The sequence below is a fragment of the Streptomyces sp. NPDC079141 genome (assembly GCF_040686775.1).
GTDB lineage: Bacteria > Actinomycetota > Actinomycetes > Streptomycetales > Streptomycetaceae > Streptomyces.
In genome coordinates this window covers 277,465-333,827 of sequence record NZ_JBFBLP010000003.1, presented here as the reverse complement: position 1 = coordinate 333,827, position 56,363 = coordinate 277,465, and the positions used below count along the sequence as shown (strand labels likewise).

The window sequence follows — 56,363 nt, the reverse complement described above, 5'->3', positions numbered from 1 at the left end:
CCGCGCTCCCCCACTGGCCGGTGCGCCTCCTCGGCCCGGCCTTCGGCCTCACCCAGGACTACATCCGCAAGCACCTCGGCATCCGATTCCGGGTGGACAACTCCAGGAGCGTCCACGAACTGGGCATCACCTACCGCCCGATCGAGGAGACGGTCCTGGACCACTACGAGGCCTGGCGGCACCGTCGCCGTCGGAGGTAGCCGGCGCACCCGCAATCAGTGGTTCGGCGCTGCCCGGCTGATGTCCGCCAGTGCCGTGCGCGGGTCCTCGGTGACGGCCAGGTCGCCGAGGCTGACCATGCCGACCGGGCAGCCGCCGTGCTCCACGACCGGCAGGCGGCGCACCGCGTACTGGCGCATCAGCTCGATCGCGTGGTCGGTGGTGTCCTCGGGGCTCACGGTGACGACCGGCGGCCGGCTGCACACGGACCCGGCGGCCGTGGTGTGCGGGTCGCGGCCCTCGGCGATCGCCCGGACCACGATGTCCCGATCGGTGAGGACGCCGAACAGATCACAGTCGTAGGCGACGAGCACGTCGCCGACGTTCTGCTCGCTCATCACGCGGGCCGCCTTCTCCACCGAGGTCATCGGCTCGATGGCCACCGCTCCCGGCGACATCACGTCACGTATCAGATGGGTCATGAGGCACCTCCCGGCAGCACGGACCACTCCCTGACCGCCGCGTAGCCCGAACCGGCCGGGACAAACCCGCTCAGGAGGCGCGCCAGCCCGTCCACCGCAGCCCGGTGACCACCACGACGGGACCCTCCGGCGGCCGGTCCCGGTACTGCGGATACTTCCGCCGCAGCAGGGCGATCGCCTCGGCGAACTCCTGATCCGCCCCCGGCGCCAGGAGGTGGGCGTCGCCGTCGACCCGCACCCACCACAGCCGGTCCCAGTCCTCGTCGTAGGCGTCCGCCAGCAGGCACACGGCCGGGCACCCGGCGATGTTGCGCAGCCGGGTCAGCCGCCGCGAGCGTTTCGGCTTGTCGTCGACGGCGGTGACGATGCGGTCCCCGTGCACGGCGAACACCAGCGGCACGAGGTGCGGGCGGCCGTCGGGGTCCACCGTGGCCAGGCGCGCGACCCGTGCGTCGGCGAACCGCCGCCGGGCCTCGGCCGGATCCATCCCGGGCACGGGCGGCTCAGCCGTCGTCGCCGGTGGGCACCACGGCCACCGGGCACTCGGCGTGGTGCAGGACCGCGTGCACCACGGATCCCAGCCGCATCCCGAACCGGCCGGCCGGATGGCGCGGCACCACCACGAGGCCCGCCTCGCCGGATGCCTCGACCAGTGCGCCGGCGGGCGATCCGACGGCGAGCTCGGTGTCCACGTGCACCCGGGGGAACTCGGCGACCGGGCGCGCGGCATGGTTCAGCAGGGCCGCGTGCGCGTCCCGATCCTCCTCCATGTGGCTGACCTGCGGCACCATCAGGCCCGCTCCGCCGACCGGCCGCCAGGCGTGCAGCAGGCGCACTTCGGTGTTGCGGCGTTCCGCCTCGGCGAGCGCGAACCGCACGGCCGGCTCGTCGCGTTCGTCGCGGACACCGACCACGACGGCGCCGGGCGCGGCGGGGTCGGTGTGCCCGCGGGCGACGACCACCGGGCAGGGGGCGTGCGCGGCCACCTTCAGGCTCACCGACCCCAGCAGCAGCCCGGCGAAGCCGCCGCGCCCCCGGGTGCCGACCACCAGCAGGGCGGCGTCCGGCGCGGCGGCCAGGAGCGCCTCGGCCGGATCCTCGCGGGCCAGGACGGTGTCGATGCGCAGGCCGGGGTGAGCGGTGGCGAGCCGGTGCCGGACGTCGTCGAGCACGCTCGCGGCTGCCTCGATCACCCGCTCCTCGGTCTCCTTGTCGCCGCCGCCCTCGACGGCGTGGACGATCCTCAGTCCCTCGCCCCACAGCTCGGCCTCGGCGGCCGCCCAGTCGGCGGCGAGATGGGTGTGCGAGGTGTCGTCGACGCCGACCAGGACGGTCGCGGCGTGGCTGCTCGCCGTCATCGCGTCCACTCCTTCCACTGCCTCGGGCCGGACGGCTGCGCGCGTTCGTTCACGTGCCTTTGCGTCCCTTGCGCAGGAAGCGCCGCAGCCGGGCCGGCGGCCAGGTGTTGATCACGTCGTCCTTGGTCAGCCAGCCGCGCTGGGCGGTCGCCACGCCGTGGCGCAGGTTGGCCAGGTGCAGGGTGGAGTGGGCGTCGCTGTCGATCGCGAACCGCACTCCGTGCCGCTTGGCCCACAGGATGTGCTCGTCGTTGAGGTCGAGCCGGTCCGGGTGGGCGTTGATCTCCAGGGCCGTGCCGGTGCGCGCGCAGGCGGCGAAGACCTCGTCGAGGTCGACGTCGATGCCCGGCCGCTTGCCGATGAGACGGGTGGTGGGGTGGCCGATGATGTTGACGTACGGGTTCTCGCAGGCGCGCACGAGGCGCCGGGTGAGGGCCGCGCGCGCCTGGTTGAAGTGCGAGTGCACCGAGGCGACGCACAGGTCGAAGCCGGCCAGGAACTCCTCCGGCCAGTCCACCTGCCCGTCGGGGCCGATGTTCAGCTCGGCGCCGTGCAGCAGCCGCATGCCGCCCCGCTTGCCGTGCTTGCCGTGCTTGCCGTCGAGTTCGCGTACCTGCTCGCGCTGGGCGAGGATCCGTTCGTCGGTCATGCGCTGCATGGCCATGTCCGGCCCGTGGTCGGTGATCGCGTAGTAGGCGTAGCCCCGCTCGGCGGCCGCGACGACCATCTCCTCCAGCGGGGCGAGGCCGTCGGTGAGGTCGGTGTGCGTGTGCAGGTCGCCGCGCACGTCCGCCTCCGTGACCAGGTCCGGCAGCTCGCCGCGCAGCCCGGCCTCGATCTCTCCGCGGTCCTCGCGCAGCGTGGGCGGGATCCAGGGCAGACCGAGCCGGGCGTAGACGTCCTCCTCGGTCTCGGAGACGAGCTTCTTGCCGCTCTCGGCGTCGAACAGCCCGTACTCGGAGAGCTTGAGCTTTTGGTGCACGGCCAGTTCCCGGGTGCGGATGTTGTGCGCCTTCGACCCGGTGAAGTACTGCAGGGCCGCTCCCCAGGAGTCCGGCGGTACGACGCGCAGATCGACGGCGAGCCCGCGGCTGGTGCGCACGGACGTCTTCTTCGTGCCGTGGGCGATCACCTCGGAGACGTAGGGCAGCTCGGTGAACGCCTTCATGATCGGCCCCGATCTGCGGGCCGCGGCCAGGACGTCGATGTCGCCGATCGTCTCGCGGCCCCGGCGCAGCGACCCGGCGTAGGTGCACCGCTCGCAGCCGGTCACCCCGGACAGCGCGGCGACGACGTCCTCGGCCAGGTCGGTGGCGACGTCGACGAGGACGCGGTCGCCGGCGGACCGCAGCAGGCCGATGCCGTGCAGGAGGTTCTCCTCCGTGCGCGGCCCGAAGCCCTTCAGGTCGCGCAGGCGTTCGTCCTGGATGGCCTGGGCGAGCTCGTCGAGCGAGGAGATGCCCAGTTCCTGGTGGAGCAGCAGCGCCTTCTTGGGGCCGAGGCTGGGGACGGCCGTCAGGCTGCGGACTCCGGCCGGGATCCTGGCCCGCAGCTCCTCCACCGCGGACACGCTGCCGCTGCGCAGGTACTCGACGACCTTCTCGGCGATCGACTTGCCGACCCCGGGGATCTCCTGAAGGCCCTTGGCGTCGAGGGTGGAGACATCGGCGTGATGGCCGCCGATCGCGCGGGCGGCCTTCTCGTAGACACGCGACTTGAACGCGTCTCCTCCGGTGATCGAGATCAGGTCCGCGTATTCCTGGAACAGCGCGGCCACCTCGTCGTTGGCACGGGCCACAACTCCAGGGTAGGCAGGCGGGCCGGGTTCAATCCTGTGTGGCGGCCCTGATGTGGTCGGCACACCACTGCCGGGCGGCCTCGGCGACCTGGTCAAGGGTGCCGGGCTCCTCGAAGAGGTGGGTGGCGCCGGGCACCACGTTCACCGTGCACGGCACGGTCAGCTGCCGCGCGGCCTCCTCGTTGAGCCGCAGCACCTCCCGGTCGAGACCGCCGACGATCAGCAGCACGGGCGCCCGTACGGCGGCCAGGGCGTCGCCGGCCAGATCGGGACGGCCGCCCCGGGACACCACGGTCAGCACCCGGTCGGGCCGCTCCGCCGCCGCCATCAGGGCGGCGCCCGCGCCGGTGCTGGCGCCGAAGAGGGCGACGGGCAGGGCGTGGGTGCCCACCTGCTCGGCGAGCCAGTCGATCGCGGCCACCAGCCGCCGGCCCAGCAGGGGGATGTCGAAGCGGAGCTCCCGGGTGATCTCGTCCCGGCGCTCCTCGCTCTCGGTGAGCAGATCCATCAGCAGGGTGGCGAGCCCCGCGGTGCGCAGTTCGGCGGCGACCTTCCGGTTGCGGGGACTGTGCCGCGAACTGCCGCTGCCGTGCGCGAACAGCACCACGGCACGGGCGTCCGGTGGCACGGCGAGGTCACCGGCCAGCTCGGTGCCGTCGGGAAGTGGCACGACGACCGCCTGCGACATCATCCGGATCGCCGCCTTCCAGCGTTGCCGAATCCTTGCGCTGTTCCGGGTATCCGGTGGGCCGGGGTCCGACACGCGAAGCGAGGCCTCGTCATCGCCCGACCAGCCGGGGTCGGCGGCCGGGCCTACCGTGGAGGCATGGCTGGCGGCGTGGTGACGCTGTTTCTGTGCGGTGATGTGATGCTCGGGCGCGGCGTCGACCAGATCCTTGCGCATCCCGGTGATCCGGCCCTGCGTGAGCCCTATGTGCGGGACGCGCGGACGTATGTGCGGCTCGCCGAGTCGGTGAGCGGGCCCGTGCCGGTTCCGGTGCCGCCCTCGTGGCCGTGGGGTGAGGCGCTGCGGGTGCTGGACTCGGAGGGTCCGGACGTCCGGATCGTGAACCTGGAGACGTCGGTCACCCGTGGCGACGACTTCGCGCCCGACAAGGAGATCCACTACCGGATGCACCCGGCGAACCTGCCCGCCCTGGCCGCGGCCCGGCCCGATGTGTGCGTCCTGGCCAACAACCACGTCCTGGACTTCGGCCGGACCGGCCTGGCGGAGACCTTGGACACGCTCACGCGCGCGGGACTGCGCACGGCCGGCGCGGGAGCGGGCGCCGCCGAGGCGTTCGCGCCCGCCGCGGTCCCCCTCGCGGGCGGCGGCCGGGTGCTGGTGTTCGCCCTGGGCGCGCGCTCCGGCGGCATCCCGCCGTCCTGGGCGGCGACCGCGGACCTGTCGGGCGTGGCGTACCTGCCCGATCCGACGCCCGCCGCGGCCGCCGCCGCGGTGGAGCGGCTGCGACAGGTCCGGCGGCCCGGCGACATCGTCGTGGCGTCCGTGCACTGGGGCTCGAACTGGGGCTACCGCGTCCCGCACGACCACGTCCGCTTCGCGCACGCCCTGGTGGACGGCGGTGTCGACCTCGTGCACGGGCACTCCTCGCACCACCCCCGCCCGGTGGAGGTGTACCGCGACCGGCTGATCCTGTACGGCTGCGGTGACTTCGTCGACGACTACGAGGGCATCGGCGACTACGCGGAGTACCGCGACGACCTGCGGCCCGCATACCTCGTCCAGGTCACGGCGGACGGCGGCGAACTCGTCGGGGTGCGCATCGCCGTACTGCGGGCCCGGCGGATGCGGCTGGAGTTCGCGGGCGAGGAGGACCGGGTGTGGCTGGCCGCGCTGCTGGAGCGGATCAGTGACGGTGTGCGGGTGGCTTCGGCGCCCGACGGCATCCTGACGGTGTCCTGAGCAGGGGTGTCAGTTCGACCAGGCCAGCAGCCGCTGCCCGGTCTCGGGTGCGCGCAGCTGCGCCAGGGAGATCTTCTCCAGTTGGCGTACGCGCTCGCGGGTGAGGCCGACGCGCTGTGCCACTTGCTCCAGGGTGCGGGGCCGGCCGTCGTGCAGGCCGTAGCGCAGGCTGAGGATCATGGCCTCGCGGGGTGCCAGCGTGCCGACGGCCTCCCGCAGCTCCTGCGCGAGCGCCTGGTACTCGGCGACCTCGGGCGCCTGGAGCACGTCCGTGTCGGGGATGAGGTCGCCGACCACGGTCGTGCCCGTCTCGTCCACCGGTGTGTCGAGACTGACCGCGTCCCGGCCGACGCGCCGCAGCCAGAGCACCTTGTCCACGGCGAACCCGCTCTCCTGGGCCACCTCGTCGGGGTCCGGCTCGCGCCCGAGGTCCAGTTGCAGGCGCCGTTCGACCTTGGCGAGCTTGTGCAGCTGCTCCACGACGTGCATGGGCAGCCGTACCGTCCGGGCGTGCGCCGCAAGGCCCCGCTCGATGGACTGGCGGATCCACCAGGTCGCGTACGTGGAGAACTTGAAGCCCTTGGTGTGGTCGAACTTCTCCACGGCCCGGATCAGCCCCAGATTGCCTTCCTGGATCACGTCCAGCAGGGGCAGCCCGCGGCGGGCGTGCCGCTTGGCCATCGCCACCACCAGGCGGAGGTTGGCCCGCACCATGTGGTCCTTGGCCGCCTGCCCGTCACGGACGGCCTCCTCCAGTTCCGCCCGCCGTGCGGGCGTGAGGACTCTGTCGCCCTCGTCGGCCTCCCGCAGCTCGTCCAGCGCGCGGAGCCCGGACTCCATCCGCTGCGCGAGCCGCACCTCGCCCGCCGCGTCCAGCAGCGGTGTCGCGGCGATCTGCTTCAGGTACTGGCCCAGTAGGTCGGGCTCCTCGTCGGGTTCCGGAATCCGCTCGCGCAGCCGCACGGTGCGGGCCGGGGCCCGACGGTCTTCGTGGGCGTCCCCCACGGAGGTATCGGCCAGAGGAGTCATCGTGTGTTCCTCCGTCTCTCGGGCCTCCCGGGTACCCGCGAGCCCCTGCCCGAACCCGGTGCCCGCATGTCCGGGCGCGGCGGGGGAACCCGGTGCGCATGGCCGGTATCGAACTCAGCAGCAGCGCATTCAACGATCACTCCTTCCTCACACGCCGCTACGCGTTCGAGGGGGAGAACGTCTCGCCCCCGCTGACGTGGAGCGGGACCCCGGACGACGCGGCCGAACTGGTCCTGCTGTGCGAGGACCCCGACGCTCCGTCGGGCACCTTCCCGCACTGGGTCGTGGTCGGCATCGATCCGCACAGCGAGGGCGTCGCCGCGGGCCACTGCCCGCCGGGCGGCACCGAACTGGTCAACGGCTTCGGCGAGCCGGGCTGGGGCGGGCCGCATCCCCCACCGGGCGACGACGCCCACCACTACTTCTTCCGGCTCTACGCCCTGAACGAGCCGTGCGTCCTGCCCGACGCCCCCAGCTCCGACCAGGTGCACCGGGCCGTGGAGGGGCACGAGCTGGCCAGCGGCACCCTCGTGGGGCTGTACCGGCGCTGAGCGCACGGGCCCCGCACGGGCGTTGTCAGTGGCCTGCCCTAGAGTTCCCGTCACTTGATCACTGAAGTGCGGGGAGGCACCTGTGGGGTGGGTGACGGCCGGCGACTACGAAGTCGCTCTGGACGCCGGGAAAGTGGTGTGCCGCAATGCGGCGGGGCGGCGGCTGAAGTCCGTACCGGCCAAACTCGCGGACGATCCCGCGGTGGTGGGACTCAAGCAGCTCGCCGAATGGCTGGAGCGGCACGAACGGCAGTGCCTGACCGACGTGGAGCGGTGGATGGTGCGCTCACTGCCGGTGCCGCTCGCCGTCCTCACCCGGGTGTGGCCCGACCCGTCCTGGCAGAGCGCCCTGCGCGACCTCGTCGTCACCGGACCGGGCGGTGAGGTGGCCGGATTCCTCCGCGACGCCGACCCCGACCGCGGTCTTGGCCTGGTCGACCTCGACGGCGACACCGTGCGCATCAGCCCCGAACTCGTCCACCTCCCGCACCCGGTGCTCCTCGACGACCTGGAGGAACTGCGGGAGTTCGCCGTCGAACTCGGCGTCGAACAGCGCGCTCAGCAGCTCTTCCGCGAGGTGTGGCACCGCCCCGCCGGCCTCGACCCCGAGGCCGGCGCCGTCGAGGAGTACGCGGGCGGCACGTTCAAGGAGCTGCGCTTCCTGCACGGCAGGGCCACCCAGCTCGGCTACCGCGTCCGCGGCGGCGACGCCGTCTGCTCCCTGCGCGAGGACGGCCGCGCCATCGAGGCCAGGGTCTGGATCGGTGACTACGACAGCTACATGGACACCGAGACCGGACCGCTGACCTGGACGGACGGCGCGGGCCGGGCACTGAGGCTCGGTCAGGTCGGGCCGGTGGCCTGGTCGGAGGGCATGCGCATGGCGGCCGCGCTGTACGCCGGGCGCGACATCGAGGACGAGGAGCAGGCCGCATGAGCCGTTACGACGAGACCACCGCGGCCGCGCTGCTGGAGGCGGGCGCCGTCCTGCCGCCGGGCAGCACCACCCGCGAGGACGCCGACACCCTCACCGTCCGCACCTACGCCCACCCCGCCCTGGCCGAGCGGCGCGTGGTCCGGCTGGTGCCGGGCACCCTCGGCGAGGCCGAGGACCTGGCGCTTGAGTTCCTCGGCCTGGCCCGTGAGCCGGAGGCGCCCGAGGTGGGCCAGGTGCGCCGGGAGACCCTCGGCTTCCCGGCCTGGGCGCTGGTCAACGACCCGGCCAACGGCCATCACGCGCTGGCCCTGGTCAAGGACGTCGAACGGCTCGCCCGCCAGGCCAAGTCCCGTCCGGGCACCGCCAAGGAGGGCTTCGAGGACCTGGGCGAGCGGCTCGGCCGGGCGGTCCCGCACTTCCTGCCCACGTTCTACGAGCAGGCGGCACGGATCTTCCTCCAGCACGAGAACACCACGTACGCGGCGGCCTTCTTCGGCAAGGCGCGCGAGGCCGAGCGGGTGCACGCACTCACGGTGGACGAGGACCGCCAGCGGGCGGTGTTCCTGGAGTTCGCCTTCGCCGGGGCGCTGACCGTCAAGGCCCTCAAGGAGCATGTCAAGGACCTCGCCCGCCGGCTCGACCCGGCCGAGGCCTGGGCGCAGTACCGGCAGCTGACGGTGGAGCGCTGCGCGGCCGGCATGCCGCCGTACGCCTCGCTGCCTCAGGACGCCCGCAGCCTGATCAAGGCGGCCGGTCTGAACCGGGTCACCGAGGAGTGCGCCCTGGTCGCCGACCTGATCGCCTCCCCGGCCGCGGTCCGGGCCCCCGCCTCGTTCTGGAACGCCTACCGGGGCACGCTGTCCGTGCTCGCCGAACAGCAGCCGTCCGCGCGGGCACGCCTGCTGGAGATCATGCCGGCCGGTCTCGGCCGCTCCGTCGAGGACGACGCGTTCTGGCTGGCGCTCCTGGCGGAGACCGGCGCCGACCGCCTGCTGACCGGCGAGGACACCGCGACGGACGGGGTCGACGCGGCGGACTGGCTCACCCGCTGGGCCACCCACCGCAAGCACGGCGCATCCGTGTCCCACCGCTCCCCCGAAACCCTCGCGCTCGTCGAGCGCATGACGGCGCGGCTGCGCGCCGACGGCCGGGCGGTCGACCTGTTCACCGGCCGCTGGCACGCCGGCGCCGACCTGGACCTGCTGGACCTGTGCGCGGCCGAGGGCGTCCCGCTGTCGGTCCCGGACGCGGACACACCCGTCCACCTGGGCCTGGACCGTTGGCTGCGCGACGACCGTCCCGGCCGCCGCGACCTGACGGCCACCGCCGCCGACCCGCGGCTGCGGCGCCTGCTGTACGAGGCGGTCGGCCCCCTCGGCGGTGACCGGGCCGCCTCCGAGCTGCTGGAGGCGCTCGCCGCGCACCCGGTGCTCGGCGAGGTGCTGCGCGAGTGGCTCGCCGACACGGCCGGGGAGTTCACCCGGGCGACCGGGCTGCCCGGTGCCCGCGCGGCCCTGGACCGGCTGCGGCCCTTCCGGCCGGTCGCCCTCCGGGTCTCCGCCGACGCCGTCGCCGAGGTCGCCGCCCGCGAGATCGCACCGCTGCTCGGCCGCACCCTGCGCGCGGGCGTCATGGACGAGCTGGGCTGGCCCGCCCTCGACGAGGCGCTGCGGCTGCTGGACGCCGAGACCCGCCCCAAGGACCACCACAACGACCTGGTGGTCACCGAGGCCTGGCCCGCGCTGATCGTCTCCCGGGGACACAAGGTGTTCGTCGTCGGCCCGGAGAAGCTGCTGCTCGAACACGATCTGCGGCTGCCCGTGGAACTGGACCGCTGGAGCCGCCCGCAGTTCCGCTACACCGACGGCGAACTGCTGGTGATGTGGCGGCACGAGGGCAAGCAGTTCGGCTACTGGTCCGCCCGGCCGTCGCAGGTGTTCACCCTCGGCGGCGAGCAGCTCACCTACTGGTACGGCAACCACGTCGGCCTGCCCTCGATCCCGCTGCCCGGCGGCGGCCGGGCCACCGGCGGCCGCACCCTGCACGCCGGTGACACCGTCCTGCCGCCGAGCCGTGCGGTCATCGGCGACGGCACCACGTACTGGCGCCAGGGCAAGCAGGGCACCCAGCAGGTGTGGCTGGAGTACGACCCGGCGACCGGCACGCACGGACGTGCCTCGCTGCCCGCCCTCCTCCAGTGCGGCGTGCGCGAGGACGCTTCGCTGCACCACGCCGTGTGCGAGGTCCTGCCCCTCCAACCCGGCCTTGAGAACAGCCCGTTCGGCACCGACGGCACGGTACTGGGGCGCTGGGTGCGCACCGAGAAGGAGGGCGACGAGACACTCAGGACCGCCGGCACGCCGGACGGCCGTACCGTCACCATGCGCCGCACCCGGGCCATTCCGCTCGGCACGCTGCGCCTGCCCGGGGGCGCCGAGCCCGTCGCCGCGCTCGTCGACGGACACGTCGGCCTGTTCGCGGCCGACGACACCTCCGACGGCGGCCTGCTCGGCCGGGTGACGCTGGGCGAGCGGGGCAGCGACTTCGCCGCCGGCACCCGGTTCGTGCCGCCGATCCCCTACTGGCACGTTCTGCGCCCGCGTGACGAGCGGGCGTCGGCCGTGCTGCGCGCGCTCAGCGACGAGCGGGCGGCCGAGATGCTGCGGGCGGGGGCCGCGGCGCTGGCGGAGCGTCAGGCCCAGTACGCCGCGGCCCCCGATGCCGACGCCCGCGGCAGGATCGCCCCTGCCGACGAGTTCGTCCGGCGGGCCGTGGCATCGGTCCTGCCCGAGATCACCGACGAGCGGCTGCTCATCGGCGTCTCCGCCCTGGTCCGCACAGGACTTCGCCTCACCGAGTCGGCCACCGCCCTTGCGACGCCGCCCGTCGAACGGGCGCAGCCGGACAAGCGGCGCACCGAGGGCATGTTCGCCGACTACAGCCCCGAGCACGGCGACGACCGGACGATCCGCGAGGCCACCGCCGGCATCGCACGCCTGTGGGGCGGATGGGGCGGCGAGCACCGGTGGACCGTGCTGCGCCAGATCCGGGCGGTCAACCACGTCCTGTCCGGGCACCCCGCCGACGGCAAGCCGCTGCCCGCCGAGCGCGGACGCCCGGCCCCGCTCGGCGACGGCTGGACCAGCGACGACCTCACGATCCCGGGCATCGGCACGATCTGGCCGTCGCTGCTGGGCGTGCTCCGCCCGCTTGCCTACCGCGCCGCGATGCCGACCGTGCCCGACACCGAACGGGAAGCGCTGCTGCTGCTGTTCGAGGCCCTGGCCGAGGGACCGCTCGCCGCGACCGGCAGCGGGCTGCGCGAGATCGTCCTGACCGAACCGGCCGAGGGCCAGCAGCGTGTGGGCCAGGTGCTGCGCCGGGACGGCCGTACCGTCGTCGTCCTGGGCTGTCAGCGCATCGACACCGCCCACAGCCAGGTGCTCTGGCTCGCCCTGGACCACGACCCCTCCGGCGCGTTCGGCGCGATCGCCCACTTCGTCCTGGACACGGAGACCCGCTTCCGATCGGCGTTCCCCGCCGACGACGGGCTCGCCGCCGCCGCCCGGCTGATCCGGGACAAGGGTGCGGTGCCGTGGCGGCCCGAGGCGCCGGAGGCGCTCGCCGCCGCGACGCGGGGCGGGCTGGGTCCGCTCCAGGCCACCGTGCTGCTCGCCGCCCAGCCGCACGACCGCGACGCCGACGCGCTCGCCCTGCTGGGCCTGAAGCCGCGTCAGATGGACCAGGCCAACGGCCTGCTGGGCTCGCTGTCCGGGCGGGACCGCAGGGCCGTCCTCGGTGCGCTGCTGCCCGCCGACCCCGCGGAGCTGTGGACGGCCGGGCCGGACATCGCCGCGGCGGGCCGGCTGTGGGCCGAGCGGCTCGGCTCGGTGGTCCGGCTGCCCGAGGACGTCGCGGCCGACCTGTCCGGTCTGCCGTGCACGGCCGCGAACGCCGTGCTCAACCCGGCACGCACCCCGTGGATCAGCCGGACCACGGTCCTGCGGCCCGACAAGGACGGCACCCTCGTCCCGGAGGACCCCAAGGCGCTCCCCGCCAGGGGCGACCTGGTGACCGCCGTCGCCTCCCTGGCCTCGCTCGCCTACGCCCTGCCCTACGGCCACCCCCTGCGCGCCGCCCTGCCCGAGGGCCTGGCCGCCCTGCGGCGCCGCGTCGCCGACCCGGGGCTGCTGCTCGACCTCGACGTCGAGTGGACGGAGCAGGGCAGCCCGACCGCCGTCGAGATCCGCAAGGCCTACGGCCTCCCGGCCACCGGAGGCGGCGACGCCTACGGACGGACCAGCGCCGGCGAGGCGCTGGTGCTGCGCCCGTGGCACGGCGACTCGGAGGCCACCGTGGTCCGCCCGGCCGGCCTCACCGGTCCCGACGACGCCGTGTTCGGGCTCCTGGACGGGCTGGTCGGTCCCCTGCGGGGCGCCGGTCTGCGGGCGCTGCGCACGATCCTGGGCGACGACCTGGCCCGGACCCTCGCCGCCGGCACCGACCCCGAGGGGCCCGCCGGTTACGCCCAGGACCCGACGGTCGGCGCGCCCGCACTGGTCGCCGAGGTCGCGGCCGCCCACGGCCTGAGCGAGGACGCGGCGGCGCTCTACCTCCAGCTGCTGGCCCTGCCCGACCCCACGGACCGCAACTGCGCCCGCTGGACCGGCTGGAAGCCCGCCCGGCTGAAGAAGGCCCGCACCGAGCTGGCCGCGACCGACCTGGTCGTCGAGGCCAAGCGGGCGCGGGCCGGGCGCACCCTCTTCCTGCCGGGCGGCTGGCGCGACCTCAAGGGCGCCGCGCTGCCGGTGGAGACCTGGAAGGAGGGCCTCTACCCGGTCCACGAACGCCTGCGCGCCGTACCGCTGCTGCCGGTGCCCGAACTGTTCGCCCGCGCCTGGGAGCGCGTACAGAACGGGGACGCACCCGCGTACGAGGAACTCACGACGCGTGCGACGCGGAAGGGGCGGCGCCGATGACGACCGCCTGTGCCCGCCCCCGAACGCACGCGACCGGGAAGGGCCGCCGCCGATGACAACCACCTCCGCCCGCCCCCAGCCCGACCGACCGGAAGACCCACAGCCCATGACCACCGCCCTCGCCCCCGACCCGGTCCGTCAGATCGTCCCGCCCGAGGATCTGCACGCCACCGAGCTGGCCTTCCTCGCCGCGTACGACGACGGGCCGCGCCCGCCCGCGTGGCGGCTCACGCCGCGTGCCGTCGTCACGTTCGTCATGGGCAGCGGCGGCCAGGCGCTGCGGCTGCCCGACGGCGCCGAGGTGCCGGACGGCGTGCCGCGGCGGCTGGTGGTGTCGGGCAAGTTCGTCGGTGACCGGGCGCTGGTCGAGCGGTGCGTCGTCACCCTCGCCGGCGAGCGCGGCCTGCTGCTCGTCGGCGAGCCCGGCACCGCCAAGTCCATGCTGTCCGAGCTGCTGTCGGCCGCCGTGTGCGGCACCAGCGGCCTGGTCGTGCAGGGCACCGCGGGCACCACCGAGGACCAGCTCAAGTACGGCTGGAACTACGCCCTGTTGCTGGCCCAGGGCCCCAGCCGGCAGGCGCTCGTGCCCTCCCCCGTCCTCACCGCCATGGGCCGGGGCGCCATCGCCCGGGTCGAGGAGGTCACCCGCTGTCTGCCCGAGGTGCAGGACTCCCTGGTCTCCCTGCTGTCCGAGCGGCGCATCGCCGTGCCGGAACTGGCGGGCGGCGCGGACGCGTTGGCGCACGCCGCGCCCGGCTTCAACCTCATCGCCACCGCCAACCTGCGCGACAAGGGCGTCTCCGAGATGTCCGCCGCGCTCAAGCGGCGCTTCAACTTCGAGACGGTCGGCCCGATTGCGGACCTCGACGCCGAGACCGCGCTCGTGCGCAGCCAGGCACGGGCCTCGGTGGAGCGCGCCGGGGCGCCCTTCCAGGTCGACGACGCCGTACTGGAGGCCCTGGTGACGGCGTTCCGCGATCTGCGGGAGGGCCGGTCCGCTGAGGGCTGGGAGGTGGAGCGGCCGTCCACCGTGATGAGCACAGCGGAGGCCGTGTCCGTCGCGGGCGCGCTGGGGCTCGCCGCGGCGTACTTCCCCGGCGACCGTGACGTGCTCGGGCTGCTGCCGGGGCATTTGCTCGGCGTGGTCCGCAAGGACGACCCCGCCGACGCCGCCCGGCTGCGCGGCTACTGGGACGGTCCGGTCCGGCGCCGCGCCGAGCAGGGCTCCGCCACCTGGCGCACCCTGTGGGACCTGCGCACGGTGCTGGAGGGCTGACCGCCGTGCCCCTCACCCCCGACGAGGCCGTGGCGGCCCTGACCGGCCCGGCGGCGCCGTATCTGATCGGCGTACGGCATCATGCGCCGTCCCTGGCCGCCGCCGTGCCCGCGCTGCTGGACGAGGCGAAGCCGGACGTGCTGCTCGTCGAACTCCCCGGCGAGCTGCAGGAGTGGCTGCCGTGGCTCGGCCACGAGGAGACGCGGGCCCCGGTGGCGCTCGCCGCCGCGCCGGGGAACGGAGGCGGCCCGGCGTTCTACCCCTTCGCCGACTTCTCGCCGGAACTCGCCGCCGTGCGCTGGGCCGCGCGGCGGGGAGTGCCGGTCGTGGCCTGCGACCTGCCGCTCGCCGACCGGGCGTGGGGCGAGGGGCGGCACACCGCCACGGCGGCATCGGCCGGTCCCGGCATCGCCGACGCCCTGCGGGCCCGGCTCACCGGCCGCCCCGGGGACGACCTGTGGGACCGCCTGGTGGAGGCCACCGCTCCGGGCTCCCCGCCCGAGGCACTGCGCCGCGCGGCCCTGCTCACGGGCTGGGCGCTGCGCGAGGACGCGACCGCCTCCGGCGGTGTGCCGGAGCTGGATCTGCGGCGTGAACGCTGGATGCGCACATGCCTGGCCGCGGCCACCGCGCACGGGGAACGGGCGGCCGTGCTGGTGGGCGCCTTCCACGCCCCGGCGCTGGTGGCGCAGCCCGGGACCGTGCTCGACGAGAGTGCGGAACCCGGGCCGGGCAACCCACTCAACAGACCTGCGGAACCCGGTAATTGGGCGACCTCCCTCATCCCGTACACCTACGCCCTCCTGGACGAGCGCTCCGGCTACCCGGCGGGGATCCGGGATCCGGAGTGGCAGCACATGGTGCTGCGCGCGGCGGGGGAACCGGCCGCGCTGGAGGAGGCGTTGACGCGGGCGGCCGTGCAGGTGTGCGCGGAGCTGCGTTCCCTCGGGCATCCGTCCGGGCCCGCCGACGCCCGGGAGATCAGCCGGCTGGCCGGGGACCTGGCCCGGCTGCGCGGACTACCTGCCGCGGGCCGCGGTGAGCTGGTCGAGGCCGTGCAGACGGTGCTCGCGCAGGGCGAACCGTACGGGCGGGGGCGGGCGGTGGCCCGGGCGATGGAGCGGGTCCTCGTCGGTACCCGCAGCGGCCGTCCGGCCCCCGGCGCACCGCGCAGCGGTCTCGCTCCGGCGGTGGAGACGGAACTCGCCGCCCTGGGCCTGCCCGGCCCGGACAGCGGCGGCACCACCCGAGATCTGCGTCTGGATCCCCTGCGTTCGGACCTGGACCGCCGCCGGGAACTGCTGCTGCGCCGCCTGACGGTGTGCGCGGTGCCCTACGCCGAGGCCAAGGACGTGGCCGGCGCGGGCGGCGCCGAGGCGCTCACCTCACGCTGGGAGGCCCGTTGGACCCCGGCCACGGAGGCCATGCTGACCGCGGCCGGGGTGCGCGGGGTCACCCCGGCGCAAGCCGCGGAGGGCGTCCTGCGCGAGCGCCGGCGGGCGGAGCAGGACGAGGGCGGGTCCACGGCCGCCCAGGTCCTGCAAGGTCTGCGGGAGGCGGCCCAGTGCGGTCTGCCGGTGCTCGCCGACGAGCGCCTCACCGACCTCGCCGATGTCCTGCCCCAGGCCGGCACACTGCCCGAACTCCTCGCCGGGCTGGCCCTGTTGGACCGGCTGCGGTCCGGTCATGTCGCCGGGCTCGGCGCCGACGAGGACCGCACCGCCCGGGCCGCCGCCGTGGCCGAACTGCTCACCGCCGCCGCGGTGCGCCAGGTGGACGGCCTCACCGGCTCAGAGGACCCCGCCGACGCCCACGCGCTGCTCGAACTCGCCCACCGAGCCGATGAGTTGGGCGGCATTCGGCTCACCGACGCGCTGGCCCGGCTGGCCGCCGACGGCTCCCCGCTGATGCGCGGCGCCGCCGGTGCCGTACGCGTGCTGCTCGGGCACGAGGAGCCCGGGGCGCTCGGCGGCCGCGTCGCCTCCTGGATCGACTCGGCCACCGACCCCGCCTCCCGGTCCGCGCTCACCGCGCGCCTCGCCGGAGTGCTGACGGCCGCCGGACCGCTCCTGGAGGCGGCCCCGGCCGCGTTGGAGCCCCTCCTCGACCGGGTGGCGAGCCTGCCCGACCGGGGCTTCCTCGACCGGCTCCCGGCGCTGCGGGGAGGCTTCGACACGCTCAGCCCGGCGGCCCGCGACCGCCTCCTCACCGCCGTGGAAGAACGCCTGGACACCACGCACCTGGCCGACACCGGCGACGTAGACCCCGCCGCCCTCGCCGCCTGGACACGCGCGGACCTCACGGCCCGCGCGATGCTCCGCACACTCGGGCTGCTGCCGCCGACCGGCCACGACAACCCCCCGCCGGCTCCCGACTCCCCGGACACCGCCGCCCGCGAGGACCACCTCCTCGCCCCCGCCGACCGCTGGCGCCTCGTGCTGGGCCGCCGTACGGACCGACTGCCGCCGTCCGCCGCGGGGTTGGCCACAGCGCTGGACGAGCTCTACGGCAGCGGACGCGGCGAGGGGAGCAGGGGCGACATGCCCGGCTCCGGGGCGGGCGGCGGCCGGGAGGCGCCGTATCCCGGTGCGCGGGAGTGGTCCGAGGAGCTGGCGGCTCTGTTCGGACCCGGCATCCGGGAGGAGGTGCTCGCGGCGGCGGCCGCGTCGGGCCGCACCGATGTGTTCGCCGAACTCGACCCGGACAGCGTGCGGCCCTCGGTGGACCTGTTGCGCACGGTGCTGCGCCATGCGGGCGGACTGCCCGAGGCACGGCTGGCCGCGCTGCGTCCGCTCGTCCGGCGCCTGGTCGACGCGCTGACCCGGGAGCTGGCCACCCGCCTGCGCCCGGCACTGCACGGCACGGCACTGCCCCGCCCCAGCCGCCGCCCGGGCGGCGGCCTGGACCTGCCCCGCACCCTGCGCGCCAACCTGGCAACCGCGCGGCGCGGCCCGGACGGCACGGTCCAGGTGATCCCGGAGCGCCCGGTCTTCCGTACCCGCGCCAAACGGGCCGCCGACTGGCGGCTGATCCTGGTCACCGACGTGTCGGGATCGATGGAGGCGTCCACGGTCTGGGCCGCGCTCACGGCGTCGGTACTGGCCGGGGTGCCGACGCTGTCCACGCACTTCCTGGCGTTCTCCACGGAGGTCATCGACCTGACCGGTCATGTCGACGACCCGCTGTCGTTGCTGCTGGAGGTCAGCGTGGGCGGCGGCACGCACATCGCCGCCGGGCTGCGGCACGCCCGCGAGCTCGTCACCGTGCCCTCGCGCACGCTCGTCGTGGTGGTCAGCGACTTCGAGGAGGGCAACCCCCTCGGCGGACTGCTCGCCGAGGTCCGCGCCCTGGTCGGGGCCGGCTGCCAAGTGCTGGGCTGCGCCAGCCTCGACGACGCGGGCCGCCCCCGGTACTCCACCGGCGTCGCGGGCCGGCTCGTCGCGGCGGGCATGCCGGTCGCTGCCCTCAGTCCACTCGAACTCGCCCGCTGGGTAGGAGAGAAGATCGCATGACTCCGGGCCTTCCCCCGGTCGCCCCGTCCGTGACCGCCGAACTGGTCGAGGCCCTGTCGCCCCGACTGCGCAAGCGGCTGGACGCCGGCATCGCCAAACTGTCCGGATACCCGCTGACCGTCGACGGCGACACCGTACGCCTCGCCGTCGACGCCGACACCGATCTCGAACTCCACGCCCCCAGTGGGGTGGTGACCACCCCGGACGCCATCCGCTGCGGCTGCCTGCTCGCCCCGGCCTGCCTGCACCGCGCGGCGGCGGCTTCTGCGGCGCCGGTGGGGGAGCTGGGAGAGGTGCCGGACGTAGGGCCGGGTGGGGAGCCGGTCGAGGGGCTGCCGGGCGAGGGGGCGGGCGGACAGCCGGGCACGAAGCAAGTCGCCGGGCCAGGTGGGGAATCGGCCGACGGGCAGGACGGCGAGGCAGCTGACGCGTCGGACACTGCGTCTGCCCCTGCCGCGGAAACCAACCCCGTCGATGCACGGGCGGCCGACGACCGACCCGGCCCAACCGAGGCCGCACCCGCAAAGGCCGCTACGCCGGATCCCGCACCCGCCGAGGCCCTTGCGCCGGATTCCGCACCCGCCAAGGCCCCCACGCCAATCGACTCCCCCGCCAAGGCCCCCACGCCGAATGGCGAACCCGCCAAGGCCCCCACGTCAATTGCCGCACCCGCCGACCCCCTCACGTCGAACACCCCACCCAAGCCGCACCCCGACCCCGAGCCCGAGCCCCCAACCCCCGCCCAACACACCGCCGCCCACGCCCTGCGCACCGCCGCTGCCGCCGTCCTCGATGCCGGTACCGACGGCGCGGGAGCCGTCCTCCAGGCGGAGTTGCTGCGCGCGGCGCACACCGCGCGGCTGGCCGGGCTGCCCAGGGCGGCCGCCTCGGCGGTCTCGGTGGTCACCGGTCTGCGCGCGGCCCGCGGCGCGGATCCGTCGTACCGGCTCGCCGAGCTCGTCGCCGCGCTCCGTGACGTGCTCGGCTCCGCGCACCGCATCCCGCACGCGCGCGGCGCGGAACTGGCCGCGCTGCGCGGCAGCGTACGGCAGCCGTACACGCCGGACGGCTCGCTGCGCGTGTACGGCATCTTCTCCGAGCCCGTCCTCACGGCGACCGGGTACGCGGGTGCCGTGACCTGGACCGCCGACGCCGAGGGCCGCCTGTACACGGTCTCCGACGTGGCGCCGGGCGGGCCGGGCCGCGCGGTGGGGGCGGCCGACCGTGCCGTACGCATCGGTGACACGGCGCTGTCCCACCGGGAGCTGTCGCGCGCCGGGCTGGCCGTGTCCGGGGCCACCGTCTCGCCGACGGGCCGGCTCGGCGCGGGGGCAAAGGTACGGGCGGTGCGCGCGTCCGGGGCGGCCTGGCACGCCGATCCATTGGACCGGCTGTGGGCGGTGCCGGCCGCCGACCAGGCCGCACGCGCCCTCGCCGAGGACGGGCAGCACGACCTGCTCTTCCTCGACGTCACGCTCGTCGGCACGGTGCGAGAGGCGGCGGGCGACTGTCTGCTCGCCGACTGCGGTGGTCTGCCGGTCCGGCTCGCCGCCGCCCACGATCATCCGGCGCTCCCCCACCGCGACAACCTGCGCCTGCTGGCCGCCGCCCGGGGCAGCCGGCTGCGTGTCGTCGCACGCCTCGCCCCGGCCGCGCACGCCCGCGCCCTGCTCCTCGCGGTCAGTCACCCCACCGACCCCGAGACCCGGCTCGACCTGGGACTCGACCGCCTCCAGCACGCGGACCTGCCCACCGAGGCACCCGCCGCGCCCGCCGCTGTGCCGCCCGCCACGGACGAAGCCCCCTTGCACCTCCTGCGCCGCCGCGTCCACCAGGCGGCCTCCGGCGGCCGTCGAGTGCTGGCCTTCCCCGGGGACGGCACCGCCGACAGCCGACGCCTGCGCGGAGTGGGGCTCGGCACGGCGGCCGACCTCCTCGCCGAACTGCACGCGGCAGCCGCCGACCGCACCCGTGACGTCTTCGGCCGCCTCGTCCCGGCAGACCTGGACCGTTTCGCCCGCGCCTGGCTCGCCGCCGCCCTCTACACGGCCGAGGTGGACCGGGCCCTGTGCGCGGCAGCGTGGGGAGCGGCGCCGGAGCGCCCATGAACGGGGTGTGACTATGGCGACCTCGCATATTTGTGCTCAGATCCGGGATGAACCAATCGCTACGGTGTCTCGGACCGTTTCTCAGCCGATCCGCCAGGAACGCAGCTTCTCGGGGTTTCTCACCGCCCAGATGCGCCTGATCCGGTCGCCCGTGATCTCGAAGGCGAACACGGTCGCAAGGTTTCCGTCCTGCTGGGCCACCAGGCCGGGCAGGCCGTTGACCGTGCGCTCCAAGAACGTGGTGCGGTCGCCCGACACACGGGCGATCTCGGCGTAGGCGTGCGCGATCTGCTCACTGCCCACGATCGGGTGCAGGTGGGTGACGGCCAGCCCGCCGCCGTCGGCGGTCGCTACGGCGTCGGGGTCGAGCAGGCTGATCAGGGCGTCGATGTCCTTGGCCTCCCACGCCGTTCTGAACTGCCTGACGATGCCGGCCTGCCCGGTGCTCGGACCCGCCGGGCTGTGCGCGGTGCGGATGCGCCGACGGGCGGACGAGGCCAGTTGGCGGCACGCCGCCGGACTGCGGCCGACGATCTCGGCGATCTCGCCGAAGGGGTAGCGGAAGACGTCGTGCAGGACGAACGCGACGCGCTCGGCCGGGGTCATGGTGTCGAGGACGACCAGGAATGCCATCGTCACCGACTCGTCGAGGGTGACCCGGTCGGCCGGGTCGGTCCCGCCGGCGCCGGAGCGCCCGGTGATCCACTCCGTGGGCTCGGGCAGCGGTTCCGGGATCCAGTCGCCCACGTACGTCTCCCGCCGGGCCCGGGCCGAGCCGAGCAGGTTCAGGCAGATGCGGCCGGCGACCGTCGTCAGCCAGGCTCCGGGCGATTCGATGGCCTGCTGTTCCCGTGCGGACAGGGCGTACCAGCGGGCGTAGGTCTCCTGCACGACGTCCTCGGCGTCGGCAAGGGACCCGAGGAGTCGATAGCCGAGGTTGATCAGCCGGCGCCGCTCGCTCATGACCGCGCCGATGCCCGGATCGCTCTGATCGTCTGCGGTCTCGGCTGTGGTGGTCATCGTCTCGCCGTCTCCCTCACTCGCTTCTGTGCCGCCACCCGTTACGACAAGACAGCGCACCGGAATGCAAGGCCGACCGCCGCCTCACATTTCGAAGCGCCGCGTTGTCGTAACGGTGTCGAACCGGTGGGGGCGACAACAAGACCGAGAGGGAACCTTCATGAACGACTTCCAGGCCATCGCGGACCGCGTCGAGATCGAGGCACTGCGCGGCGAGTTCACCGACGCGGTGATGATGCGCGACCGGCCCCGCCTGGCATCGCTGTTCACAGCGGACGGTGCCCTGCGCATGCCCAACATCCCCGTCGAGCAGATCGGCCGCGAGGAGATCCTCGCCGGGGGCGAACGACTGCAGAGCCAGTGGGACTTCTTCGTGCAGAACACACACCCCGGCACGATCCAGCTCGACGGCGACACCGCGACCGGCCGCGCCCACATGCAAGAACTCGCGCGCACCCTCGACGGGCGCGAGGGTCTGAACTACGCGGTCTACCACGACCGTTACCAGCGCACCGAGGAAGGCTGGAAGTTCGCCGAGCGGGTGTACGAGGTCAGGTACCTCGACGCTTCCCCGCTGGCGGGCACGGCGCCCAGCGCCACGGCCGCCTCCTTCACCGAAGCGGCCTCGGCCGAACAACTGGAGCGGGTGGCCGCCGCGTTGCGTGCCAACGGCTTCGCCGCCGAGATCCTCGACGACGCGGCGGAGGCGCGCGCCCGCATCAAGGACCTGATCCCCGAGGGCGCCGGCGTGCTCACCGGAGCCAGCGAGACCCTCCGGCTGTCCGGCATCGACGAGGACATCAACGCCGGTGGCCAGTACGACGCCATCAGGCCGCGCATCCTGGCCATCGACCGGGCCACCGGCGCCGACGAGATCCGAAGGCTGGTCGCGAGCCCCGACTTCGTCGTCAACAGCGTCGCCGCGGTCACCGAGACCGGCTCGCTCGTCCTCGCCTCGGGCAGTGGCAGCCAGCTCCCTGCCAATGCGGGCGGCGCCGCCCACGCGGTCTGGATCGTCGGAGCGCAGAAGGTGGTGCCCGACCTGAGCACAGCGCTGCGCCGCGTCGAGGAGCATGCCCTCCCGCTGGAGAACGCCCGCGCCCAGGCTGTGTACGGGATGCCCAGCGCCGTCAACCGCCTGCTCGTCCTCAACGCGGAACCCCGCCCCGGGCGCGGCACCGTGCTGCTCCTGCGAGAGGCCATCGGTTACTGACCGGCTTCGCCACGGCCCTGTGCCGCTTAAAGCGAGGTACCCCGCCTCACCCCACCCCCGGCACCCCGTCCCCCTTGAGGCGTTCCAGGTCGGAGGGCCGGACCTGGATGACGAGGATGGCGATCACGGCGGCGACGAGGGTGAAGATCGCCGCCATGACGAAGGCGGCGGAGACGCCGGCGGTGAGCACCTCGTCGGCCCAGGGCCGTGGCAGTTCCCCGGTGCGTTCGAAGCGCAGGCGTTCCGCCGGGGTCGCCTGGGCCAGGAAGCGGGGGATCTGTTTCTCCGCCTCGTTGGTGCTGGCCGTGCCGAACATCGTGACCAGGATGGACAGTCCGAGCGAACCGCCGACCTGCTGGGTGGCGTTGAGGAGGCCGGAGGCGGCGCCGGTCTCCCGGACGGGGACGTTGGACAGCGCCATCAGCGTGAGCGAGACGAACTCCATGCCCATGCCCAGGCTGAAGACGAGCATCGGCCCGAGCACGCTGCCGGCGTAGGTGGAGTGGACGTCCGTCAGGGTCAGCCAGCTCAGCCCGGTCGCCGCGAGGATCGCGCCGACCACCATGAAGGGCTTGGGCCCGTACGTGGGCAGGAACTTCGACGCCAGCCCGGCGCCGATCGCGATGACCGCGCTGACCGGCAGGAAGGCGAGCCCGGCCTGCAAGGGGCTGAAGTCCAGCACGTTCTGCACGAAGAGGGTGAGGAAGAAGAACATGCCGAAGATCGCGGCGGCCAGGCACAGCATGATGCCGTAGGTGCCGGCACGGTTGCGGTCGGCGAACATGTGCAGGGGTGTGATGGGCTGGACGGACCGCCGTTCCACCAGGACGAACACGGTGAGAATGACGACGGCCGCGGCGAACGAGGCCAGCGTGAGCGGGTCCCGCCAGCCGTCCTGCGCGGCCCGGATGAAGCCGTACACCAGGAGCACCATGCCCGCGGTGGAGGTGAGCGCGCCGGTGATGTCGAAGTGTCCGGGGTGGCGTTCGGACTCCTTGATCCAGCGGGGTGTGGCGAGGGCGATGAGCAGTCCGATGGGGACGTTGACGAAGAGCACCCACCGCCAGTTGAGCCATTCGACGAGGATGCCGCCGGCCAGCAGCCCGATCGCGCCGCCGCCCGCCGAGACCGCGGCGAACACCCCGAACGCCCGGTTGCGCTCCGGTCCTTCGCGGAAGGTGGTGCTGATCAGGGCGAGGGAGGTCGGGGAGGCGATGGCGCCGCCGACGCCCTGGAGGGCGCGCGCGGCGAGGAGTTGGGCCTCGTTCTGGGCCAGTCCGCCGAGCAGGGAGGCGAGTACGAAGAGCAGCACGCCGAAGATGAACACCCGCCGCCGGCCCAGGATGTCGCCGGCCCGGCCGCCGAGCAGCAGCAGTCCGCCGAAGGTCAGGGTGTAGGCGTTGACCACCCACGACAGGCTGGTGGTGGAGAAGTCCAGGGAGCGCTGGATCTGCGGCAGCGCGATGTTCACGATGGTGATGTCCAGGACCACCATCAACTGGCACGAGGCGATGACGAAAAGGGCCATCCCGTTTCCGCCGCCGCCGTTCTCCTGGGCGGTGGTCTGCGGGGATGTGGGCTGCGGGCTGCTGCTCATAGTGGCTCGCACTCTCGGGGGCCGTGCCCTCGCGAGAAGTCAGTGAACGGTCGCGTCCACCGGAGGTTCACCGTTCGAAGGTACGCCCGCAGCCAGGCCGTCACCACTCGATCAACGGCACGTCTTGACGGCCCGGAAGGCCGTTGGCCCGCTCACGACCCACCACGGAAAGCGCTTACCACATCGCTCCTCGTCACGCCCTGCCGCACAAGCCGGCAGAACATCTGCTGGGCGAACGCCGAAGCGGGGAAGCCGGCCGGACCCGACTCCCCCGCCCCTGTCACCGAATCAGCAGGTGCGACCGACGTAGTACGCGCCCTGGATCTTGTCGGCGGAGCCCAGCCAGGTCGTGCCCGGAGCCGCACACCGCTCGTAGTCGGGCGCCCACGCGACCTCGACCTTGATGACGACCCGTGAGCCGTCATCGGTGCAGTGGCGGTAGTAGGCGTCGGCGCTGGTCTCGTAGAAGCCGCAGGGATCCGCGGCGGCCGGGCCGGCGGTCGCGGTGACGGCGCCGAAGGAGGTGAGGACGAGGGCGGCGGAACCGAGGGCGGCGGTCACGATACGACGAGCACGCAAGGGGGACTCCTGAGCGGTTGAGGACCGGCTGAACTGCAGTTTGCTGCCGATCCGTTGATCAATGCCGCCCCAGGATCGCGGCTGCGCGCCGCCGAGTTGATCAAGCCGCGGCTCATTCACCCGGCGGATCGATTTACCGCTGCGCCGATCAGTTGATCTTCGGCGAAGCGGCAGCGCGTCGCGCCTCCAGCCCGTACCGGGCGACCCACTCCGCCGTGGCCCTGATCCCGCCGAACGTGTAGAAGTGCAGCTTCAGTTCACCGTGCCGGGCGGGGTCGTACCGTGCGGCGAGCTCCTGGAGGAACCGGTCGGGGCCGGCGGTGCCGATGAGGTTGGTCAGGGAGAAGCCGTACTTCCGGGCTACGGAGGCGCTGGTGCCGACGCCGAAGCGGGCCGCGTAGGTCATCAGCCGGCGCACCCCGGCGGGCCCGGGGACACCGATGCGGACCGGCAGGTCCACGCCCCGCTCGCGTACGTCCTCGACCCAGGCGAGGACGGGATCGACGTCGAAGCCGAACTGGGTGATGACGCCGCCGCCCAGCCCGCCCCGCTCCAGGGCGGCGTGCTTGTCCCGGAGCGCCGACCACAGGGTGGCGTCCGGGATGGCCGGGTGGCCTTCCGGGTAGCCGCAGACTCCGGCGTGCCGGACGCCGTAGCGCTGGAGCAGTCCGGTGCGGATGACGGAGAGCGCGTCGGGGAAGGGGCCCTCGGGGGTGGCGGGGTCGCCGCCGACGACGAAGACGTTCTCCGCGGTGCCGTCGGCGCACAGGCCGTCGAGGAAGGCTTCGAGGTCGGCCCGTGAGGCGAGGCGCCGGGCGGAGATGTGCGGCACGGGGACGAAGCCGAGCCGCTTCACCGCCCGGGCGGCCGCGAGGCGCATCGCGAGGTCCTCGTTGCCCAGGAAGGTCACGTTGACGCGAGTGCCGGACGGGATGACGTCCTGGGCCTCCTCCAGCCGTGTGACGTCCTTGCCGGTCATTTCGAGGGAGAAGTCCTCCAGCAGCAGGGTGTCTGCCGCCGTAGGGGCCGGGCAGGCGGGGTTCATCGTGCTCCAGTGGGTCGGCTCGGGCGTCGCGGCGGTAGAGCGTACGTGGTCCGAGCGGTGACCCGCTCAAGGGGGCCCGCCGGTCAGGACACCGGAATCGCGGCCAGCCACTCGGTGAGGATCCGGTTGACGTCCTCGGGGCGTTCCTGCTGGATCCAGTGACCGCAGCCGTCGAGGATGTGCGAGGAGACCAGCCCGGGCAGCGTGCTCGGATACGCCGCGATCGCGTCGGCCAGCCAGCTGGTGGCGGCGTCGAGCGCCCCGCCCACGAACAGCGACGGCTGCACGAGGGGCGCGCCCGCGTGACCGGCCAGGTCCGCCCAGTCCCGGTCCATGTTCCGGTAGCGCGCCAGCGCCCCCGTCATACCGGTCCGCTCGAACTCGGCGGCGTAGACGTCCAGCACGTCCTCGCTCAGCCACTGCGGCTTCCGGCCTACGGGGAACCGGTCCCGCAGGGTCCCGCCGCGACCGACGAAGTGCGGCGCCGGTGCGTCCGGCCCCGGCATCGTGTCGGCCGACAGAGCGGCGTAGAACCCCGCGAGCCAGCCGCGCACATCGGGTTCGATCTCCGTCTCGGCCCGCCCGGGCTCCTGGAAGTAGGAGACGTAGAACTCCTCCCCGCCCATCTGCGCGAAGACCTCGCTGGGCTTGGGTCCGCCGGGCGGGGTGTACGGCACGCTCAGCAGTCCGACCGCCCGGAAGACTTCGGGCCGGAGCAGGGCCGAGGTGGCGGCGATGTGCGCACCCCAGTCGTGCCCGACGATCACCGCGGACTCCTCGCCCAGGGCGTGCACGACGGCGACGCAGTCCTCCACCAGTTCGAGCACCCGGTAGGCCTCGACGGCCGCGGGCCGCGAGGAGCGCCCGTACCCGCGCACATCCACGGCCACCGCCCGGTACCCGGCCGCGGCCAGCGCGGGCAGCTGGTGCCGCCAGGAGTACCAGGACTCCGGAAAGCCGTGCACGAGCACGACGAGCGGCCCGCTGCCCTGCTCCACCAGATGGATCCGACCGGCGGGCGAGGGCACGAGACGGTGAGTGAAATCGGCGACGGTCGTCACTGGCATGGATCCTCCCGGGCGTCGTACGGGGTGACCTCGATCGTGCAGGGGCGGGGACGCCGGGGGCGAGGGTTGTTGCCGGTTCGGCAAGCGGCGGTAAAGGCGGGCGCACGACGTTGACGGGGTCTGACAGTCGGACTTGCTCCCCGCCTATTCGGTGCCGCCTGAGTGTCGAATACGCCGCTCCCCGATCGACGCAAGAGTGAAGCACCCCGCCCCCGGGACCACCGCCCCCGACCACAGGAGCACCCCGTCATGAAGGTAACCGCGGACCTGGCCATCTCCCTCGACGGCTACATCGCCGGCACCGATGTCACCCTCGACAACCCGGGAGGCAACGGCGCCGAGCCGCTCTTCGAGTGGATTCACCATCTGGCGAGCTGGCGGGAGCGCCAGGGGATGAGCGGGGGTGCGGAGAACCGCGACTCCGAGCTGATGCGCGAGTGGTTCGACGCCACCGGGGCGGTGGTGATGGGCCGGATGATGTACGACACGGGCGAGGAGTTCTGGGGCGAGAACCCTCCGTTCCGGACGCCGGTGTTCGTGCTCACCCACCGCCCCCGGCCGACCCTGGTCAAGGAGGGCGGCACCACGTTCACCTTCGTCACCGACGGCATCCACAGCGCCCTGGTCCGGGCCAGGGCCGCCGCCGGGGACCGGAACGTCGACATCGCGGGCGGTGCGAGCACGGTGCGGCAGTACCTCAGGGAGGGGCTGATCGACGAGCTGCAACTGCACGTCGTGCCCGCGCTCCTCGGAGCGGGGCTGCGGCTCTTCGAGGGACCGGGCCTCGGACCGCGCGCCCTCCAGCCGGTCAGGGTGGTCGACACGCCCCTCGCCACCCACCTGAAGTACCGCTTCGCGCACTGACCCGACCCTGCTCACCGAGGCGGACCCGCTCGGACGTACGGTGTCGGCGTGACTGAGGTCGAGATCGTGGCGCGGGTGCCAGTCGGTGGCGGACATCCGGTCGAGCGGCTGGTGTGCCATCCGCGGCTTCCTCTGCTCGCCGGCCTGGACTCGCAGCGTCCGGCGGTGCACATCTGGGACTGCGCAGACGGGCAGTTGCGCGAACTGGGGACCGTCGGCGCCGAGTCGGAGGTCTACGGCGATGCCTTCGGGTGGGAGCGGTTCACCCGCACACCGGCCGTGGCGTGGCATCCGCACCAGCCGCTGCTCGTGGCGGCCTACGAGGGCAAGGTGGTGCGCTGGACGCCCGTCGGACTCACCGACCTGGAAGGCCCCCCGCCCACCGCCCGCTACCGCGACCTGGCCTTCAGCCCGAGCGGCAGGACGCTGTGGGCGGCGCCGTCCTCACGCGACGACGACAACGCCTGGGAGAACTCCGACGTCATCGACCCCGCTTCGGGAACCGTCACCACCGGCCCGCGCTGGGACACCGGGGTCGCGGAGCACCCGGCCGGAGGGCTGGTGACCACGCTCCACAGCGACCAGGGCGCGACGCTCGCACTCTTCGCACGGGTCGACCACGAGAGCGAGCCCGCCGCCATGCGCGTGCTGCGCCGGGCCCTGGTCCTGGACGTCGACGGCTACGAGACACCGGTCTTCAGCGCGGACGGACGCCACCTCGCGATCCGGGGCAACGCCTACGGCAACACCCTGGAAGTGTTCGAGTTCCCCTCCCTGCACCGCGTTCTGGCGACGACCCTCGGCGAACCCAGCCCCGGTTACCCCTACCCGCAGGAGTGGCTCGACGAGATGCGCTCCTGGTCGCGTCACAACATCGCGTTCGGCGCCCGACCCGGCGTGCTCTGGGTCGGAACACCGACCGGGACGCTCGTCGAACTCGACGTCGCCGGTCAGCAGGCGGTCGAGCACGACGTCCTGGCCGGCTCCCCCGTGACCGGGCTGTGCGCCATGCCGACAGGCCAGTTGACCCTCGCGAGCGGTGACAGCGAGCTGCTCCTGCTGTCCGTGGGCGCTGCCCGGACCGCGGAGGGCGAGCCGTCGCCGACCACGGTCGCGGCCTTCCTCTCCGCCACCTCCGAGATCCCCGTCGACGGCGGTGACTTGGAGACCCACCTGGTCATGACCGACGGATCCCGCACCTGGGAGCCGGACGACCTGGAGTCGGTGACCACCGCGACCTCGGCGGACCCGACCTGGCTGCAACTTCAAGCGGCCATCAACAACGCACGAGAACAGGGGAAATGACGGCTCGTCAGGGAGCGGCGGGGCCTGTCACGTACCGCCCCTGCTCGTCGTAGGGCCAGACATTGGGCACGCACCCGTGCATCCCCTTGATCTGCTGCATCATCGCGGGGGCCGGCTGCCCCGGCCCCGGACAGCCCACGTGGCCGTGGCCGAGGAAGTGACCCACCTCGTGATTGATGATCAGAGCGCGGTAGGCGGTGACGTCCTCGGCGTACACGGGCGTTGCGAGCAGCCAGCGCTCCAGGTTCACCATCACGTTCTTCGCCACGTTGCAGTTGTACTCGCCGCCCGTCTCCAGCCCGTACTGCCCGCAGATCCGGTCCACGGTCCCCGGGGTCGCGACCCGGACGACGAAGTCGGTCGGACCGCTCGACACCCGCTGGAACGCCGAACGGCCGTCCGCCGTCCAGCCGCGCCGGTCGGCCAGGATGCCCTCCACCTGCCGGGCGACGTCCGCGGCGGAGAGGTCGAGGCCGTCCTCGATCTCGACCTGGTAGCGCAGGGCGGTTCCCGTTCCCACCTTGGCGCTGCCGCCGGACGCGACGGTGAACGTGCCCGGCCCGGTGGAGGGCACAGCGGGCTCGGACGGGGAGGCGGGCGCGGAGGAGCGGCTGGGCGACGGGGTCGGCCGGGACGTACGGGCCGGACCGGTGGAGTCGGACGCGGCGGGCCCGACAGCACCCGCGCCACCGGACTGCACCCCGTCAACGACCGCGAACCCGGCGGCCCCCAGGACGGCCAGCGCGGTCAGCCCTCCCCACAGCGGCCCCTTCCGCCCACGCGGAGAGGCATGCGATCGCCGGCTCCGACGACGGCCACGGACGGAAGGTGATGTGTGCGTGGTCATGGACGTCAGGCTGTGATCGCCATGTGATGGGACCTGGCCCAAGCAATAACGAAAAGATAACGGGCGGCCCGCGGCGGCTCTATATGATCATCCGGTAACAAAGTCACGAGCACGCCTACGGCCTGCGGATACTGATCCCATGCCACGCGTTCTGCTGATCGAAGACGACCGTGCCGTGCGGGAGGGAGTCGCCCTCGCCCTGCGCCGCCAGGGCCACGAGGTCACCGCCGTCGAGACCGGCGAGGACGGTCTGGAGCGGGTGCGGTCGTTCCGGCCGGACGTCGTGGTGCTGGACCTGATGCTGCCCGGCATGCCCGGCCTTGACGTGTGCCGTGGGATGCGCGCCCTCGACCAGACCCTGCCGATCATCATGGCCACCGCGCGGGGCGACGACGAGGACATCGTCGTCGGACTGGAGGCGGGAGCCGACGACTACGTCGTCAAGCCCGTGCAGGCCCGGGTGCTGGAGGCCCGTATCCGCGCCGTCCTGCGCCGATCGTCCGGCACCCCCGCCGACGGCGGCATACCGAAGATCGACACCTACGGCGACCTGACCGTCGACCGGGCCGGACTCTCGGTCACCCGACACGGCACGCCGATAGCGCTCGCCCCGTCCGAACTCCGTCTCCTGCTGACCCTTTCCGCCTCCCCCGGCCAGGTCTTCAGCCGACAGCAACTGCTGGAAGCAGTCTGGGAGCACAGCTACCACGGGGACGCACGACTGGTGGACGCCTGCGTCAAACGGCTGCGCGCCAAGATGGGCGAACCGCCGCGCGAGCCCCGCTACATCCAGACCGTGCGCGGCTTCGGCTACCGGTTCGCGGCACGGTGAAGCGCCTCCGCCTCCCCCAACTGCGCGGCCTGCGCACGCGGTTGGTCGTGGCCTTCGCTCTCGTCGCCGCCCTGACCGCCGCTACTACGGGCGCCCTGACCTTCCGCGAGGCCCGCACCGGAGTGCTCCAGCAGAGCCAGGACACCGTCATCCAGCAGCTGCGCACCCAGGTCAACCAACTCGCCCCGCAACTCAGCTTCCCACCGCGCGAATTCGAGCTGCGCCGGTTCGCCACGGACATCGCCCGCGCCGAACCCTCCGGCACCTGGCGCCTGTTGGCCACCTACGGCGACCTGAGCGCCACCTCCGTCCCCGACGACCCCTTCGAGGAACTGACCCCCGCCGTGCGCGAAGCGGTCAACTCCCGCCTGGCCACCGTCTTCCAGCGAGTGACCAGCGGCGACCGCACCTCCCTCGTCGTCGGCATGTCGGTCACCTTCGCCGAACCCCCCAAGGAGGGCTCCTACGACTCCGGCGTCCAGGTCTTCCTGACCGTGCCGCAGACCACCGAACGGGCCTACGTCGACGCCCTGGTCTCCGCGGTCGAACGAGCCACCGTGGCCGCCCTGGTCCTGGCCGTCCTGCTGGCGCTGCTCGCCGCGCGCGGGGTCCTGCGCCCGGTACGGGCCCTGCGCAGCGCCACCCGCAGCATCGCCGAGGGACGACTGGACACCCGCCTCACCGTCAACGGCTCCGACGAACTCGCCGACCTGTCACACACGTTCAACGAGACCGCCGCCGCCCTGGAGGAATCGGTGGCCGAGCTGCGCGGCATGGAGGCCCGGGCCCGCCGGTTCGCCGCGGACGTCTCCCACGAACTGCGCACCCCCCTGGCCGCCATGTCCGCGGTCACCGATGTTCTCGACGAGGACGCCGCCCGCCTCGACCCGGACACGGCCACCGCGGTCCGCCTGATCAGCGAGGAGACCGTGAAGCTGGCCCGGCTGGTGGACGACCTCATGGAGATCTCCCGGTTCGACGCGGGCGTCGCGGTACTGCACCTGGACGAAATCGACCTCGCCGAATCGCTACGGCGCACCCTCGCCGCCCGCGCCTGGACCGACCTCGTGGACACCGACCTGCCCCCGCCCGACACCCTCCGCGGCCGCGTCGACCCACGCCGCCTCGACATCGTCGTCGCCAACCTGGTGGGCAACGCTCTCCGCCACGGCGCGCGCCCCGTCGCACTCCGCCTATACGGGGAGGGGGAACGGATGGCCGTCATCGAGGTACTGGACAGCGGCCCCGGCATCCCCGACCACGTCCTGGCCCACGTCTTCGAACGCTTCTACAAGTCGGACACCGCCCGCACCCGCACCGAGGGCAGCGGCCTCGGCCTCGCCATCACCGCGGAGAACGTCCGCGTACACGGCGGCACCATCCACGCGACGAACCGCCCCACCGGAGGCGCCGCGTTCACCGTCCGGCTCCCCCTGCCCGGCACCGAGGAGAACCCCCGATGAAGCGACCCGCGCTGCTCCTCCTCCCAGCCCTCTGCACCCTCACTTCCTGCGCCATCCCCGCCACCGGCGTCGTCGAGGCAGGAGGCCCCGCAAGCGGAATCACCCCGACAACCCACGTCTACTACGTGGCGAACGGCACCCTGATCGCCGTACCCCGCCAAACCTCCGCCCCCGGCGACATCGAGTCGGCCCTGCAACTGCTGCTCCAGGGCCCGACGGACGTGGAACGAAGAAAGCGCATCACCACCCACCTCCCGCTGCCCATGGCCGCACCAACCCCCGCCACAGCCGCCCCACAGCGGCCCACCTCCCCCTACACCCTCACGGCGACAGCGAAGGACGACCGCATCTCCATCGAACTCTCCCCCTCCACGGTCGACTTGACCGACCTCGCCGCCGCCCAGATCATCTGCACGGCCGTCGCCGCCCAGCACATCACCGACCCGTCCGCCGAACCGACTCCGGTGAGCGTCATGGGCGCCAACGGCCGACGTGTGGAGGGGGCGGGTGTGGAGTGCCCTGACGACTAGCTGCTCCCCCGACACAACCCTTCCGGACGACTGTCACCCCTCAGCGGCCGAACCCTCCCGCAACCAATGGGCGGCAACGGCAAGCAGTTGGGTGACGCCGATCTCGATGGTGGGGTCGGGGATGGGGGCGTAGAAAGGTGAGTGGTTGGCGGGGACGGTGTCGGGCAGGCCGCGTTCCAGGAGCTCGTCGGGGTCGGTGAGGCCGGCGAAGAGGGCCGGGTCGGCGCCGCCGAACTGCCAGAAGACGGAGGGGACGCCGAGGGCGGTGCCGAAGGTGCCGAAGTCCTCGCTGCCGTTGAGGGGCTGGGGCAGGGGGACGACGTGGTCGTCGCCGAGGACTTCGGCGAGGCGGGCGTGGACGATCGCGTTGGCGTCCGGGTCGTTGACGGTGACGGGGAAGGAGTCGAGGCGGGTGAACTCCGGGTCCTTGGGAGCGTTGGAGGCGGCTGCCTCGGCGCGGACGATCCGCTCGACCGCGGCCAGGAGCTTCTCGCGGACCGCAGGGGTGAAGCTGCGGATGTTGATTTCCATGTCTGCGGTCTCGGGGATGATGTTGACCTTGGTGCCGGCGTGGATCGAGCCGACGGTGACGACCGCGGCCTGGGAGGCGCTGATCTCGCGGGACACGATGGTCTGGAGGCGCATCACGATCGCGGCAGCCATGACGACCGGGTCGATCGACATCTCGGGGGCGGAGCCGTGACCGCCCCGCCCGAAGAGGCGGACGCGCAGGTTGTCCGAGGCCGCCATGAACGGGCCGGGGCGGGTGACGGCGTAGCCGACAGGGGCCGAGAAGACGTGCTGGCCCAGGCAGATCTCGGCGCGCGGGAAGCGGTCCAGGAAGCCGTCCTCGATCATGGCGGGGGCGCCGCCGACCTCTTCGGCGGGCTGGAAGACGGCGACGACCGTCCCGGACCAGTGCGCGCGGGTGGCGGCGAGCTGGGCGGTGGCGCCGAGGAGGCAGGTGACGTGCATGTCGTGGCCGCAGGCGTGCATGACGGGCACCTCCTTGCCGTCCGGGTCGGTGCCGGTGGCGGTGGAGGCGTACGGCAGACCGGTCTCCTCCTTGACGGGGAGGCCGTCCATGTCGGCACGGAGCAGGATGACCGGGCCCTCGCCGTTCGTGAGAACGCCTACGACTCCGGTGCGGCCTACGCCCTCGGTCACCTCCCAGCCCTGCTCGCGGAGTCGGGCCGCGACGATGGCGGCGGTGCGGAACTCCTGGAAGGACAGCTCGGGGTGGGCGTGCAGGTCCTTGTAGAGGTCTCGCAGGCCGGGTAGTTGGTCGGCGAGGCCGGTCAGCAGGGGTGCGGTGGAGAGGTCGGTGGCGGTCACTGGGACTCCTTGGTGTCGGGTGTGCGGGGCGGGAGGGGAAGGCGGAGGGCGGCACGCAGGGCGTCCGCGGTCTGCGGTGTGGCGACGGCCATCACGGCGGCGAGGAGCGCACCGAGGGCGAGGAAGGCGAAGGCTGCTTCGAAGGAGAGGGTGTCGGCGATGACGCCCATGACCGGTGGAGTGGCCATGCCGGCGATCTGGCCGCCGACGACGATGACGGCGCTGCCGACTCCGACGTACTCCGTGGGGAGCCCGCGCAGGGGGACGGCGAAGATCGGCATGTAGGTCAGGGCCGCGCTGGTGACGGCGAGGGTGCCGAAGAGGACGAACCAGGTGAGCGAGGTGGAGTAGGCCATCAGCGGCAGGCTGAGCGCGGTGAGGGCCATGCCCGGCACGATGATCTTGCGGTGGTGGCCTTCGAGGCGGTCCACGAGGCGGCCGCCGATGATCGTCGCCGCGGCGCCTCCGGCGACCGGGAAGACGGTGAGGAGGCCGGCCGAGGTGAGGGAGATCCCGCGCTCTTCGCTGAGGTAGGTGGGGACCCAGGTGTTGAGTCCCCAGATGATGGTGCTGTAGCCGAGCATGATCAAGGAGAAGCGCCACAGGACCCCTTGGCGGAGCATGGCTGTCGCCGCCGGGCGGGAGGCCGGGGCTTCGGGCTCCGGTTCGGCCTGCGGCAGGGGAGCCGGTAGCCAGGCGCGCATGGCCACCACGACGAGCACGCCCAGAGCGGCGGTGGAGAAGAAGGCCGAGCGCCAGCCGAAGACGGCGATCAGCGGAGGGACGAGGAGCGCGGTCAGCAGGCCGGCCAGGGCGTTGGAGCTCATGATCACGCCGTTGGCGCGCATCCTGCCCTCGGGCGTGGTCCGCTCGACCAGCACCTTCATAGAGGCGGGCGGGAAGACGCCTTGAGCCGTACCGAACGCGAGACGGAGGGCCAGGAGGACGACGAAGGACCAGGCGAAGCCGGTCAGGGCGGTGAACACCGACCAGGCGACCAGCGCCCAGAGCGCCACCCTGCGGGCTCCGAGGCGGTCGGCGAGCATCCCGCCGGGGATCTGCGCGAGCGCGTAGGCGAGGAAGAACGCGGAGACGACCAGGCCCTGTTGCCCGTGGTCGAGGTGGAACTCGCGGCCGATGGAGGGCAGGACGAGGTTGATGACGAGCCGGTCGACGTAGTCGATGAGCCAGGCGGCGAAGAGCAGCGCGACGGTGGTGCGCACGACCCGCGAGGTCGACGCGGCGGGAACCGCACGAGCGGGAGCAGACATGGCGCTCCTCTCAGATCAGGCGGAGGGGGTGGCGGAACCGCGAAGTGGCCCTACGATGCAGCTCATGATCGAGGCATCCGCGAAAACGCCGGAATCCGGCTTTCTCCCCACCGCTGTCCAGGAATCCGGCGGTGAGGCACGTCTGGACGGCGGCCCGGTCGAGTTCACCGAACAGGACTTCGTGCTGCTCGACGCCCTCCAGGCGGCGCCGCGCGCGCCGTGGTCCCGGATCGGCCGGGCGCTGGGGGTGGACGCCACGACGGCCGCCCGCCGCTGGGAGCGACTGCGGGCCGGCGGGCTCGCCTGGGTGACGGCGTACGACGCGGCGAAGGGGTCGGTGGTGGCGTTCGTGGAGGTCAGCTGCCGCCCGAACGCCCTTGAGGCAGTGAGTGCGGCGGCCTGCGCCCTGCCGTGGGTGTTCAGCGTCGACGAGACCGCCGGCAACCACGACCTGCTGTTGTCGGTGGCGGCGGCCGACGCGTACTCCCTCGGCCGCGCGGTCCGGCGGAGCATCGGCGGCATCAAGGGCGTGCGGCGTGCGCGGATCCGGTTCGGGATCCGGCTGTACAGCGAGGGCGGCGACTGGCGGATCCGGGCCCTGGACGCGGCGGGGCGCGACGAACTCGGCGCCCCACTGCCGCCGCGCCCGACGTCGTACGCCACGCGCGGCCGGCCCGGCATGTCGGCCGAGGACGAGCTGCTGATCACGGCGCTCGGCGAGGACGGACGGCTGGGCTGGGCGTCGCTGGGGGCGCGGACGGGCCTGGGCGAGTACACCGCCCGGCGCCGGGTGCAGCGCATGCTGCGCGAGGGCGCCGTCACGCTGCGCTGCGACTTCGCGCAGCCGCTGGCCGGACTGCCCACCGGCGTCTTCTACCGGATGACCGTCCCGCACGCCCAGCAGGACGAGACGGCCTGCGCGTTGGCCCGGCTGCCGCAGGTCCGCCTGTGTGCGGCCGTCAGCGGACCGTACGACCTGCTCGTCCAGGTGCTGTTGCCCGGCATGGAAGGCATCCACGCCTTCGAAACGCTGCTGGGCGAGCGGTTCCCGGCGCTGGAGACCAGGGACCGCACGGTGTTGCTGCACACGCCCAAGCGGATGGGCTGGCTGCTGGACGAGCGGGGGCGGGCTGTCGGTCGCAGGCCGCTCGCCCCGCCGGCGCCGTGACCCGGCGGCTTACCAGACCGGCTTCCGCAACCCCCAGTTCGTGGCCTGCTCGAAGGCGCGGCCGGCCCGTAGAACGGGCAGTTCGCCGCGATGGCGTCCGACCAGCTGGACCCCGACGGGCAGCCCGTCCGGGGTGAACCCGGCGGGGATGCCGAGCGCCGGGCAGCCGGTGGCGGAGACGTAGTACGCGGACTTCATCCAGTCCAGGTAGTCGCTCATCGCGACCCCCGCGACCTCGGTCGGGTACTCGATGTCCACGGGAAACGGCGGGAGTTGGCTGACGGGCAGTACGAGGAGGTCGTACCGGCCGAAGAACTCCCGCATGCGGTGGAAGAGTTCGGTGTGCAGGATTTCGGCGCGGCCGAGGTCGGCGCCGGACAGCCGCAGCCCGAACTCGACGTTCTCGACCAGGGTCTCCTTCACCTGGTGGCGATGGGCGTCCAGGGCGGGCCCGAGCGCGGTGGCCATCTGCCAGCCGCGCAGGGTACGGAAGGCCTCGTCCGCCCCGCTGAAGTCCGGGCAGTCCCGTTCGACCGTACAGCCGAGGTCGGTGAAGACCCCGGCCGCCGCCTCGACCGCCGAGGCCACCTCGGGTTCGACCGGCACCGCACCGCCCAGGTCCGGCGACCAGGCGACCCGCAGCGACCGCACGTCGTCGGCGAGGGGCGCGGCGAACACGGACGGGTCCTCGTCGAGCGAGATCGGGCAACGCGGATCGGGCCCGGCCATGACCGACAGCAACAACGCCACATCCTGGACCGTGCGGGCCAACGGGCCCTGGACGACCTGCGTCGCCCACGGCGTGATGTTCGGCCACAGCGGCACCCGCCCGGGCGAAGGGCGCAGCCCCACGACATTGTTGAAGGAGGCCGGGTTGCGGATCGAGCCGCCCATGTCGCTGCCGTCGGCGAGGGGGTGCAGGCCCGCCGCGAGTGCGGCGGCCGCTCCCCCGCTGCTGCCACCGGCCGAGCGCGTGCGGTCGTACGGGTTCCGGGTCGGCCCGAACAGCGGGTTGAAGGTGTGCGAACCGGCCCCGAACTCCGGCACGTTGGTCTTGCCGATGGTGATCGCTCCGGCCGCGCGCATGCGCTCGATGCTGATGTCGTCGTGCTCGGGGACGTACTCGGCGAGGACCGGCGAGCCGTGCGTGGTGCGGATGCCGGCGGTGTTGTGGGTGTCCTTGTGCGCGACGGGCAGGCCGTGCAGCGGTCCGACCTCCTCCCCGCGCGCGAGACGGTCGTCGGCGTCCGCGGCCTCCTTGAGGGCCTGTTCGGCGGTGAGGGTGACGATCGCATTGATCATGGGGTTGAGCTGTTCGATCCGTTCGAGGTGTGCGGTGACCACCTCGCGGGCGGACAGGTCGCGATCGCGCAGGCGGCGGGCCAGCTCGGAGGCGGTGGCGTCGCAGATCTCGGGGTGCAGGGGTTCGGTCACGGGTGGTCTCCGGTGCGGCGGGAGGCGGCGGAGGGCGTGGGTCGGTCAGGTCAGGACGCGCGGACAGGGCCGTACGACCACGGTCGCACGGCTTCCAGGGCCTTGCCGATCCGGAAGACGGTCGGGTCGTCGTAGGGATGGCCGACGATCTGGAGCCCGATGGGCAGACCCCAACTCGACATGCCGGACGGGACGTTGAGGACCGGGCAGCGGTTGTTGATGTTGAACGGGTTGGTCATCGCGCTCCACATGGTGTCGGCCACCTCTTCGCCGTGGACGACGACCTTGTCGCCCGCGAGGTCGTCGCCCGCGTGCCAGCCGGGGATCGCGGTGGTGGGGCAGATCAGGGCGTCGAATCCGGTCATGGCGGTGGCGAGTTGGCGCTGGAGGCGGTGTTCGGCGCGCAGGGAGTCGAGATAGGTGACCTGGGTGCGGGCGTAGGTCATGAGGTCGGCGAAGGCCGCAGCGTACGGGCTGAGCAGCTCGCGGTGGGCTTCGGCGGCCTCGATGACCAGGCCGCCGAAGATCGTGGAGAAGTGGCCGGCGATCGCGGTGAGCAGGTCGAGGTGGGTCCAGGGCAGAGTGATCTCCTCGACTGCGGCTCCGGCGTCGGCGAGGGCCCGGGCCGCTGCCCGGGTTTCGGCCTCGACCTCGGGGTGGACGTCGTACTCGCCGAGGCGCACGCACAGGGCGATCCGGGCGCCGGTGACGTCCTGGTAGGAGGTGGGCAGGGTGAGCTTCGGGGCGATGGTGGCGTGGTCGCGCGGGTCCGGGCCGGACAGGACGTTCTGGAAGGCGATGGTGTCGTCGACCGTGCGGGCCATCGGGCCGTCGCCGCGGTAGTGGTCGGCGACGAGCACGCCCATACCGGGGTTGCGGCCGTACGGGGCCTTGAAGCCGACCGTGCCGGTGAACGCGGCCGGGATGCGGGTGGAGCCGCCGATGTCGGAGGCCGAGGCGAGCAGGGTCGTACCGGCCGCGAGGGAGGCGGCCGAGCCGCCGGAGGAACCGCCGGGGGTGAAGTCCGGGTTCCAGGGGTTGCGGGTGATGCCCCACATGCGGGAGTGGGTGTAGGTGGCGAGGGAGAACTCGGGGGTGGCGGTACGGGCGTGGATGATGCCGCCCGCGTCGAGGATCCGGTCGACGACGGGGGCGTTCTCGGCGGCCGTCTCGCCCTGCCGGGTGAGGGAGCCCTCGGTCAGGGAGCGGCCGGCGATCGCATGCTTCTCCTTGGCCGCCACCGGGATGCCCTCCAGCGGGCGGGGTGCCAGGCCGCCCTTGCCCAGGTAGCGGTCCTCGGCGTGCCGGGCCTGGGCCAGGGCCTCGTCGAAGAGCCGCTCGGTGAAGGCGTTGATCCGCGGTTCGAGCTTCTCGGAACGGTCGATGACCGCCTGCATCAGCTCGACGGGGGACACCTCGCGGGCGGCGAACAGGCGCATCGCCTCGGTGGCGCCGAGGTAGCAGAGGTCGTCGTAGGCGCTGGGTGGCATGGGCATTCCCCTCTCGGTCGCGCCCCGGGGATGCCCACGGGCCGGACGGCTGACAGTGCCGCAAGGATCCTCGACGCTCCCGTCCGCCCGGCCGAATTGCACGGATCCGACAGGGAGGGGCTGCCGAACGCCGGAAATGCCGGGCCGCGCTGCAGACGAGCGCCGCGCGGACCGCCTGTCGGTGGACCCGCCTCACTCCCCCGGCTTCGCCGTGAACCGCTCGCCGAGTTCGTGGCTGCGCCGGGCCGCTGCTGTTCAACCCGGTGGTCTGCCTCTGCCTCCCCGAGGGCGTCGGTTTCGTGCTCCGCGACGCGCCCGCACGGCTTCTTCAGAAGACCTGATCGGAGGTCATGGGTGGGTGGCGGCCAGGTAGATGCGGTTGGCGACCTCCTGGGCGGTCCGGGCGAAGGCGCGGATGTGCGGGGCGGTGTTGGACTTGAGCCAGACGGGGGCCCATTCGATCGGCGGGGCGTCGGAGAACGGGATGAACACGACGTCGGGGCGGGTGTAGAACCGGGTGACCTGCGCGCCGACGATGTACCCGCCGCTGCCCGCGCCGATGAGTTGCAGCGCCTCCTGGAAGGTCTCGAACGACGGACCGCCGGGGACGGCCCGGCCACGGGGCGTGCGCTCGGGCCAGCGGTCCGACGGCCAGTCACCGGGCAGGGCGCCCGCCAGCCGTAGGAGCGGGATGTCGGCGAGGTCTTCCATGGTCACGCTCTTGCGGCGGGCCAGGGGATGACCGATCGGGACGGCCAGCATCCGGGGTTCGGAGATCAGCACCGGGCCGATGACCAGGTCGGGCCCGGTGAGCGGCAGGCTCAGGAGGAGGACGTCCACGTCACCCGCGCGCAGTCGGGCGACGGCGTCGATGATCTGGGCCTCCCGAACGTGGACCGGGCAGTCCGGCCGGCGTTCGGGGAACAGGTCACGTGCTTGGTGGGCGACCTGTCCGGTGGCGGCGCCGACGAAGCCGACGCGCAGCGCGCTACTCGTCCGCCGAACGCTGTCGATTGCGTGGTCGAGGCCGGCCTGGATCTGTTCGTAGCCCGGTCGAATGTCGTCGTGCAGTCGGTGGCCGAGCGGCGTCAGGCGGACGCTGCGGTTGGTGCGCTCGAACAGCGGCGCACCGATGTGCCGCTCCAGCTTCTTGATGGTCTGGCTGATCCGGCCGGTCGTGACGTGCAGGCGCTCGGCGGTACGTCCGAAGTGCAGCTCCTCGGCAAGCGTGAGGAACGCTTCGAGTTCCAGGCGTTCGAGCACCAGGCCCCCCTTGGTTCTTGATCCGGTGTTGAGCCCGGCTAAACGTGGGTTCCATTATCGGGCGTTGTTCGAGTCGATCTTGCCGAGCAGTCTGGTCGGGACGGCGTGCACGGCACGATTCCCGGCCGGACGCCGCATCACTCTGCTCTGTCCTGAACCAAGGAGAATGCTGTGGGCAAGATCGTCGCCCTGACCTACCTGTCGCTCGACGGCGTCATGGAGAACCCCGCCTGGACCGGCCCGTACTTCAACAGCGACCACGCCAAGTACGCCCACGGCCAGCTGTTCGCCGCCGAAGCCCTCCTGCTGGGCCGGGTCACCTACGAGGGCATGGCCGCAGCCTGGCCGCGGATGGAGGCGTCCGAGGGCGACTTCGCCGTACGGATGAACACCCTCCCCAAGCACGTCGTCTCCACCACCCTCCAGCAGGCGGAGTGGAACGCCACCGTGGTCCGCGGTGACCTGGCCACCGAGATCGCAAAGATCAAGGACCAGTACGCGGGCGACATCCTGATGTACGCCAGCGGTGACCTGACGAACTCTCTGATCGAACTCGGGCTCGTCGACGAGCTCAAGCTCTGGATTCACCCCGTCGTCGTCGGCAAGGGCAAGCGCCTCTTCCCCGACGGCGCCCCCGGCACGTCATGGACGCTCGCCGGCACCACGGCCTTCGGCTCCGGCGCCGTGGTCCTGGATCTCCGGCCCGCCGAGCAGGAGTAGACCTGCACCGACCCCGGGCTCTGCGCGGCCGTCACCGACCGGCTCGCCTTCCGCTGCACCCTGATCGGGACCGGCACCGAGGCCTGTCGTCTGCAGAGACAAGTCGGGTGCAGTCTCCTGGGCGGGTTCCTCGGATGCCGGGTGGTCCGGACCGCCGGTCGGGGCGGCGGCACGCAGCGCCGCTTCGACCCGGCGGTTGCTGGTCATGGATGCCGTGACGGCCGTCATCGCCAGGAGGAGGCCGGCGGCGGCGTAGAGCGGGGTGCGGACGTCGTAGGTGGTGGCCAGCCAGCCGCCGAGGAAGGCCCCGACGGGGGCGGCGCACATGGCCAGCATGCGGGAGGTGGAGGCGACCCGGCCCATGAGGTGGGCCGGGACGATCGCCTGCCGGAGGGAGGGCGCGAGCACCATCGTGGCGCCCATGCCGGCCCCGCAGACGGCGAGCGCCAGCCCGGCCACGTACGGGTTCGGGGCAGCGGCAAGGCCGAGGATGGCGAGCCCTTCGACGGCGGCCGTGCAGGTCAATGCGGTGCCGGTGCCGAGTCGTCGGCCGAGGTAGGAGGCGATGCCCGCACCGAGCAGACCGCCGGTGGCCTCCGCCGTGAGGAGCAGGCCGAAGCCGTAGGCGTCGATGCCGAGGCGGTCGTGCGCGAAGAGGGCGAGGACGGTCTCCACGGCGAGGAAGGCGACGTTCCCGACCGCCGGGCGCAGCGCGAGCCCGAGCAGCACCCGGTCCCGGAAGACGTACGAGGCACCGGCCCGCGCCTGCCGGAGCAGCGACTCGCGGGCCTCCGGCACGGGCCGGGGCATGGCGGGCAGCGACCGTACGAGCAGTGCGGAGAGCAGGAACGACACCGCGTCGGCGAGCAGCGGAACCGCCCGCCCGAGTGCGAGGAGCGCGCTGCCCGCGGGCGGCCCGGCGAAGCCGGACATGGCGGTCTGGGCGCCGCGCAGGCGGGAGTTGGCGCGCTCCAGGAGTGCCGGGTCGCGGCGGAGCAGATCCGGCAGATAGGCCGTGGCGGCCGTGTCGAAGAAGAGTCCGCCGAGGCCGAGCAGGAAGGCGACGGCCGCGAGCAGCCCGATGCTCAACACGTCGAGCGCGGCCGCCGCCGCGGGTATCGCGAGCAGCACCGCACGTGCCGTGTCCGCGACCCACATCGTGCGCCGGCGGTCCCAGCGGTCCACCAGCGCACCGCCGAGCACCCCGAAGAGCAGCCATGGCAGCGTCCCGGCTGCGGTGACGACGGCGAGCGCCATCGGATCCCGCGTCAACGTCAACGCGATCAGCGGCAGCGCGGCATGCGACACCCCGTCACCGAGCGAGGAGATCGTCTGCGCGGTCCACAGCCGTCCGAACCCGGTCGGCAACTTCCGAACGTCCGAGGTCACTTGGCGTCCCCCTCGGTCTGCCGGCGCGGTGCCGGGTGGAACAGCGCGAAGACGAGTGACGCGTCCGGCAGCGAGGGATCGGACAGCTCCCGGTACTCGTCCGCCAGCGCCTGCAGCCGCGCCCCGAGCTCTGCGAACTGCTCCTCGGTGAGCCGCAGATGCGCCATCCGTACATGCCGCTCGCCGTCCGCCGGCGACGCCTCCAGGTCCGCCACCGCGTGCCGCATCAGCACATCCGGCCCTCCCTCGCCCGGATCCGGCAGCTCGATCGACCGGGCGGCCATCGCGTAGTACCGCTCGGTGACACCCCGCACCTTCCGCGTCCGCACCACCTTCACCAGGCCGGCCCGCTCCAGCAGCCGCACGTGATAGCTGGAACTCCCCTTCGCAAGGCCCACTCGCTCGGCGATCTGCGTGATGGTCGCGGGCTCGAAGCGGAGCACGGCCATGATCCGGTGGCGCGTCAGGTTGGAGACGGCGCGCAGCTGTTCGTCCGTGGTGACGTGAAACGTCTCGGGAAGGTCATCGGCAGGCATGCGAGCAATGGTCAACGATTCTTGACCATTGCGCAAGGGGATTACGCACGGAGACCGGACACTCGGTGTCCACTAGGATTGAAGAGTTCTTCAATTCGCTAGTTGCCGTGTCAGGCAGATCCACTCGGGTACTGCCACGTTGTGCAAGGAAACGAGGAGGTTGCCGGGTGGGCGGGTTTCCCGAGGCTCTGCTGGAGCGCGTGCGGGTCGCGCGAGCCGGCCTTGCGGCCGCGCTGAAGGCCGAGGACGCCTACGAGGTGGCGGTGGCGCAGGACGAGCTCGACGACGCGGTGCGGATAGCACGGTCCAATGGCATCGAGATCGACATCGAGGCGGACGCCCCGGCGGAGGCGGAGAAAGAGTGATCGGGATGCAGGTACCGCTGTACGAGGCGAAGGCCGAGTTCTTCCGCATGCTCGGCCACCCGGTGCGCATCCGCGTGCTGGAACTGCTCCAGGACGGGCCGAAGCCGGTGCGCGACCTGCTGGCCGCGATCGAGATCGAGCCGTCCAGTCTGTCGCAGCAGCTGGCGGTGCTGCGCCGCTCCGGGATCGTCACCGCGACCCGCACCGGCTCGACGGTCGTCTACGAGCTGGCCGGCGGCGACGTGTCGGAGCTGCTGGCCGCCGCCCGGCGGATCCTGTCCGTGCTGCTGGCCGGGCGCCAGGACCTGCTCGCCGAATTGCGCGGAATGGAACCGTCCCTGTGACAGGCGGCGTCGGCCGGTTCCGGATGCCGTGGCACCGGGGCAGGCCCGCGGCGGCCGTCGAGCACGTACGACCGCCGGTACGAAGGCACGTCGCCTCCGTACCGGTGGGGCCGAACGCGGTGCGCGAGGCGCGGGAAGCAGTGGCCGCGCACTTCGCCGAGACGGGCATCGCCCCCGGGTCCGCTTTCGCGGACGCGGTCCTGCTTGTGCTGAGCGAGCTGGTCACCAACGTGCTGCGGCACGCCCCGCACTCGTCCATGACCGACGTGGGGATCACGGTCGCCGGCGACCAGCTGGTCCTCAGCGTCGCGGACGCCGAGCCACGTCTTCCGGACCTCACGCTCGAAGGCATGGGCGCCGGACTCCGGATGGTCGCCGAACTGGCCGCCCACTACGACGGGGATCTGAGCGCCGAACCCGCCGTCCACCATGACGGCAAGGTTGTCCTCGTGCGGTTCGAGATCCCGTTGTAGGCGCCGCGCGCCCTGGGAAGCCCTCAAGCTGCCATCGAACATTCGGAGTCGGACGTACCAGGCGCCTGGCAGGATGCGCTGATGATCTCCTTCTCACCCGTGCCTCCCGTCGTACCGGCCGGCCGTATGGCCCAGAAGCCGCAGCCCGTGCTCGGCCTGCCCGGCGGGCTGGAGCTGCGTCCCTGGGATGCGCGCGACGCCGACGCGCTCATGGCCGCGGGGCAGGATCCCGCCATCCGGCTGTGGAACCGGCTGGTCGTGGAGTCGGCGGAGCACGCGCGGCTGAGGATCGAGCGGATGCGGCGGCGCTGGCAGGATGAGCAGGCCGCGATCTGGGCCATCGCGCGGGCGGGCGGCGGAGAGGCCGTCGGCCTGATCGGTTGGGGGGACATCGACCTCAATGAGGGCGGTGCGGAGCTCGTCTACTGGCTCCTGCCGGCGGTGCGCGGTGGCGGTGTCGCGGTCGAGGCCACCAGGCGTGTGAGCCGATGGGCCTTGGAGGAGCTGGGCCTGCACCGCCTCCGGCTGTGTCATGCGGTCGAGAATCCGGCGTCCTGCAGGGTGGCGGAGAAGGCCGGTTACTCCTTCGAGGGCACCATGCGCAGTGCCCTGCTGCACGAGGACGGATGGCACGACGAGCATCTGCATGCCCTCGTCCAGGGCGACCTGTAGGCGGCGTCCGCCGGCCTTGACCGTCACAGGTCGTTGCCGGCGTACGACAGATTGAAGCTCTTGTTGGTCAACGGGAAGTCCGGAACGATCGTGTCCGTCAACGCCACCGGCAGCGCGGGCCAGTTGAAGAAGGACGGGTCGACAGGCTTGACCCGGGCCAGGGTGCCGTCGAGGGCGAGTTCGACGCGGGTGGCGATGGTGCCGCGCCATCCCTCCACGAGGCCCACCCCTGTGCCGGGGCCCGCTCCGGGCGCGAGGGGCGGGCCCAGCACCGTACTTGGGGCGCTGAGTCCTTCGGCGAAGTGCTCGATCAGGGCGAGGGAGGTGTCAATCTCCTCGGCGCGGACCAGGAAGCGGGCCAGGACGTCGCCGCTGTCGTGCAGGGATACGGCGAACTCATCGCCGTAGGCCGTGAAGGGGTGGGCGAGGCGGGCGTCGTGGGCAAGGCCGCTGGCGCGGGCGACATAGCCGAGGCAGCCGATCTCCCGGGCGGCGGCGGTCCTCAGAATGGCGGTGCCGGTGAAACGGTCGCGGACGGTGGAGTGGCCGAGGGCGAGGTCGGTGATCTCGCGGATGTCCTCGCCGATCGCCGTCAACCGCGCCGGGTCGGGCAGGGCCCGCAGGGCCGTGCCTCCGGGGACGACTCCGCCGCGCAGGAGGCGGTGGCCGGTGATCTCCCGGTTGAGGCGCAGGAGTTGTTCGCGGACGCGCTGGGCGTGGGCGTTGAGGATGCCGTGGCCGACGTCGTTGCAGAGCATGCCGAGGTCGGCGATGTGGTTGTGGATGCGCTCCAGTTCCAGCAGCATCGCGCGGGCCCGCTGTGCCTCGGCGGGGACCTCGGTGCCGGTGGCCTCCTCCACGGCCAGGCAGTAGGCCAAGGCGTGGCCTACTGCGGTGTCGCCGCTGATGCGTTCGGCCAGCGGGAGGCCGGCGGCGATGGAGCGGCCCTGGAAGAGCTTCTCAATACCTTTGTGGACGAACCACAACCGGGCCTTGAGCTTGAGGATGGTCTCGCCGACGACGGAAAAGCGGAAGTGACCGGGCTCGATCAGCCCGGCGTGCACCGGGCCGACCGGAATCTCGTAGACACCGTCGCCCTCCACTTCCAGGAAGGGGTACGGCCCCTCCTGCTCGCCGAAGGCGGGCGGAGGCCCGGCGTCGGGGCGCATCGGGTACCAGCCGCGCGGCCAGTGGAAGTGGCGTACGAGGCGGCGAGGGAGGGGGTGGTCGAGGGGGACGATGCCGAACAGGTCGCGCATCTCGCGTTCGAACCGGCCTGCCGGGAAGGAGAGATGGGCGAGGGTCGGTACCTCGGGGCGGTCGGGGTGGAGTCGGACGTGGAGTTCGGTGCGCGTGTCGGGCGGACCGGAGGTGAACAGGTACACCACGCGTGGGCCGGTCTCGTCGATGTGCGCGGCGACCAGGGCGAGTCGGTGCCCCCGGGTGAGCAGTTCCTCGGCGTGCTGGGGCAGTGTGGCCGGGCTGACCTCGAACGTTGTGCGCATCGCGTCAGTGACCTCCGATCGCCTGGGCGGCGGCGTCCAGCAGATCGGTCAGCGGGCCGAGGGCGATGCCCAGCACCGCGCAGGCCGTGAGGCCGAGGACGAGGGGCCACAGCGCGCCCGGGGGTTCGTCGGCGTGGCCGTCGGGTGCGGGTCCCAGCAGCATCCGGGCCGTGCGGGCAGCCAGGGCCGCGAACGCGACCAGCACCAGCACGAAGGCCGCTGCGGTGGCCCAGGCCGGCCCGGCCCCGGCCGCGAAGCCCGCGCGGGCGATGCCCAGTTCGGATGCGAACAGGCTGAACGGCGGAAAGCCCAGCAGCGCGGCCACAGCCAGCCCGAACAGGCCTGCCAGCCAGGGAGTTCGGGCCAGCAGACCGCGCACCCGGCCGATCCGTGACGTGCCGCACAGGTGCAGGACGCGTCCGGAGGCGCAGAACGCGACGGACTTGGCGAGGCCGTGTCCGGCGATGTGCAGGAGGGCGGCGGACAGGGCGAGGGGGCTGCCGATCGCCGCGGCAAGAGCGATCAGGCTCATGTGTTCCATGGACGAGTAGGCGAGCATGCGTTTGTAGTCGCGCTGGGCCAGCAGCAGTCCGGCGGCGAGGGCGAGGGTGAGCAGGGCGATGCCGGTCAGCAGGACCCGGGTGAAGTCCGCGCCGAGCGCCGCGTCGGCGATGACCCGGTAGCGCAGGATCGCCGTGAAGGCGACCGACAGCAGTACCCCCGACATGAGCGCGGAGACCGGCGCGGGTGCCTGGCTGTGGGCGTCCGGGAGCCAGGCGTGCAGGGGTACCAGGCCGGCCTTGGCGCCGAAGCCGAGGACGATGAGGGTGATGCCGAGCCGGGTGACGGCCGGGTCCAGGCGGTCCGCGCGGCCGACGAGGGTGGGCCAGTCGAGTGCCCATGCCTCGGCGATGCCTGCCTGCCGGGCCGCGTAGTAGATGAGGACGGTGCCGAGGAAGGCGAGGGCGATGCCGGCCGAGCAGATCACCACGTACTTCCAGGCCGCCTCCACCGACGTACGGGTGTGGCGGTGGCCGACGAGGAAGGCCGTGACGATGGTGGTGGCCTCGATGGCGACCCACAGCACACCGAGGTTGGCGGTCACCACGGCCAGGCACATGGCGGCCAGGAACGCCTGCACGAGGACGTGGTAGCGCCACAGCCCCCGGCCTGTCAGGTCGGCGGGTGCCGAGCCGCAGGCGATCAGCGCGACCGCGCCGACCACCAGCAGCATCCACGCGGTCAGCGCGTCGGCGCGCAGGAGTCCGGAGTACGCCGCGCGCGGCCCGTCGGCGACGACGGCCGCCGCGAGGAGGCTCCCGCACGCCAGGATCACGGCAGGTGGGACGAGGGCCGCCCAGGACACCGGATGCGGTCGTTCAGAGGGTGCCGGGGGCTCCTCCACCAGGACCGTGCCGACCGGCCGTCGGGAGGCGGGCACGGCGGCGACGGGCGCGGCGGCGACGGGCGCGGAGACACGCTGCCCGGCCAGCGCGTACGCCCCGGCGGCCAGCAGCGGGACGGCGGGCGGTGCGGTGAGGAGCAGGGCGGAAACCGAGGAGTTCATCAGTCGTGCAGCTCCCGCAGGTCGTCGATGTCGGTGGTGCCGAACGCCTCCCGCATCCGGGTGGTGAGGATCTGCAGCACCAGGACGGCCAGCAGTACGTCGAAGGAGACGCCGAGTTCGACGATCAGCGGCACTCCGGAGGTGGCCAAAAAGGCGGTGGCGGTGATGCCGTTGTCAAGGAGCAGGAAGCCGACCACCTGGGCCAGCGCCCGCCTGCGGGTCACCAGCACGAAGAACCCGATCAGCACCACGGCGAGGCCGACCGGCAACGCGCGGGTCGCCGAGGTGGGGTTCAGCTCGGTCAGCGGCCTGGCCACCGCGTAGGCCAGCAGGGTCAGCAGGGCCGCGGTCAGCAGCGAGGCGGCGACGTTGACCAGCGGCTGCGTCTCCCGTACCTCCTCGCTGTGTGCACGGTCCGCGGTGAGTGCGGCCAGGGCACGCCTCATCAGATACGGCAGGGCACCGGCCCTGAGCACGCCGATGCCCACTCCGATGGCGACCAGGTCCCAGCGTTCCTCGTGCGCACCGAGCAGGACCGCGATCGCGGCGAGGGCGACACCCTGCAGGGCGAACACGCGGACGATGGCGACGAGTTCGCGCCGCCACAGCACGACGACGGCCGCGAGCAGGAAGGCCCCGCAGGCGAGGTCGAGCAGCTGGGTGTACAGGCTCTCGCTCATGACGCTCCGCTCAGGAAGTACGAGGCGGTCACCGCGAGCAGCGCCAACAGGAAGGAACCGGCGAGGAGTTCGGGCACCTTGAACAGCCGTACCTTCGCCCAGAACACCTCGGCCGCCGCCAGCACCGCGCCCAGCAGCAGGATCTTCGCGGCGAACAGCACCAGGGCCACCGCGAGCGCCGCCCACGAGGCGCTGGTGGCGATGCCCCAGGGCACGAACAGCGAGGACAGCAGGCCGAGCAGCAGGGTGAGCCGCATCTGGGCGCCGAGTTCGACCAGCGCCAGGTCGGGGCCCGCGTACTCCAGCACCATCGCCTCGTGGATCATGGTGAGTTCGAGGTGGGTGGAGGGGTTGTCGACCGGGATCCGCCCGGTCTCCGCCAGCACCGCGACCGCGAGGGCGGCAGTGGCCAGCAGCCCGGCCGGGGAGGCGAGGCGAGCCGGTTCCTCGACGGCGCCGGTGACGATGGCCGGGATGTTGGTGGTCCCGGCCGGTATCGACAGGGCGAACACCGCGAGCAGGATGGTCGGTTCCACCAGCGCGGCGACCGTCATCTCCCGTGAGGCGCCCATCCCGCCGAACGCGGTGCCGGTGTCCAGCCCGGCCAGTGCCAGCGCCAGGGTGCCCAGCGCGATCAGCGCCACCACCAGGATCAGATCGGCGTGAGCGCCGACCGGGGTGTCGGTGGACAGCAGGGGCACGAGGGCGGCGGCGACCACGGTGGTGGCGACCATCAGCGCGGGGGCGGCCCGGAAGGCGGGCCCGGTGCCGACCGGGCTGATCGGTTCCTTGCGCAGCAACTTGCCGACGTCGCGCCAGGGTTGCAGCACCCCGGCCCCGGCCCGCCCCTCCAAGCGGGCCCGCACCTGCCGCATCCACCCGGTCAGCAGCGGCGCCCCGGCCACGACCACCACGATCTGGACCGCCACGGCCACATATCCGATCCCGTTGCTCACCAGCCCACCACCAGTGCCAACAGCAGCACGACCAGGCCGGCGAAGCCGTAGCCGAGATACAGATGCACACTCCCGCCCGCCAGCCGCCGCGCCGCCCGCCCCGCGCCCGCCAGCAAGCCGATCACGGGGTCGTACAGCCGGTGCTCGATCCGGTCGGGCACCCGGTGCTGGAAGCGCACCCGCTCCACCAGGTACGCCGACTCGCGCACCGGGGTGACGTCCACGTCCTGCTCGGGTGCGAGGACGTCGTCGAAGACCCGCTGCAACGGCTCCGCGAACGAGGTGGCCGTATAGGCCATGCGCGGACTCGGCGCCCCACCACCGCAGTCCCACAACCGGGCGTTCACGCGACGACGGCGACGGCCGTACAGCCGGGGCAGGCCGACTGCCAGCATGACGGCGGCGGTCAGGGCGGCCACCACCCACAGCGGCGACAGCGAGGCGGAGATGTCCGTGAGCCGTACCCTCAGCCCGCCGCCCGAGACCGCGCCGCTGCCGGGCAGCCCGGTCGCGCTCACGGCCCGGTCCAGGCCGTCGCCCAGCAGGCCGGGCACCAGAGCGAGCGCCACACACAAGGCGGCAAGCAGGCCCATCCCGGCGAGCATCAGCGGGGGCGATTCCTTGGCCTCGGCGGCCAGTGCGCTGCGCGGCCGGGCGAAGAAGCCGACCCCCAGCGCCTTGACGAACACGGCCGCCGCGATCCCGGCGGACAGCGCGATCAGCGCCACCGAGAGCGGCAGGACAACCGCCACCGCCACGCCCGGCGCCTGGAGCCCGTGGATGAGGGACTGCAGCAGCAGCCACTCGCTGATGAACCCGTTGCCCGGCGGCAGCGCCACCGCGCCGAGTGCGGCGACCGCGAACAGCCCGGCCGTGACCGGCATCCGGGCCCGCAGTCCGCCGAGCAGGTCCAGGTTGCGCTCCCCCGTGGCCCGCAGCACCGATCCGGCTGCGCAGAACAGCAGCGCCTTGAACGCGGCGTGGTTGACCACGTGCAGCAGTCCGGCAGCCAGCGCCAGCGCGGCCAGCGGCTGTTCACCGTAGGCGGCGAACAGCCCCGAAGCCCCGACGCCGATCAGGACCAGGCCCATGTTCTCGCTCGTCGAGTACGCCAGCAGACGCTTCAGATCGGAGGCCATCGCCGCCTGCAGGATCCCGTACACCGCACTCGCCCCGCCAACCGTCATCAGCCCCAGCCACCACCAGGCCGGTCCGCCGCCGAGCAGGTCGAAGGCGACACGCACGAGGCCGTAGACGCCGAGATTGACCATGGCGGCGCTCATCAACGCCGAGACGGGACTGGGCGCTTCGGGATGCGCGCGCGGCAGCCAGGCGTGCAGCGGCACCGCGCCCGCCTTCGACGTGAAGGCCGCGGCCACCAGCACGAACACCAGACCGCGCAGAGTCGGCGACACGTCCTGCGCCCCCGCCCGCAGCGCGGCGAAGGTCTCCCCGCCGGTCTGCGCGGCGAACACCGCGAACCCCACCAGCAGCAGCACGAGACCGAGGTGGGTCATCACGGCGTACCAGACCCCGGCCTGCCGTACGGTGGCGCGCTCGCGGTGTTCGGCGAGGACCAGCAGCAGCGAGGCGAGCGCCATCAGCTCCCACAGCACGAGGAACGTGGACACGGACGCCGCCACCGGCACCAGGACGAGGCTGACCGCGAACAGCGGCAGCACCGCCTGCGCCGTACGCGAGCCCAGCCCGTGCGGTCCATGCCCGGCGGCATAGCCGGTGCCGTACACCGCGACCGCGACCACGACCGCCCCCGCCACCGCCATGAACAGCCCCGCCAGCGCATCCACCGCCACCTGCGCCCCGGCCAGCGGAAGCACCTGCGGGTAGGCCGCCGCCCAGCGGCTTCCGCCCAACGCGGCCACACCGGCCGTAGCGCCCGCCGCCCCCGCGCCGGCCGTCAGCAGCCCGACGCTCCTCACGCGCAGCCGGTGGGGCAGCACGAGCCCGGCCAGCGAGCCCGCGCCGCCCACTGCGGTGGCCGTCGCGAGCGCGGCCGGGATCACGCTCATCTGCCGGTCACCCGCCGCAGTGCGGCCACGATCTCCGTCGGCTCCGGTGGGCACCCGGGCACGGCCAGATCCACGTCCACGACATCGGAGACGGCGCCCTCGACGCCGTAACCCCCGGCGAACTCCCCGCAGTTGATCGCGCAGTCCCCCACCGCCACCACCAGTCGCGGCTCGCCCATGGCGGCCACTGTGCGGCGCAGCGGCTCGGCCATGTTCCGCGTCACCGGGCCCGTCACCAGGGCGACGTCCGCGTGCCGGGGGGAGGCCACCAGACGGGCGCCGTAGCGTTCGGCGTCGTACACCGGGTTGAAGGCCGCCGCGATCTCGATCTCGCAGCCGTTGCAGGATCCGGCGTCCACACACCGCACCTGCACCGAACCGCCCAGCTCCCGCGCCTTCGCCGGGACCTCACCCGCCGGGTGCGGTGGAGCCGGCTCGGCCACCCTCCCGGTGGTGCGGATCTTGCGCAACAGGCCCATGAAGCCTCCCTGTGACGGTGAGGACTGTGCTCGCGGGTGCCTAACCGGCCATCCCGTGAGCGGAGTTACGGCGCTTTGATGTTGCTTTGCCCTGCTTTACCCATTGATGAAGGCGGCCGCCTCCCAGCACCTCGGAGCGCTGTCGGACTCCCCGGGAGACGGCCGCCGATCGAGGGCCGTCACTACGACGGCGGTTTCGCCTCCCCCTGCGCGGCCTGGAGGTCGGCGAGCAGTTCGGCCTGCCCGGCCAGCACTCCGGACAGGATGGTCCGTGCCACCCCGAGCAGCTCGGCGACGTGCGGGCTGGTCAGCGAGTAGTAGACGGTCGAGCCCTCCTTGCGGGTCACGACCAGATTGGCCCTGCGCAGCACGGCCAGCTGCTGGGACAGATGCGCGGGCTCGATGCCGACCTCGGGCAGCATCTCGGCGACCGCGTGCTCGCGCTCGCTCAGCAGCTCCAGGACGCGGATGCGTGCCGGGTGGCCGAGGGTCTTGAAGAACTCGGCCTTCAGTTGGTACAGCGGCGTACTCATCGTGCCGTCGCCTCCCCGACGCAACAGCACAGCCCCACCGGCCGGGCCTCGACGCATCGCATCCACCTACTCGTCGCACACATGCGGCCCATCCTCGCCCGCGGTGTGCACGGCACCGAACCACGGGTGAGGAACCGGACCGTCCGAATCCAGCGATGATGACCTCAGGAATTGCTAACATTAGCAATTCCTGAGGTCTTGTGAGGAGGATTGCGTGAGGATCACCCCGCTGCGCGGCACGGGCGTCGCCTGGCTCAAGTGCCCGGCCTGCCGTCTCAAGTGCCGCCCCACCGCCGTCGAAGCGGACGGCCACTGCCCGCGCTGCGGCCATGCCAACCTGCTGAAGCTGTCCTTCGGCGGCCGTACCGTCCGGCTCGCTCCGGAGACCGGCCAGGGCTGACCTGCCCGGAGGAGGCGGGTGTCATCGGTCCGTCTGCTCCGCGGCCGGCCACCCGGTGGTGCGCCACTCGTGGCGGCCCGCTCCCTGTTCCGCGCCGTGCGCGCCGTGCGCGGAGAGCGCCGAGGCCAGGTCGGCGTGGACCGGGATCAACGGGATGTCCGCGGTCGGGACCAGGGAGCCGTCGGCGGGGATGGCGGCCAGCTCCAGGCCACGGCCCGCCTCCGCCAGGCGGCGAGCGGCCTCGGCGATCGCCGCCTGTCCCTCGGCCGACCAGCTGCGCAGTTCGGTCAGGTCGACGACGACCGGCCCGGTGCCACGGGCCAGGGCCCAGCCGACCGCGCCGGTGAAGCGGCGGACGGCGTCCGGTCCGAGGTACCCGGCGACGGAGAGGACGCCGAGGTTCTCCTCGACGGTGTAGCGCCAGTCGATGGTCATGAGGGTGAACCTCCTTGTGCGGGTGGCCGGTCGATGTGCCGTCGGGTCAGAGGGGGAGGGTGATCCAGATGCTCTTGCCGCCGCCGTCGGCGTCCGCACGGACGACCGCCGTGCCGCGCCGGGCGAGGACGAGTTCCATGACGGTGCCGATCCCGCCCGCACCGCTCCCGGTGACCGCGGCGTACAGCGGGGGCTGGTAGGGGTGGCGGTCGTGAACGGCGAAGGCCAGACAGTCCGGGCCCGCCGCGTAGATCACCGTGACCTGCGGGGAGAGGACGGCGGCGTGCCGCACGCTGTTGGTGACGAGCTCGCTCAGGATCAGCAGGGCCGGGTCGACGGCCGGGTGACGCAGGCCGATCCCCCATTCGACCAGGGCCTGTTCGGCGGTCTCGCGGGCGAGGCGGACGGCGGACGGTTGGCTGGGCAGCGTGAGCACATGCCGGTGGGGCAGGGCTTCGAGCCGCACGGGCATCACGCTTCTGCGCGCGCGAGGCGGAAACCCACGACAGCCTTGGGGTGGATCCGCAGCAGGGTGTCGTGCGGGCCATGGCTCCAGCCGGTCAGCGTGCGCCGGTAGTGCGCGGCCTCGTCGGCATCGGTGATCACTTCGGCCGGGCCCGAGACCGTGACCGTCCAGCCGGTGCCGGCCACCGCGCGGATCTCGTCCACGTGGTACGTCCCCGTCGCGGGCACCGCCGAGGCCGGTGCCGGAGTCCGCACGACCAGCCGGCCGTACTCCCACACATGACGAGCGGGCCGCACCACGGTCAGGTCCCGCTGCTCATACACCAGGCGCCCCAGGCTGCTGCCTTCCAGCAGCCACAGGGCCTCGGCTCCGGAGACCTCGACCATGCGAAGGCCGGCGGGGGGATTGCTCATCGGGCTGCTTCCTCGCTCGCGGTTGTGTTCCTCTGCGGGGGAACGGCGGACAGCACACCGGCCATCTCCAGGTGGCCGCGGGCGGCGCGGATCGCCTCGGGGGTGGTGGCGTACTCCCGGCCCTCGTGGCGCAGCAGCTCCAGCGCGCCGACGGAATCGAGGACCTGGCGCTGACCGGGGCGTATGCCGGAGCTCATGACCACGATGCCGCGCCGCTTCAGCTTCTCCACGGCGTCCTTGAGGACGAGGGCGCCGGTGGCGTCCATGGTCGAGACGCGGGACATGCGCAGGATGACCACGCGTACGTCGGCGACCTCGGTCAGCTCCAGCAGGAAGCGGTGGGCGGCGGCGAAGAACAGCGGCCCGTCGATGCGGTACGCCACGATGTGCTCGGCCAGCAGGGCGTGTTCCTCGGCGCTGTGGTCGCCGCGGTCGAGCGGCACCTGGTCGAGCCGGGCCTGCTTGGCGACGGCGCGCAGGGCGAGGGCGGCGGCGACGGCCAGGCCGATGATGACGGCGTACACGAGGTCCAGGGCCAGGGTCGCGACGGCGGTCAGGATCAGGATCAGGGCGTCGGAGCGGGTGGCCTTGGCCATGGACCGCAGCGAGCCGACCTCGACCATGCGGATCGCGGTGGCGAGCAGGACGCCCGCCAGGGCGGCGAGCGGGATCTTGGAGACCAGCGGGGCCGCCGCGAAGACGATCACGGCGAGGATCGCGGCGTGGGTGAGGGCGGCGAGCCGGGAGCTCGCGCCGGTGCGGACGTTGACCGCGGTGCGGGCGATCGCGCCGGTGGCGGGGACGCCGCCGAAGAGCGGGGCGGCGATGTTGGCGAGGCCCTGCCCGAACAGTTCGCGGTCGGGGTCGTGCTGCTGGCCGACGGTCATGCCGTCGGCGACCGACGCCGAGAGGAGGGACTCCAGGGCGGCCAGCGCCGCGACCGCCACCGCGGGGGCTAGCAGGGTGCCGAGCGAGCCGAGATCGAGGAAGGACAGCGAGGGTGCGGGCAGGCCGGAGGGCAGGTCGCCGATCGGCTGCGCCGCGTCCAGTCCCGCGGCCTGCGCGACGAGCGTCGCGGCGATCACCGCCACGATCGAGAACGGCACGGTCGGCCGCCACCGCGCACCGGCCAGCATGACCGCGGCCACCGCGACCGCGAGACCGACCGCGGTCCAGTTCGGGGCCTCGGCGAACTCCTCGATCGCCCGCCAGGTCACCGGCAGGACGCGATCGCCCTCGGGTTTGGGCACGCCGAGCGCGTTCGGGATCTGCTGGAGCCCGATCACGCAGGCGATACCGAGCGTGAATCCCTCCACGACCGGGGCGGGCACGTACTGCATGTACTTCCCCGCCCGCAGCGCCGCGAGGGCGACGAGCATCACGCCGGCCATCAGACCGACCGTGAGGACGCCGCCCGGCCCGTACTCACCCACGATCGGGACGAGGACCACGGTCATCGCCCCGGTCGGCCCCGACACCTGCAGATTCGATCCCCCGAAGAGCGCGGCCAGCGCACCCGCGACCACCGCGGTCGCCAGTCCCGCCTCCGCGCCGAGGCCGGAGGAGACCCCGAAGCCGAGGGCGAGCGGGAGCGCCACGATGGCCACGGTCAGTCCGGCGAGCAGGTCCCGGCGGGGGTCTCGGCGCATCTCCGCCAGGTCGGCGCGGCCGGGCAGCAGCGCGGCGATCCGTGTGAGAGCCGTCCTCATCGCGCGGCGACCTCGGCTTCCCGCAGCTCGGCGAGCAGTTCGTTCTGCCCCGCCGGCATCTCGAACAGGATCCGGCGCGCCTTGGCCTGGTACAGCGGAACGGACACGACCCCTCGGTTTCCCCTACCGCCCCCGCCTCGGGGCGCACGCGAAAGGCTGTGCCCGCGGCTACCTGCAGGCACAGCCAAGACAGCATCTAACCAATTGCGAACTTTTGCAATTCAGCATCAAGCTGCGCGCTCGGTGCCGCCC

At 72.9% G+C, this 56,363-nt stretch carries 51 protein-coding genes and 1 pseudogene (1 of these 52 running past the window's edge); 21 read left to right on the top strand and 31 right to left on the bottom strand.

Annotated elements, in window-relative coordinates:
• On the top strand, window positions 1-200 hold the end of the coding sequence (locus tag AB0Q90_RS11250; protein WP_363160420.1) for an NAD-dependent epimerase/dehydratase family protein. The gene continues 847 nt to the left of window position 1, outside the view; 200 of the gene's 1,047 nt are visible here — the last part of the coding sequence; its start codon lies off the left edge, out of view; it ends in the stop codon at window positions 198-200.
• A gap of 15 nt (window positions 201-215) precedes the next feature.
• Here the strand turns inward: AB0Q90_RS11250 and AB0Q90_RS11245 are convergent, their stop codons facing one another.
• The 5 genes from AB0Q90_RS11245 to AB0Q90_RS11225 all read right to left on the bottom strand — a co-directional run bounded on the left by AB0Q90_RS11245 (window position 216) and on the right by AB0Q90_RS11225 (window position 4,488).
• The gene (locus AB0Q90_RS11245) at window positions 216-641 is read right to left on the bottom strand and encodes a CBS domain-containing protein (protein ID WP_363160419.1); all 426 of its coding nucleotides are present in this window, start codon (window positions 639-641) and stop codon (window positions 216-218) included.
• Between the two features lie 70 nt (window positions 642-711).
• Window positions 712-1,137, bottom strand: a complete 426-nt coding sequence (locus AB0Q90_RS11240) for a TIGR03668 family PPOX class F420-dependent oxidoreductase (RefSeq protein WP_363160418.1) — start codon at window positions 1,135-1,137, stop codon at window positions 712-714.
• A 7-nt stretch (window positions 1,138-1,144) separates the two neighbouring features.
• Window positions 1,145-1,999, bottom strand: coding sequence for a universal stress protein (locus AB0Q90_RS11235; protein WP_363160417.1), 855 nt, complete (start codon window positions 1,997-1,999; stop codon window positions 1,145-1,147).
• A 49-nt stretch (window positions 2,000-2,048) separates the two neighbouring features.
• A complete protein-coding gene (polX, locus tag AB0Q90_RS11230) occupies window positions 2,049-3,797 on the bottom strand; it encodes a DNA polymerase/3'-5' exonuclease PolX (RefSeq protein ID WP_363160416.1) in 1,749 nt (582 codons plus the stop codon).
• Window positions 3,798-3,825: 28 nt separating this feature from the next.
• On the bottom strand, window positions 3,826-4,488 hold the full coding sequence (locus AB0Q90_RS11225) for an alpha/beta family hydrolase (protein WP_363160415.1): 663 nt from the start codon (window positions 4,486-4,488) through the stop codon (window positions 3,826-3,828).
• A 135-nt stretch (window positions 4,489-4,623) separates the two neighbouring features.
• Between AB0Q90_RS11225 and AB0Q90_RS11220 the strand changes: the two genes are divergently transcribed.
• Window positions 4,624-5,724 carry a CapA family protein gene (locus AB0Q90_RS11220; protein WP_363160414.1) on the top strand — a complete coding sequence of 367 codons (1,101 nt, stop codon included), beginning with the start codon at window positions 4,624-4,626 and terminating at the stop codon, window positions 5,722-5,724.
• Window positions 5,725-5,733: 9 nt separating this feature from the next.
• Here the strand turns inward: AB0Q90_RS11220 and AB0Q90_RS11215 are convergent, their stop codons facing one another.
• Window positions 5,734-6,753, bottom strand: coding sequence for a sigma-70 family RNA polymerase sigma factor (locus tag AB0Q90_RS11215; protein WP_363160413.1), 1,020 nt, complete (start codon window positions 6,751-6,753; stop codon window positions 5,734-5,736).
• A gap of 98 nt (window positions 6,754-6,851) precedes the next feature.
• On the opposite strand from AB0Q90_RS11215, the gene AB0Q90_RS11210 reads away from it, so the two are divergent.
• The 6 genes from AB0Q90_RS11210 (at window position 6,852) to AB0Q90_RS11185 (ending at window position 20,116) form a co-directional block, all read left to right on the top strand.
• On the top strand, window positions 6,852-7,304 hold the full coding sequence (locus tag AB0Q90_RS11210; RefSeq protein WP_363160412.1) for a YbhB/YbcL family Raf kinase inhibitor-like protein: 453 nt from the start codon (window positions 6,852-6,854) through the stop codon (window positions 7,302-7,304).
• Window positions 7,305-7,386: 82 nt separating this feature from the next.
• Window positions 7,387-8,241, top strand: coding sequence for a DUF4132 domain-containing protein (locus AB0Q90_RS11205; RefSeq protein WP_363160411.1), 855 nt, complete (start codon window positions 7,387-7,389; stop codon window positions 8,239-8,241).
• Complete coding sequence (locus AB0Q90_RS11200) at window positions 8,238-13,220, top strand: hypothetical protein (RefSeq protein WP_363160410.1); 4,983 nt, start codon at window positions 8,238-8,240, stop codon at window positions 13,218-13,220. The genes AB0Q90_RS11205 and AB0Q90_RS11200 overlap by 4 nt, the downstream gene beginning before the upstream one ends.
• Window positions 13,221-13,326: 106 nt before the next feature.
• A complete protein-coding gene (locus AB0Q90_RS11195; protein WP_363160409.1) occupies window positions 13,327-14,496 on the top strand; it encodes an AAA family ATPase in 1,170 nt (389 codons plus the stop codon).
• Between the two features lie 5 nt (window positions 14,497-14,501).
• On the top strand, window positions 14,502-18,008 hold the full coding sequence (locus AB0Q90_RS11190) for a DUF5682 family protein (protein ID WP_363160408.1): 3,507 nt from the start codon (window positions 14,502-14,504) through the stop codon (window positions 18,006-18,008).
• On the top strand, window positions 18,005-20,116 hold the full coding sequence (locus tag AB0Q90_RS11185) for a hypothetical protein (protein ID WP_363160407.1): 2,112 nt from the start codon (window positions 18,005-18,007) through the stop codon (window positions 20,114-20,116). Before AB0Q90_RS11190 ends, AB0Q90_RS11185 begins: the two co-directional genes overlap by 4 nt.
• Window positions 20,117-20,197: 81 nt before the next feature.
• Here AB0Q90_RS11185 and sigJ read toward each other — a convergent pair whose 3' ends face one another.
• Complete coding sequence (sigJ, locus tag AB0Q90_RS11180) at window positions 20,198-21,136, bottom strand: RNA polymerase sigma factor SigJ (RefSeq protein ID WP_363160406.1); 939 nt, start codon at window positions 21,134-21,136, stop codon at window positions 20,198-20,200.
• Between the two features lie 160 nt (window positions 21,137-21,296).
• Between sigJ and AB0Q90_RS11175 the strand changes: the two genes are divergently transcribed.
• Window positions 21,297-22,349, top strand: coding sequence for an LUD domain-containing protein (locus AB0Q90_RS11175; protein ID WP_363160405.1), 1,053 nt, complete (start codon window positions 21,297-21,299; stop codon window positions 22,347-22,349).
• A gap of 46 nt (window positions 22,350-22,395) precedes the next feature.
• Here the strand turns inward: AB0Q90_RS11175 and AB0Q90_RS11170 are convergent, their stop codons facing one another.
• The 4 genes from AB0Q90_RS11170 to AB0Q90_RS11155 all read right to left on the bottom strand — a co-directional run bounded on the left by AB0Q90_RS11170 (window position 22,396) and on the right by AB0Q90_RS11155 (window position 26,637).
• Window positions 22,396-23,946 carry an MFS transporter gene (locus AB0Q90_RS11170; RefSeq protein ID WP_363160404.1) on the bottom strand — a complete coding sequence of 517 codons (1,551 nt, stop codon included), beginning with the start codon at window positions 23,944-23,946 and terminating at the stop codon, window positions 22,396-22,398.
• A gap of 288 nt (window positions 23,947-24,234) precedes the next feature.
• A complete protein-coding gene (locus tag AB0Q90_RS11165; RefSeq protein WP_363160403.1) occupies window positions 24,235-24,525 on the bottom strand; it encodes a DUF6355 family natural product biosynthesis protein in 291 nt (96 codons plus the stop codon).
• A gap of 148 nt (window positions 24,526-24,673) precedes the next feature.
• A complete protein-coding gene (locus AB0Q90_RS11160) occupies window positions 24,674-25,570 on the bottom strand; it encodes a methylenetetrahydrofolate reductase (RefSeq protein ID WP_363160402.1) in 897 nt (298 codons plus the stop codon).
• Between the two features lie 83 nt (window positions 25,571-25,653).
• Entirely contained in the window at window positions 25,654-26,637 is a 984-nt protein-coding gene (locus AB0Q90_RS11155; protein WP_363160401.1) for an alpha/beta hydrolase, read from the bottom strand.
• Window positions 26,638-26,886: 249 nt separating this feature from the next.
• Here AB0Q90_RS11155 and AB0Q90_RS11150 point away from each other — a divergent pair, with 249 nt between their 5' ends.
• The gene (locus tag AB0Q90_RS11150; protein WP_363160400.1) at window positions 26,887-27,501 is read left to right on the top strand and encodes a dihydrofolate reductase family protein; all 615 of its coding nucleotides are present in this window, start codon (window positions 26,887-26,889) and stop codon (window positions 27,499-27,501) included.
• 48 nt (window positions 27,502-27,549) lie between these two features.
• The gene (locus AB0Q90_RS11145; RefSeq protein WP_363160399.1) at window positions 27,550-28,806 is read left to right on the top strand and encodes a hypothetical protein; all 1,257 of its coding nucleotides are present in this window, start codon (window positions 27,550-27,552) and stop codon (window positions 28,804-28,806) included.
• Between the two features lie 7 nt (window positions 28,807-28,813).
• Here the strand turns inward: AB0Q90_RS11145 and AB0Q90_RS11140 are convergent, their stop codons facing one another.
• Window positions 28,814-29,653: a DUF3152 domain-containing protein gene (locus tag AB0Q90_RS11140; protein ID WP_363160398.1), complete on the bottom strand. Its 840-nt coding sequence runs from the start codon at window positions 29,651-29,653 to the stop codon at window positions 28,814-28,816.
• Window positions 29,654-29,792: 139 nt separating this feature from the next.
• Between AB0Q90_RS11140 and AB0Q90_RS11135 the strand changes: the two genes are divergently transcribed.
• From AB0Q90_RS11135 to AB0Q90_RS11125, 3 genes are read left to right on the top strand one after another with little or no spacing between them, the layout of a single operon-like run.
• Complete coding sequence (locus AB0Q90_RS11135) at window positions 29,793-30,485, top strand: response regulator transcription factor (RefSeq protein ID WP_363160397.1); 693 nt, start codon at window positions 29,793-29,795, stop codon at window positions 30,483-30,485.
• Window positions 30,482-31,948 carry an ATP-binding protein gene (locus AB0Q90_RS11130; protein WP_363160396.1) on the top strand — a complete coding sequence of 489 codons (1,467 nt, stop codon included), beginning with the start codon at window positions 30,482-30,484 and terminating at the stop codon, window positions 31,946-31,948. The genes AB0Q90_RS11135 and AB0Q90_RS11130 overlap by 4 nt, the downstream gene beginning before the upstream one ends.
• The gene (locus tag AB0Q90_RS11125; protein ID WP_363160395.1) at window positions 31,945-32,478 is read left to right on the top strand and encodes a hypothetical protein; all 534 of its coding nucleotides are present in this window, start codon (window positions 31,945-31,947) and stop codon (window positions 32,476-32,478) included. Before AB0Q90_RS11130 ends, AB0Q90_RS11125 begins: the two co-directional genes overlap by 4 nt.
• Before the next feature lie 33 nt (window positions 32,479-32,511).
• On the opposite strand, the gene AB0Q90_RS11120 is transcribed toward AB0Q90_RS11125, so the two are convergent.
• Entirely contained in the window at window positions 32,512-33,780 is a 1,269-nt protein-coding gene (locus tag AB0Q90_RS11120; protein WP_363160652.1) for an amidohydrolase, read from the bottom strand.
• 29 nt (window positions 33,781-33,809) lie between these two features.
• Complete coding sequence (locus tag AB0Q90_RS11115) at window positions 33,810-35,084, bottom strand: MFS transporter (RefSeq protein ID WP_363160394.1); 1,275 nt, start codon at window positions 35,082-35,084, stop codon at window positions 33,810-33,812.
• Between the two features lie 64 nt (window positions 35,085-35,148).
• On the opposite strand from AB0Q90_RS11115, the gene AB0Q90_RS11110 reads away from it, so the two are divergent.
• Window positions 35,149-36,252, top strand: coding sequence for an Lrp/AsnC family transcriptional regulator (locus AB0Q90_RS11110; RefSeq protein ID WP_363160393.1), 1,104 nt, complete (start codon window positions 35,149-35,151; stop codon window positions 36,250-36,252).
• Window positions 36,253-36,261: 9 nt separating this feature from the next.
• Here the strand turns inward: AB0Q90_RS11110 and AB0Q90_RS11105 are convergent, their stop codons facing one another.
• From AB0Q90_RS11105 to AB0Q90_RS11095, 3 genes are all read right to left on the bottom strand, one after another.
• The gene (locus AB0Q90_RS11105) at window positions 36,262-37,686 is read right to left on the bottom strand and encodes an amidase (RefSeq protein ID WP_363160392.1); all 1,425 of its coding nucleotides are present in this window, start codon (window positions 37,684-37,686) and stop codon (window positions 36,262-36,264) included.
• 50 nt (window positions 37,687-37,736) lie between these two features.
• The gene (locus AB0Q90_RS11100) at window positions 37,737-39,176 is read right to left on the bottom strand and encodes an amidase (RefSeq protein WP_363160391.1); all 1,440 of its coding nucleotides are present in this window, start codon (window positions 39,174-39,176) and stop codon (window positions 37,737-37,739) included.
• 348 nt (window positions 39,177-39,524) lie between these two features.
• A complete protein-coding gene (locus tag AB0Q90_RS11095; protein ID WP_363160390.1) occupies window positions 39,525-40,439 on the bottom strand; it encodes a LysR family transcriptional regulator in 915 nt (304 codons plus the stop codon).
• A gap of 171 nt (window positions 40,440-40,610) precedes the next feature.
• Between AB0Q90_RS11095 and AB0Q90_RS11090 the strand changes: the two genes are divergently transcribed.
• Window positions 40,611-41,159, top strand: a complete 549-nt coding sequence (locus tag AB0Q90_RS11090; RefSeq protein ID WP_363160389.1) for a dihydrofolate reductase family protein — start codon at window positions 40,611-40,613, stop codon at window positions 41,157-41,159.
• On the opposite strand, the gene AB0Q90_RS11085 is transcribed toward AB0Q90_RS11090, so the two are convergent.
• Window positions 41,082-42,548, bottom strand: a complete 1,467-nt coding sequence (locus tag AB0Q90_RS11085; RefSeq protein WP_363160388.1) for an MFS transporter — start codon at window positions 42,546-42,548, stop codon at window positions 41,082-41,084. The genes AB0Q90_RS11090 and AB0Q90_RS11085 overlap by 78 nt on opposite strands.
• Complete coding sequence (locus AB0Q90_RS11080) at window positions 42,545-43,084, bottom strand: helix-turn-helix domain-containing protein (protein ID WP_363160387.1); 540 nt, start codon at window positions 43,082-43,084, stop codon at window positions 42,545-42,547. Before AB0Q90_RS11080 ends, AB0Q90_RS11085 begins: the two co-directional genes overlap by 4 nt.
• A 200-nt stretch (window positions 43,085-43,284) precedes the next feature.
• On the opposite strand from AB0Q90_RS11080, the gene AB0Q90_RS11075 reads away from it, so the two are divergent.
• From AB0Q90_RS11075 to AB0Q90_RS11060, 4 genes are all read left to right on the top strand, one after another.
• Window positions 43,285-43,449, top strand: a complete 165-nt coding sequence (locus tag AB0Q90_RS11075; RefSeq protein WP_363160386.1) for a hypothetical protein — start codon at window positions 43,285-43,287, stop codon at window positions 43,447-43,449.
• Between the two features lie 5 nt (window positions 43,450-43,454).
• Window positions 43,455-43,793, top strand: coding sequence for a metalloregulator ArsR/SmtB family transcription factor (locus tag AB0Q90_RS11070; RefSeq protein ID WP_363160385.1), 339 nt, complete (start codon window positions 43,455-43,457; stop codon window positions 43,791-43,793).
• Window positions 43,790-44,266 carry an ATP-binding protein gene (locus AB0Q90_RS11065; protein ID WP_363160384.1) on the top strand — a complete coding sequence of 159 codons (477 nt, stop codon included), beginning with the start codon at window positions 43,790-43,792 and terminating at the stop codon, window positions 44,264-44,266. The genes AB0Q90_RS11070 and AB0Q90_RS11065 overlap by 4 nt, the downstream gene beginning before the upstream one ends.
• 81 nt (window positions 44,267-44,347) lie before the next feature.
• Window positions 44,348-44,938: a GNAT family protein gene (locus AB0Q90_RS11060; protein ID WP_363160383.1), complete on the top strand. Its 591-nt coding sequence runs from the start codon at window positions 44,348-44,350 to the stop codon at window positions 44,936-44,938.
• Window positions 44,939-44,961: 23 nt separating this feature from the next.
• On the opposite strand, the gene AB0Q90_RS11055 is transcribed toward AB0Q90_RS11060, so the two are convergent.
• The 7 genes from AB0Q90_RS11055 to AB0Q90_RS11025 all read right to left on the bottom strand — a co-directional run bounded on the left by AB0Q90_RS11055 (window position 44,962) and on the right by AB0Q90_RS11025 (window position 52,688).
• Entirely contained in the window at window positions 44,962-46,443 is a 1,482-nt protein-coding gene (locus AB0Q90_RS11055; RefSeq protein ID WP_363160382.1) for an NADH-quinone oxidoreductase subunit C, read from the bottom strand.
• A gap of 4 nt (window positions 46,444-46,447) precedes the next feature.
• The gene (locus tag AB0Q90_RS11050; protein WP_363160381.1) at window positions 46,448-48,010 is read right to left on the bottom strand and encodes a proton-conducting transporter membrane subunit; all 1,563 of its coding nucleotides are present in this window, start codon (window positions 48,008-48,010) and stop codon (window positions 46,448-46,450) included.
• The gene (locus tag AB0Q90_RS11045; protein WP_363160380.1) at window positions 48,010-48,690 is read right to left on the bottom strand and encodes a hypothetical protein; all 681 of its coding nucleotides are present in this window, start codon (window positions 48,688-48,690) and stop codon (window positions 48,010-48,012) included. Before AB0Q90_RS11045 ends, AB0Q90_RS11050 begins: the two co-directional genes overlap by 1 nt.
• Window positions 48,687-49,646: an NADH-quinone oxidoreductase subunit H gene (locus AB0Q90_RS11040; protein WP_363160379.1), complete on the bottom strand. Its 960-nt coding sequence runs from the start codon at window positions 49,644-49,646 to the stop codon at window positions 48,687-48,689. Before AB0Q90_RS11040 ends, AB0Q90_RS11045 begins: the two co-directional genes overlap by 4 nt.
• Window positions 49,643-51,676: a proton-conducting transporter membrane subunit gene (locus tag AB0Q90_RS11035; RefSeq protein WP_363160378.1), complete on the bottom strand. Its 2,034-nt coding sequence runs from the start codon at window positions 51,674-51,676 to the stop codon at window positions 49,643-49,645. The genes AB0Q90_RS11040 and AB0Q90_RS11035 overlap by 4 nt, the downstream gene beginning before the upstream one ends.
• On the bottom strand, window positions 51,673-52,155 hold the full coding sequence (locus AB0Q90_RS11030; protein WP_363160377.1) for an oxidoreductase: 483 nt from the start codon (window positions 52,153-52,155) through the stop codon (window positions 51,673-51,675). The genes AB0Q90_RS11035 and AB0Q90_RS11030 overlap by 4 nt, the downstream gene beginning before the upstream one ends.
• Window positions 52,156-52,337: 182 nt before the next feature.
• Window positions 52,338-52,688, bottom strand: coding sequence for a metalloregulator ArsR/SmtB family transcription factor (locus AB0Q90_RS11025; RefSeq protein WP_363160376.1), 351 nt, complete (start codon window positions 52,686-52,688; stop codon window positions 52,338-52,340).
• Window positions 52,689-52,902: 214 nt separating this feature from the next.
• Here AB0Q90_RS11025 and AB0Q90_RS11020 point away from each other — a divergent pair, with 214 nt between their 5' ends.
• Window positions 52,903-53,088 (top strand): hypothetical protein, encoded by a 186-nt coding sequence (locus AB0Q90_RS11020; protein ID WP_363160375.1) that lies wholly within the window; start codon window positions 52,903-52,905, stop codon window positions 53,086-53,088.
• Window positions 53,089-53,109: 21 nt separating this feature from the next.
• On the opposite strand, the gene AB0Q90_RS11015 is transcribed toward AB0Q90_RS11020, so the two are convergent.
• The 5 genes and pseudogenes from AB0Q90_RS11015 to AB0Q90_RS10995 form a co-directional block, all read right to left on the bottom strand.
• Window positions 53,110-53,523, bottom strand: a complete 414-nt coding sequence (locus AB0Q90_RS11015; RefSeq protein ID WP_363160374.1) for an STAS domain-containing protein — start codon at window positions 53,521-53,523, stop codon at window positions 53,110-53,112.
• A gap of 46 nt (window positions 53,524-53,569) precedes the next feature.
• Window positions 53,570-53,995: an ATP-binding protein gene (locus AB0Q90_RS11010; RefSeq protein WP_363160373.1), complete on the bottom strand. Its 426-nt coding sequence runs from the start codon at window positions 53,993-53,995 to the stop codon at window positions 53,570-53,572.
• Entirely contained in the window at window positions 53,995-54,402 is a 408-nt protein-coding gene (locus tag AB0Q90_RS11005; RefSeq protein WP_363160372.1) for a pyridoxamine 5'-phosphate oxidase family protein, read from the bottom strand. Before AB0Q90_RS11005 ends, AB0Q90_RS11010 begins: the two co-directional genes overlap by 1 nt.
• Window positions 54,399-56,111, bottom strand: a complete 1,713-nt coding sequence (locus tag AB0Q90_RS11000; protein ID WP_365732950.1) for a SulP family inorganic anion transporter — start codon at window positions 56,109-56,111, stop codon at window positions 54,399-54,401. Before AB0Q90_RS11000 ends, AB0Q90_RS11005 begins: the two co-directional genes overlap by 4 nt.
• Window positions 56,108-56,191 (bottom strand): annotated as a pseudogene (locus AB0Q90_RS10995) (transcriptional regulator); the annotation flags it as partial. The pseudogene AB0Q90_RS10995 and the gene AB0Q90_RS11000, both read right to left, overlap by 4 nt.
• Between the last annotated feature and the right edge of the window lie 172 nt (window positions 56,192-56,363).

Bases quoted from the DNA above. Each gene is read 5' to 3' on its own strand.
- AB0Q90_RS11245 (WP_363160419.1), bottom strand. From the start codon at position 641: ATGACCCATCTGATACGTGACGTGATGTCGCCGGGAGCGGTGGCCATC.
- AB0Q90_RS11235 (WP_363160417.1), bottom strand. From the start codon at position 1,999: ATGACGGCGAGCAGCCACGCCGCGACCGTCCTGGTCGGCGTCGACGAC.
- AB0Q90_RS11225 (WP_363160415.1), bottom strand. From the start codon at position 4,488: ATGATGTCGCAGGCGGTCGTCGTGCCACTTCCCGACGGCACCGAGCTG.
- AB0Q90_RS11220 (WP_363160414.1), top strand. From the start codon at position 4,624: ATGGCTGGCGGCGTGGTGACGCTGTTTCTGTGCGGTGATGTGATGCTC.
- AB0Q90_RS11215 (WP_363160413.1), bottom strand. From the start codon at position 6,753: ATGACTCCTCTGGCCGATACCTCCGTGGGGGACGCCCACGAAGACCGT.
- AB0Q90_RS11210 (WP_363160412.1), top strand. From the start codon at position 6,852: ATGGCCGGTATCGAACTCAGCAGCAGCGCATTCAACGATCACTCCTTC.
- AB0Q90_RS11200 (WP_363160410.1), top strand. From the start codon at position 8,238: ATGAGCCGTTACGACGAGACCACCGCGGCCGCGCTGCTGGAGGCGGGC.
- AB0Q90_RS11195 (WP_363160409.1), top strand. From the start codon at position 13,327: ATGACCACCGCCCTCGCCCCCGACCCGGTCCGTCAGATCGTCCCGCCC.
- AB0Q90_RS11185 (WP_363160407.1), top strand. From the start codon at position 18,005: ATGACTCCGGGCCTTCCCCCGGTCGCCCCGTCCGTGACCGCCGAACTG.
- sigJ (WP_363160406.1), bottom strand. From the start codon at position 21,136: ATGACCACCACAGCCGAGACCGCAGACGATCAGAGCGATCCGGGCATC.
- AB0Q90_RS11175 (WP_363160405.1), top strand. From the start codon at position 21,297: ATGAACGACTTCCAGGCCATCGCGGACCGCGTCGAGATCGAGGCACTG.
- AB0Q90_RS11170 (WP_363160404.1), bottom strand. From the start codon at position 23,946: ATGAGCAGCAGCCCGCAGCCCACATCCCCGCAGACCACCGCCCAGGAG.
- AB0Q90_RS11160 (WP_363160402.1), bottom strand. From the start codon at position 25,570: ATGAACCCCGCCTGCCCGGCCCCTACGGCGGCAGACACCCTGCTGCTG.
- AB0Q90_RS11155 (WP_363160401.1), bottom strand. From the start codon at position 26,637: ATGCCAGTGACGACCGTCGCCGATTTCACTCACCGTCTCGTGCCCTCG.
- AB0Q90_RS11150 (WP_363160400.1), top strand. From the start codon at position 26,887: ATGAAGGTAACCGCGGACCTGGCCATCTCCCTCGACGGCTACATCGCC.
- AB0Q90_RS11140 (WP_363160398.1), bottom strand. From the start codon at position 29,653: ATGACCACGCACACATCACCTTCCGTCCGTGGCCGTCGTCGGAGCCGG.
- AB0Q90_RS11135 (WP_363160397.1), top strand. From the start codon at position 29,793: ATGCCACGCGTTCTGCTGATCGAAGACGACCGTGCCGTGCGGGAGGGA.
- AB0Q90_RS11125 (WP_363160395.1), top strand. From the start codon at position 31,945: ATGAAGCGACCCGCGCTGCTCCTCCTCCCAGCCCTCTGCACCCTCACT.
- AB0Q90_RS11115 (WP_363160394.1), bottom strand. From the start codon at position 35,084: ATGTCTGCTCCCGCTCGTGCGGTTCCCGCCGCGTCGACCTCGCGGGTC.
- AB0Q90_RS11110 (WP_363160393.1), top strand. From the start codon at position 35,149: ATGATCGAGGCATCCGCGAAAACGCCGGAATCCGGCTTTCTCCCCACC.
- AB0Q90_RS11100 (WP_363160391.1), bottom strand. From the start codon at position 39,176: ATGCCACCCAGCGCCTACGACGACCTCTGCTACCTCGGCGCCACCGAG.
- AB0Q90_RS11080 (WP_363160387.1), bottom strand. From the start codon at position 43,084: ATGCCTGCCGATGACCTTCCCGAGACGTTTCACGTCACCACGGACGAA.
- AB0Q90_RS11070 (WP_363160385.1), top strand. From the start codon at position 43,455: ATGCAGGTACCGCTGTACGAGGCGAAGGCCGAGTTCTTCCGCATGCTC.
- AB0Q90_RS11060 (WP_363160383.1), top strand. From the start codon at position 44,348: ATGATCTCCTTCTCACCCGTGCCTCCCGTCGTACCGGCCGGCCGTATG.
- AB0Q90_RS11055 (WP_363160382.1), bottom strand. From the start codon at position 46,443: ATGCGCACAACGTTCGAGGTCAGCCCGGCCACACTGCCCCAGCACGCC.
- AB0Q90_RS11050 (WP_363160381.1), bottom strand. From the start codon at position 48,010: ATGAACTCCTCGGTTTCCGCCCTGCTCCTCACCGCACCGCCCGCCGTC.
- AB0Q90_RS11045 (WP_363160380.1), bottom strand. From the start codon at position 48,690: ATGAGCGAGAGCCTGTACACCCAGCTGCTCGACCTCGCCTGCGGGGCC.
- AB0Q90_RS11035 (WP_363160378.1), bottom strand. From the start codon at position 51,676: ATGAGCGTGATCCCGGCCGCGCTCGCGACGGCCACCGCAGTGGGCGGC.
- AB0Q90_RS11030 (WP_363160377.1), bottom strand. From the start codon at position 52,155: ATGGGCCTGTTGCGCAAGATCCGCACCACCGGGAGGGTGGCCGAGCCG.
- AB0Q90_RS11025 (WP_363160376.1), bottom strand. From the start codon at position 52,688: ATGAGTACGCCGCTGTACCAACTGAAGGCCGAGTTCTTCAAGACCCTC.
- AB0Q90_RS11015 (WP_363160374.1), bottom strand. From the start codon at position 53,523: ATGACCATCGACTGGCGCTACACCGTCGAGGAGAACCTCGGCGTCCTC.
- AB0Q90_RS11010 (WP_363160373.1), bottom strand. From the start codon at position 53,995: ATGCCCGTGCGGCTCGAAGCCCTGCCCCACCGGCATGTGCTCACGCTG.
- AB0Q90_RS11005 (WP_363160372.1), bottom strand. From the start codon at position 54,402: ATGAGCAATCCCCCCGCCGGCCTTCGCATGGTCGAGGTCTCCGGAGCC.
- AB0Q90_RS11000 (WP_365732950.1), bottom strand. From the start codon at position 56,111: ATGAGGACGGCTCTCACACGGATCGCCGCGCTGCTGCCCGGCCGCGCC.